The sequence below is a fragment of the Waltera sp. genome (assembly GCF_046969025.1).
Classification (GTDB): Bacteria; Bacillota; Clostridia; order Lachnospirales; family Lachnospiraceae; genus Acetatifactor; species Acetatifactor acetigignens.
Genome location: NZ_JBKVQF010000024.1, coordinates 1 through 53,631, shown reverse-complemented (window position 1 = coordinate 53,631; position 53,631 = coordinate 1). Strand labels below are relative to the sequence as shown.

The window sequence follows — 53,631 nt, the reverse complement described above, 5'->3', positions numbered from 1 at the left end:
CTGTGATTGCTGACCTGTTCCACCGCATGAAGTACATGGAACGCCGTGGAAGTGGCCTACGCAAAATCGTCAGTGAAACCGAAAAGCTACCTGGATATATAGCGGCATATAAGCCTGAATTTACCTCAACAGCAACAGATTTCAGAGTCATCTTGAAAAATGTAAACTACAACTTAGAGGGTGACGCCCACCAAGTTATCCACCAAGTTACCCACCAAGTTATTGAACTATCAACGGTGTCCAAACAGATTTTGGCTTTTTGCACAACACCAAAATCCAAGAAAGAGCTTGCAGTATTTTGCGGCTTCAAAGATTTAAGAAACTTCACTTTGAAGCATATCAATCCGCTTTTAGAATCCGGGCAATTAGAAATGACGATTCCCGATAAACCTAAAAGTCGCAATCAAAAATATATTACAGTTCGTTCCGAATAAACAGAGAAGCAGGGCATTGGGTCTCATCTCCCATTGTCCTGCTTCTTTTTCATTCCAAATTATATTCACATCATTTACCCATACACCCAATCCTGTATCGCAAATTTCAAACTCTGCACCTTTCCCAGCAGCCAGCGGCAGCCCCATCGGGCTAATCAAAAATGCCATAACCAGCAAAATCACACCTTTCTGCGGGGAATAGGTAATAATCACAGCCACACCAAGCAGAGCAATTACCGTGCTTAGTAGACCAATCACCAGACTGGATATGTAGATCAGCCCCGTGCAGAGCCAGACAAAAAGCGTCAACACCAAAACGACCGGTGCAGTTACGATCATCAGCAGACATTTCAAAATCTTCATTCCTGTTCCTCCTTCCAACGCTCCAGATGCCGTTTGCACAGGGCATCCGCTTCTCTCTCATCATCTTCCGTCACTTCCCGTTTTTCTTTGGTCAGTTCAATCTCCAGCACCTTTTCAAAGGTCAGCATCTGTTTTCACTCCTTTGCTACGCTTCTTATTCTACTCATATTATCCGGTACGGGCAGACAAAAGACAAGGATACAGACAAAAAGAAAAAGCGGAGGGAAGTGCGGCGAAGAAACGCCGTTCCTCCCTCCGCAAATGGAGTATCTATCCCTGTTATGAAAGTTTGGAGAGTTGGGTAAGGATTTCCTTCACACCCGCATTCGTATTCTCAAAAAGTCAAAGAAAATGGGAACGCCTATCAGCCAGCGGAAAAAACGATAAGAAAGAAAGCTGAATTCTTGACTGAATTACCTACTTTCTTGAAAAAGTTCTATACTATATTTGGTAGGATTGTTTTGCTCGATAAAAACATTCGCATATAAATCCTCCTTTCGGTGAAATGGTGTCAAAACATAGTAATTACTTACTGCTTTGTATTCCTTACCCTCGTAAATAAATCCACATACAATTCTGCAACAGATGTAATTTCCAACCCTAATCCATGATGCTGGAATTATATCCTTGATTTCAGAGTCTATACAAGTACCTGAATGCTTCAGGTTTTTCAATCTTTTCTTATCGTATGTCAGCTTACCCACTGAAATCAGAAACAACATTATCCACACAGAGGCATTGAGCAACATGACCTTCAATATAGTTGGATTAAAAAAATTCCCAATAAAACCAACAGCTAATTCAATCACTGCTACAAGCAATGTTACATTAGAACATGTAGAGAATAAGTATTTTATTGGTTTAAGATTGGCAATTTGCTTTTCTTTGTAAAGTTTGGAAATATTTTCTTCCGCCTTTCCTTTATATTCCTCTGCCGATATATGTTCCCCAGAAAAAAGCTCGTTCAAACTAATGCCCAAAGCATCACATAAAGGTTGTAAAAGCGACACATCGGGCATTCCTCTACCATTTTCCCATTTAGAAACCGCCTGATTGGTAATATCTAATAGTTCGGCAAGCTGTATTTGTGTTAGACTTTTTTCTTTTCTACACTGTGCAATAAATGCACCTATTTTTTTCTGATCCATAAAACAAATCTCCTTTATACTATATTTGACCTCAGTATATCAAATAGAGAATTTATTTGGAACATACTAATCGTTGAAGGGAATCTCAACGTTGAGTTGAATAGATATCAATTTGCGATAATCATTCTACCATACCGTTATAAATAAATCATCTCATGCAAAACGATTTCTTCTGCCCGATTGCGAATGTTATTGCAACGCTGCACCCATTCCATTTGACGGGTACACTTTAATTTCTCGGTTACGCCCTCGGCAATTTTCATCTGCTCCATGATGGTATCTAACCGTTGACTTTGAAACTATGCCAAACTGCCACAGCCAAAAAACGAGGGGAAGGAGGGCTCAAAAGCACCCCAAAAATCGGCTCTCGGTTAACCACTTTGGGAACCACTTCCCCCTCTTTTCGCCCTCTTTTTAGCCAGTTAACCACTTGCGGACCACTAAAAATTGGATGAAATCGGCTCTCGTTTTGCCAAATTTGGTCAAACCATATCAGCCCGTTTAGATATAGCAAAAGCCCGGAAAACCTTGATTTTCCGGGCTTTTTGAACCATTTTGATATAGTCTGAGCAGTCGATTATCTCTTGCTGAACTGAGGTGCGCGACGAGCTGCTTTGAGACCGTATTTCTTTCTTTCCTTCATACGAGGGTCTCTGGTAAGGAATCCAGCCTTCTTCAGAACGGGTCTGAAATCACCGTCTACCTGAAGCAGTGCTCTTGCAATACCGTGTCTGATCGCACCAGCCTGGCCGGTGTATCCGCCACCGCGAACGTTAACCAGAACGTCGAACTTCTCAGCAGTCTCAGTAGCTGCCAGAGGCTGACGAACGATAACCTTCAGAGTCTCCAGACCGAAGTACTCATCAATGCTTCTCTTATTGATTGTAATATTACCATTACCGGGTACTAAATATACTCTGGCGATGGATTTCTTTCTTCTACCGGTTCCGTAGTATCTTTCTGTTTTAGCCATGATTTATTTTCCTCCTCTCAGTCCTTTAGAATGTCAGTACTTCAGGCTTCTGAGCCTCATGCTTGTGCTCAGGTCCTGCATATACGTGAAGCTTGGTGAACATCTGTCTTCCTAAAGGTCCCTTGGGAAGCATGCCCTTAACTGCAAGTTCGATAACCTGCTCAGGCTTCTTTGCTAACTTTTCTCTCAGGGTAGCTTCTTTTAAGCCACCAACGTAATCGGAATGATGATAATATACCTTCTGATCCATCTTCTTACCGGTTACTTTGATCTTCTCAGCATTGATAACGATAACGTTGTCACCGCAGTCGATGTGAGGAGTGAAGATAGGCTTATTCTTGCCTCTCAGCACTTTAGCAACCTCAGATGCCAGACGGCCTAAGGTCATGTCAGTAGCGTCTACTACATACCATTTTCTATCGATTGTAGCTGGACTAGCCATAAATGTTTTCATTATGTTCCCTCCATATTACTTTCGCCGATTCGTGATCGACTTTTTCAGTGTTCTGGTCCGATGGTAATCTGCAGATGTCCGGCTACATTTTACTTCTTCCCAAAACGGTTGAATACTTTATTTCAATGCTTCGTCGGGGCTTTGACTCAGCATATTGAAACACTGTCACAGTCATATATTATATGATACGGTTTCGTTCGTGTCAATACATAAACTAAACTTTTTTTGCGTTCATCTTTTATCGCTCAGCCTCTCTTATGTTTATATCACGTATGGCGAAGCTATTTACAAGAATTCATATTTCAATAAAGTCAGTCCATGGGCCGGTGCCGTAGGCCCCGCTGTGCTGCGGTCTTTTGCCTCGAGGATCGTGAAAATATCCATGGGGTCCCGCTTGCCCTGTCCGATATCTAACAGGGTTCCGGCAATGATCCTCACCATATTATATAAGAAGCCATTACCACAGACACGGATCACCAAATCATGTTCTCCCTGCTCTTCCACTTCTACGGAATACAGGGTCCGCACAGTGGATTCCACCTGGGCTCCGGTCTGGCAGAAGCTTTTGAAATCATGTTCTCCTTCCAGGTAAGCCGCAGCTTCCTGCATCCGGTTCACATCCAGTTCATAATAAGTAAACAGCGAATACAAACGTTTCACTGGCATGGGGAACTGTGCCCGGTAGATCCGGTACTCATAAGTCTTGCGGCTGTCGCATTTCCGGGGATGCCAGTCATTTTCCACCTGTTCGGACTTCTGGATACGGATATCCTCGGGAAGTCTCTGGTTCAATGCGTAGGAGATTTTCTCCGCAGGCATCCGGCTGGTCGTGTCAAACACAGCGATATTCCCCAGTGCATGCACCCCGGAATCTGTCCGGCTGGCACCGATGACCTCAACAGGCTCTCGTAGCAGATCGGTCAGACACCGGTTCAATTCGCTTTCGATGGTGATCCCATTATTCTGGATCTGCCAGCCATGATAATTCGTTCCGTCATAAGCCACGGTCAGGCGGACACGCTTTTTTTCTTTTTCCGGCTGCTTTGACAGCTGTTCTATTATCATTTCCGATTCCACTGTATTTCACCCGCTTTCTCTCCTGCCACCTGTCTTAGGTTCCCCGGCATTCTTTTCTGTATTTGATGATATACGATCTGCAATGGGCATTAGTGTTTTGCAGTAAAAATTTACGGTAAAAACGGTAATCTTCCTACCACAATGCTGATCACCATATATGCGGCAATACAGCCGTAAGCAATGTAATCTCTCTTATGATAGATCAGCGGTTTCATCTTCGTCCTGCCCTCTCCGCCGCGATAGCATCTGGCCTCCATTGCCATGGCAAGGTCGTTGGCTCTGCGGAACGCGGAGATAAACAGCGGTACTAAAAGGGGCACCATGGCTTTGGCACGCTTGAAAATGTTGCCGCTCTCGAAATCCGCACCTCTGGCGATCTGTGCTTTCATGATCTTATCCGTTTCTTCTAATAATATAGGTATAAAACGAAGTGCAATGGACATCATCATGGCCACCTCATGTACGGGCACCTTGAATACTTTTAAGGGTCCCATCATTTTCTCCATACCATCCGTCAGGTTGTTCGGTGTGGTGGTCAGTGTCATCACGGAGGATCCGATAATCAGCAGTGTCAGCCGGACAGCCATGGAAATGGCCATTTTCAGTCCTTCCTGCGTAATGGTCAGCTTCCAGATCGTCACTAACGGTGTTCCCTGTGTCAGAAACAGATTGAATACCACTGTGATCATCATCAGCATGACGATAGTCTTCATTCCTTTTACCATGAACTTGAACGGTACCTTTGACAGCCGGATCACCATCCCCAAAAACAGGGCTGCGATCACATATCCCGCGTAATTTTTAAAAAAGAACAGTGATATGATAAACAGGAGGGTGCCTCCCAGCTTGACTCTGGGATCCATCCTGTGTATCACGGATTCTGTCTGATAATATTGTCCTAATGTAATATCTCTAAGCATATTGCTCCTCACCAGAGTTTCTGCCCGGCTCCTGTCGGGTCAGAACTCGTATCTTCTCTCTGCTCATGCTGCAATTTGAGCATTGCAGTTCAAATCATTACTTCTGATTGTTCTGTTTCCAGACTCTTGCAATTTCTTCCGCAGCCTCTTCGATCGTTGTGGCATCTACATCCACATCTGCGCCCCGTGCTTTCAGCTCATGCATGATGTAGGTGACCTGCGGTGCTGCCAGTCCTACTTCTTCCAATTCTTTGTAATGTCTGAACACTTCTCTCGGCGTATCGTCATACATGACACTGCCCTTGTTCATTACAATGATGCGGTCCACATATTCCGCCACATCTTCCATGCTGTGGGATACCAGCAGGATGGTAAGTCCGGTCTCTGTCTGCAGTTTTTTGATCTGCTGCAGGATCTCATCTCTTCCCTTGGGATCCAGTCCGGCTGTCGGCTCGTCCAGGATCAGTACCTCCGGCTTCATGGCCAGCACGCCGGCGATCGCCACACGACGCTTCTGTCCACCGGACAATTCAAAGGGGGACTGATAGAAAAGTTCATCCGGCAGTCCTACTTTTTTCAGAGCATCGTATGCACGAAGCTCCACTTCCTTTTTATCAAGTCCCAGATTCTTCGGTCCGAAACAGACATCGCTGAATACATCGATCTCAAACAGCTGATGCTCCGGATACTGGAACACCAGCCCTACTTTGCTGCGGAGCTTCTTCATATCATAATCTTTGTCGTAGATATCTTCTCCGTTAAAATAGATATGTCCGTCGGTAGCACGGATCAATCCGTTCATATGCTGCATCAGCGTGGACTTACCGGAACCGGTATGCCCGATAATACCGATGAACTGTCCATCCGGTATCTTCAGGCAGACATCGTTCAGGGCATGAACTGCCAGCGGTGTATCTGCACCGTATACATAATTCACATGATCTAATATGATAGACATTTTTTCGATCCTTTCCCGGGTACTTTCATTCGCTGCCAGCCCCGCCACTATTTCCTGTCGGTTTTTCCATAGCCCAGTGCACTGACCAGCTCTTCCCTTGTCAATATGCCATCCGGCAGCGGAATTCCGCGTTTCTGCAATTCATACGATAACAGCGTTACCTGCGGCACATCCAGCCGTAGCTTTTTCAGCTGCTCCACCTGTGAAAAGATTTCCCGGGGGGTACCCTGCATGGCAATTTTCCCCTCATCCATGACAAATACCTTGTCCGCATGAATGATTTCTTCCATATAATGGGTGATCAGGATCAGCGTGACGCCTTCCACCTGATTCAATCCGCGGACTGCACGGATGACTTCCTTACGTCCACTGGGATCCAGCATGGCAGTCGGTTCATCCAATACAATACATTTGGGATGCATGGCCAGTACTCCGGCAATAGACACTCTCTGCTTCTGACCACCGGACAGCTTATTCGGGGAATACTTTCGATATTCGTACATACCTACCGCTCGTAAGCTCTCTTCCACACGCTGCCAGATCTCCTCCGTGGGGATCCCCATGTTCTCCGGGCCAAATCCCACATCTTCTTCCACTACCTGTCCTATGATCTGGTTATCCGGATTCTGAAACACCATGCCGGCTGTCTGACGTACCTTCCAGATGTTGTCCTCATCCTTCGTGTCCATACCATCGACCCAAAGCGTTCCCTCTGTCGGATTTAAGATGGCGTTCATATGCTTTGCCAGAGTAGACTTGCCGGAACCGTTATGTCCGAGGATGGCTATGAACTGTCCCTGCTCTATATCAAGAGAAACATCATTCACCGCTCTTGTGATCCCTTCCACATTTCCCTCTTCATCCCGACGAATATATTCATATACTACATTATTTGCTTTAATGATCTCCATAAATAATCTCCATTCCATATTCGCTTAGTGCCGGAGAATCAGCTATCTTCTGCTTTTGCAAGATATCGTTCCTATTTTACTAGATTATGCACAGATTTACAACACTTAACAGGGAACTGACCCGACTTTTTCAAAATCTCTTGTACTGCCTTCCAAAAACCTTTATAGTTATGGTTGTATCTTTCTATTGCAGAACATTTCAGAAAATAAAACGAGGAGGCATTCTATGAATCCGATCGATCGCAATAAAATATGGAAAATGGTGGGTATCCTTGCGCTCATCACTGTCGTTGCCGGAGGACTGCTAAGAGTATCCCAGCACAGTTCCTACACTCTGGGGGATTATGCGACGGACAATCCTTCCCTGGCTTATCAGACATCAGAGCCATCACCTACCCCGGAACCTACACCGGCCGTCGACAATTCCAATGCAAATGCGACAGAAAACTTGCAGGAAGGATCTTCCATGGCAGAAACTACTGTTTTGACCGGATATTCCCTGAACGGAGAGCTATTGACCGACCAGCGGACCACGCTGTCCGACGGCTTCTATTATGAGCCGTTATCCGAGAAATTGCAGAGATATATAACAGGTGTTTCTTATCCTGCTACTGTGGATAACTCCGGAGAAGCCTCACAAGACCTGTTGAAATCTGTCGAAATCAGCTATGACGATCTGAGATATGTACATATCCGGCATTATAATTTTGAAGGAAATCCTGCAGAAGGGGAATTGATCTGTAACAAGGCGATCGCGCAGGACCTGACGGAGATCTTCTATGAGCTGTATTGTAATGAATACCAGCTGGAAAAGGTACTTTTGATCGATGAATATGATGGGGACGACCTCGCCTCCATGGAAGATAATAATACCTCCTGTTTCAATTATCGTCCGGTAGAAGGGACCTCATCCCTGTCCAAGCATGCATTAGGGCTGGCAATTGATATCAATCCCTTTTATAATCCTTATATTACTTACAATAAGGATGGCAGTGAAAGGGTATCTCCTGCAAACGCTTCCGCCTATGCAGACAGAACCGCTTCCTTCCCCTACAAAATTGACGAAAACGATCTGTGCTATCAGTTATTTAAAGAACATGGCTTCACCTGGGGAGGTCACTGGAACTCCTGCAAGGATTACCAACACTTCCAGAAGGTGGTGGAGTAATCCGCAAAGCAACGAGGGAATGCGGAGCATCCCCTCGTTGTACGGCTGTCGCCAAATAATTCTAAAAAAAGACAACCGCTAGTGAATGCAAGCATTCCCTCGCGGTTGTCTCTTTTTATCCTTACTTTGCTCGTAGCTTAAACAAGCTCCAGAACAACAGTCATAGCTGCGTCACCCTTACGCTGACCGATCTTAACGATTCTGGTGTAACCACCCTTACGGGTAGCATACTTGGGAGCATACTCATCGAAGAGCTTTGCAACCAGGTCAACTTCCTTGGTGTTCTTTTTCTTGCCTGCTGCATCAGCGGGAACCTCAACTACAGGGTTCAGAACCTTCAGCATCTGACGACGTGCATGAGATCTGGTAGGCAGATCCTTCTTGATCTCCTTCTCAACTTCGTCGTATACAGTAACGGTAACACCGTTCTCGATCTTAACCAGCTTGCCATCCTTATCGCGATGGGACTCAGCCAGGACCTTACCGGTCTCCTTGTCAACGATCTGCTTTACGCGCTTGCCGTCCTTGTCCTTGCGGGCAACCTTGGTGGTAACCTTAACAGTTTCGAAGTTATCCTTCTCTTTTACTGCCAGAGCGATCAGTCCATCAACGATCTTCTGTACTTCCTTAGCCTTAGCTTCGGTGGTAACGATCTTGCCGTTGTTGATCACTGCAGTTACCTGATTTCTTAATAATGCCTTTCTCTGTGCAGATGTTCTGCCGAGTTTTCTGTACTTTGCCATGATAATTTTCCTTTCTCCATTCATGGTACATCCGGCCATGCACTTTGGACTTACTTACCGAATGCGTTATTTTTTGCCATTTAGAGATAAACCGCATCCGAACACTTTGGGCTTACCGGATACGGAAATCTTACTTTTTATGTTCAGCTGAAATTAGTTCTCATCGCTGGGGTTCAGCTGTAATCCCAGCTCTTTCAGTTTAGCCAGAACTTCTTCCAAAGATTTACGTCCGAGGTTACGAACCTTCATCATATCTTCTGAAGTCTTATTGGTTAACTCTTCTACAGTATTGATACCTGCTCTCTTCAAGCAGTTGTAAGAACGAACGGAAAGCTCCAGCTCGTCAATACTCATCTCCAGAACCTTTTCCTTCTCGTCGTCTTCCTTCTCTACCATAACCTCAGCGGTCTTAGCATTTTCGGACAGGTCGATGAACAGGTTCAGATGCTCGCTGAGCACCTTAGCTGCCAGGCTGACTGCCTCATCGGGAGCCAGGGTTCCGTTGGTGTATACATCCAATGTAAGCTTGTCGAAATCAGTACTCTGACCTACACGGGTATTTTCTACCGTAACGTTAACTCTCTCTACAGGTGTATAGATAGAATCAATGGCAATTACGCCAATTGGTAAATCTTCGTGTTTGTTCTTGTCGGCACTTACGTAACCGCGGCCTCTTGTAATAGTTAACTCCATGTAAAGCTTGGTATCTTTACCGCTCAGAGTTGCGATTACAAGGTCGGGGTTCAGAATTTCAATATCCTGATCACACTGGATATCAGAAGCTCTTACAACACCTTCGCCTTCAAACTCGATATATGCAGTCTTAGCCTCATTGGTCTCGCTGTTGTTCTTGATCGCAAGGCTCTTGATGTTCATGATGATCTCAGATACATCTTCCTTTACGCCGGGAATAGAACTGAACTCATGAAGAACACCTTCAATTTTGATCTGGCTCACTGCAGCACCGGGCAGGGAAGACAGCATGATTCTTCTCAGGGAGTTACCCAGAGTAATACCATAGCCTCTTTCCAGGGGTTTTACTACGAATTTACCATACTTTTTGTCTTCTGAAATCTCGCTAACCTCAATATTAGGTCTTTCAAAATCAAACACTGCCAATACCCTCCTTTGCGAACTTTATATGTTGACATGTTCTTACGAACAATATCCCATGGAATAATATTCCACAGGAAATGTTCATTGGGGTTACATAAAACTTACTTGGAGTACAACTCGACGATAAGCATCTCGTCAACAGGAACATCGATCATCTCTCTGGTAGGCAGATTCTTGATGGTTCCCTTAAAGTTCTCAACATCAGCATCGATCCATTCGGGTACTAATCTTCCAGCAGTAACATCAAGGATATCCTTGTATCTCTGCATGGATTTAGCGCTCTCCTTGATCTCGATAACATCGCCAGCCTTGATCAGGTAAGAAGGAATGTTTACACACTTACCGTTTACAAGTACATGCTTGTGGTCAACGATCTGTCTTGCTTCTCTTCTGGTTCTTGCAAAGCCCATTCTGAACACTACGTTGTCCAGTCTGCTCTCTAACAGGGTCATCAGGTTCTCACCGGTCATGCCCTTCATTCTATCAGCCTTCTCATAGTAGTTACGGAAAGGCTTCTCCAGAACGCCATAGATGAACTTAGCCTTCTGCTTTTCTCTTAACTGAAGTCCGTACTCAGATACCTTTTTGCCTGCTCTTGCAGAGGTTCTGTTAGACTTCTTGTCATAGCCCAGGTAAGAAGGCTCAAGGCCAAGGGCTCTACATCTTTTCAGTACAGGTACGCGATTTACTGCCATTTTTTTATTTTCCCTTCTTTATACTTCGGAAGTGACTTCCGAGGGTTGTTTACAGTGCCGCATTGCGGCACTTTCATCCAACTTGTTCTAATGTTACTTCATTCACTGTTCCGTCTGATGACGGACTCTCACTAAACGCGACGACGCTTAGGAGGACGGCATCCATTGTGAGGTACAGGAGTTACATCACAAATGCTTAAGACATCCAGTCCACTTGCAGACAGAGCTCTGATTGCTGCTTCGCGTCCTGAACCAGGACCCTTTACAAATACGTCAACGGACTTTAATCCGTGAACAAGAGCAGCCTTTGTTGCTGTTTCAGCAGCCATCTGTGCAGCATATGGAGTAGATTTCTTTGAACCTCTAAAACCAAGACCACCGGCACTTGCCCAGCTAAGAGCATTACCTTCAGCATCAGTTAACGTTACGATTGTGTTGTTAAAAGAAGACTGAATATGTGCCTGTCCGCGTTCAACGTTTTTTCTTACACGCTTTTTTGTTACTTTCTTTGCAACTTTTTTAGCCATTTTAAACTAACCTACTTTCTCATTTCCTGGGGATGCTTACATTTGCTTCCCTCTCACAGTTACATTACGATCTTAATTACTTCTTCTTGTTTGCCACCGTGCGCTTAGGTCCCTTACGAGTTCTTGCGTTGGTCTTAGTCTTCTGACCACGAACAGGAAGTCCTTTACGATGACGAATACCACGATAGCAGCCGATTTCCTGAAGTCTCTTGATATTCAGAGCGATTTCTCTTCTCAGATCACCTTCTACCATAACGCCAAGCTTTTCGATAGCTTCACTGATCTTCTTTACCTCATCATCGGTAATATCTCTCACTCTGGTATCAGGATTTACACCTGCTTCTGCTAACAGCTTGTCAGCAGTAGGTCTGCCTATTCCATAGATATAGGTCAAACCGATCTCAATTCGTTTTTCTCTAGGTAAGTCTACACCTGCGATACGAGCCATTTACGTTTCCTCCATTTTCCTGCGTAATCTCTTACGCTTTGCGCAACATTTCTGCGCTCACAACTTTCGTTGTGTGTGCGTACGTTTTGGTCTGTTAATTGTACGCCCAATAGTTACTAATTGATTGGGGCTCTCACCCAATCGGACACGATCCGATCTTTCCATAACGAATATGTCTGCATCCGCAAAAAGAAATCTGTGATTTCTTTTTGGTGACGAAACTTAGATTTTCTTAATTTATGTCTTCTATAAATTTAGAAAATCTTTTCGTCATGGTATCAACAAGTAATCTCCCGTAAGCTCTATCCAAATCTATTATGAAAATTGATAATTTTGATAATGATCAATTCAGCCGCACATAATAACCGGACAAGAACTCACATACCTGATCAAATGACGATCAAGCGGTGATTATCCCTGTCTCTGTTTGTGCTTCGGATTCTCACAGATTACTCTGATGCGTCCTTTTCTCTTGATGATTTTGCACTTTTCGCAAATCGGTTTTACTGATGATCTAACTTTCATGTTAAACCCTCCTTTCAAAAAAGACCGTCTTACATTATAGCATGACGGTCTTTCCTTTGCAAGCGTATTATTGCGCTTTTTTTAATATTTTTTGACTTTTTTGTTGCTTTTTTGCCTGCTTTACATTCAAAACGATAAAAGTGATAGCCGCAGCCGCTGCAACACTTAAAATTCGGAAGGTAAATCTCGCATGCAATGCTGAATGATGTTGTACTGCAATGATCCAGACGAAGGGAATTGCAGCTGTGAGTACTACGGGAACCAGCTGTGCAAATATTTCCTTCCATTTGCCCGTGACGATTATCATCACAAGCATTCCTATCGCTATCGCTGCCAGCACTCCTGCAGCAATTCCAATATAGACCGGATATTCCTGAAGATTCAGTCCGATGACATAGAACCCCCCGTTCATCCGGGGTCTGCCGCCAATAGCTTCGGTACGGCCGATAATGGACCAGATAGCATCCTTGATCGTACCGGTATGTAATGTCAGATCTGCAATGACCCATTTTGCTGCCCACATTCCGGCATAACCGATTGCCCAGCTTACACTGAAGCCGGTCAGTCTTTTGATATTATTCCACAGGCGATCACTTTCTAATAAGAAGTAACAGCACAGAGGAATTCCCAAAGTAACGATGGGATACGTCAGAAAATCAAAATAAGACGTCAGAATTCCCACGATCAGGAAGAATTCCGGATATTGTCCTTTTTCGTGCAGTCTGTCATGATGTAACAGCATGTATTCCACCGCCAGAAGCGTCAAAATCCAGCACACTGACATGGTCAGTGATACAAGAACCAACACCGGCTTCATAAACAGGAAACTTCCCAGAGTCATGACTGCGACACCTGCATTTTGCTTTTGGATTGCCGTAACCAGCACCCAGATCATAAGCGCGATCTGCACCGCCAGCTCCAGCCATACCACGTGCTGCCAGGAAAATAACAGTAACAGCGGCTTTAAATATAAAAGATAGCCGTGCCAGTATCTCGCATAAATGTGGAGATACATGTTATTGACGTTCTCATGGGATTCGCAGAAGGATTTGAGAGAATCCTCCGGTGTCCATACATCCTCTTCCAGATCATAGTGGTACATCCACATAGCGTGTTCGTAGGCATTTTTGTCCGACAATCTCTCTATGGCATTCTGCACCATAATAGCATCGGTGTAGGTCTCTCTGTTTTTCCACAGGTACTGCGAAAATGCATCTTCCGGTATCTCGTCTCCGGTCTTCAGCATATCCCCGACACTTTTCTCCACATTCTTTCTCATAGGTCCTACCGGAAGCAAGAATACCAGTACTAACAGTATCGTTCCCACTACCGCACTGACCGCCAGAATGGCAGCAAAGTTACGTATTTTTTTAGCCATAGCTATTTTCTCTCCAGATGGTATTTACTTATCTCTCCAGATAATACGTCCCTTGCTCAGATCGTAGGGAGACAGTTCCAGTGTTACCTTATCTCCGGGAAGGATACGGATGAAGTTCTGACGAAGCTTACCACTGATGGTAGCCAGTACTCTGTGTCCGTTTTCCAGTTCTACACGGAACATGGTATTGGGAAGCTTCTCCACAACGGTTCCTTCGATTTCGATTACATCACTTTTAGACATAAATTTCCTCCATAGCTTTCTACTCTTTACTACTTTTACTGCTTTATATTACTTATTACGCAGATACGCTTCCAGGGTCTTACAGATTCGTCTGTTGATCTCGTCTTTCTCCCCCGGAAGGTTCTGTTGCATGCTTTGTATCAACGCATCCTCTGCCGAAGAATGTATGATCTGGATATGTTTTTTCTTTTTCTTCTTCGGATGTTCCACACCGCGCAGCCTTCCGTCGCACAGATAGACCCATTCTTCCTCTTCACCGACGATCATGTACAATCTGTCCTTATCGTGTCCGGCCTTTGAAGTTGCAAATTCTCCTAACATATCAAAATCTTACCTTTCTTCTCCGGGTCTGCCGTTACCCGCTCCTTAATACATGGTCAGGATCTCCGGCTCACCGTCTGTGATCAGGACCGTATTCTCATAATGTGCAGACAGGGATCCATCCTCGGTAACTACAGTCCAATCATCGTCCAGCCATGCCACATCCGGTCTTCCGATATTGATCATGGGCTCGATCGCCAGCGTCATACCGGCCTGAAGCTTCAGTCCACGTCTATGCTGTGCGAAGTTGGGGATCTGCGGATCCTCATGCAGGCTGGTGCCGATACCGTGACCTACCAGGTCTCTTACGATACCGTAGCCAAAAGGCTTGATATAGGCATCAATTGCATTGGAAATGTCATACAGGTGATTGCCTGCCTTCGCCATCTCAATGCCTGCGAAAAAGCTTCCCTTGGTTCTCTCCATCAGGAGTCTTGCCTCTTCACTGACCTGGCCTACCGGGAAAGTACGTGCCATGTCGGAATGGTATCCTTTATAAATCAGTCCTGCATCCAGACTTACAATATCACCTTCGTGAAGAATATGATCCTTGTGAGGTATACCATGTACGACTTCATCATTCACGGATACACAGATAGATGCCGGATATCCGTTGTAATTTAAGAAGTTGGGAATGCAGCCATGGGCACGGATCAGTTTCTCTCCCAGGTTATTGATATCCAGAGTGGATACCCCGGGGTGTACTGCCTTCTCCATCTCGCTGAATACATCCGCCAGAATCTTACAAGATTCTCTCATCAACTCAATTTCACGCTGTGATTTGATAGTTACTGCCATTTTATTCACCTTTCTGTTCCGGACCTTACTGCTGCTGATCAGTGATCCGGACTTTTCCTAGCCAAGAATTGCTACGATATCTGCGAATACTTCCTTCATATCCTTGGTGCCGTCTACGGTCTTTAATACATTTTTCTTGGTATAGAATTCGATCAGAGGCTGGGTCTGGTCATGATAAACTTTCAGACGGTTCAGTACGGTCTCAGGCTTATCATCGTCACGCAGTACCAGTTCCTGTCCGCACTTGTCACAGATGCCTTCCTTCTTGGGAGGAATATGCTCAATGTGATAGGTTGCGCCGCAGGACAGGCATGCACGTCTGCCAGACATTCTCTTCACGATATTCTCATCGGGAACATTTACATCGATTGCAAAATCAATGGCATCTCCCAGCTCAGTCAGTGCCTTGTCCAGTACTTCTGCCTGAGGAATGGTTCTGGGGAATCCATCCAGTACATAACCGTTCTTGCAATCATCCTGTGCTACTCTGTCTAAGAGGATCTTAACAGTCAGTTCATCGGGAACCAGCTGTCCCTGATCCATGTATTTCTTTGCTTCCATACCAAGTTCGGTTCCGTTCTTGATATTTGCACGGAAAATATCGCCTGTGGATACATGAGGGATTCCGTACTTTTCAGCGATCATCTTTGCCTGTGTACCTTTACCTGCGCCGGGTGCGCCTAACATGATAATCTTCATATCTGCTCCTATCTGCCTGCAGCTGCAGGCTCTGCTCTTCTATGGATAAGCTACAAATACAGCCCAACATTTATATTTTAACTTTTATGCGGCTTTTTTGCAATAGATTTTCCCATAATACAAAAATAACCGGATGATTACAAACCATCCGGTTACTGTTATGCTGCTAATCTTCCAGGAATCCCTTGTAGTTGCGAACGAGCATCTGAGATTCTACCTGCTTCATGGTCTCCAGTACTACGCTTACGATAATGATCAGGCTGGTACCGCCGAAGGATACACTTGCGCCGAACACACCGTTAAAGAAATACGGGATCACAGATACAATGATCAGGCCGATCGCACCGATGAATACGATATAATTCAGAATCTTGTTCAGATAATCACTGGTAGGCTTACCAGGTCTGATACCGGGAATGAAACCACCCTGCTTCTTCATGTTATCGGCAATCATCAAAGGATTAAATGTAATGGATGTATAGAAGTATGCAAAAAATACAATCAATACAATGTACAGCAAAAGTCCCAGGGAATAAATCGGCTGACTGGGTTTGCACCAGTAACCGGAATTCAGACCTTTCAGGATCTCTGCCCATACGCCGGTTCCGTTATATCCGATAAAGGAACAGATAATAATGGGGAACTGCATAATGGACTGTGCAAAAATGATGGGAATAACGCCGGAAGTATTTACTTTCAACGGAATATTGGAAGTCTGTCCGCCGACCATCTTTCTGCCCTGCATTTTCTTGGCATACTGTACCGGAATCTTGCGCACACCATCATTTAAGATGATAACCAGTACCACCATGGCAATAATAATTGCGAAGATGATAACTACTGCAAGGATTGCGGTTGCCGGAGCTTTTCCGAATACGAACTGCTCAAACAGGTTGCTCAGGTCTTGAGGCAGTCGGGAAATGATGTTGATCACCAGTACGATGGAAATACCATTTCCGATACCTTTTTCTGTGATTCGTTCACCCACCCACATCAGGAAAGCACTACCAGCGGTAAGTGCTGTGATCGTGGTAATTACATTCAGAGCGTTGAACTCGATCAAGTAGCCCTGTCTGCCAAAACCGATTGCCATTGCTGTGGACTGGATCAGTGCAAGCGCTACGGTAACGTATCTGGTGATGGCAACCATTTTTTTACGGCCGTCTTCACCGTCACGCTGCATTTCTTCCAGCTTTGGAATAGCAATTGTAAGCAGCTGCATGATAATGGAAGATGTAATATAAGGGTTGATGTTCAATGCCAGAATAGACATGTTCAGGAAAGAACCGCCCGTAATGGCATCAAAGAAACTGAACGCACCGCCTGTCTGCTGGGCAAACCATTGAGAAAAGAACTTCGTGTCCACCCCGGGTACGGGAAGCTGTGATCCGATACGGATCACAACTAACATTCCCAGTGTAAAAAGAATCTTCTGTCTGATTTCTTTGATTTTAAATGCGTTTTTCAGTGTTGTAAGCATTACATCACCTCAGCAGTTCCACCAAGAGCCTCGATCTTTTCTTTTGCGGATGCGCTGAAAGCATCTACCTTTACATCAAGCTTTTTGGTAAGTTCTCCGTTTCCAAGGATCTTAACTCCATCTCTGGGGTTCTTAATGATTCCTGCTTCAACCAATGCGTTTACATCAACGGTAGCACCGTTGTCAAAGCACTCCAGAGCACTTACATTGATAGCAACGATTTCCTTAGTGTTTCTGTTAGTGAAACCTCTCTTAGGAATACGTCTGTATAAAGGCATCTGACCACCTTCGAAACCAGGTCTGGGAGCTCCGGAACGAGCCTTCTGTCCCTTATGACCCTTACCTGCGGTCTTGCCATTTCCTGAACCGTGTCCACGGCCTCTTCTAAAATTATCACTGTGTTTGGAACCTTCTGCAGGTCTTAAATTGGATAATTCCATTCCTAACACCTCCTTATCTGATTATGCTTCTTCTACCTTGATCAAATGATTCACCTGGCGGATCTGTCCTCTTGTTGCATCATTATCAGGCAGTACTACGGACTTACCGATCTTACGCAGTCCCATAGACTCCACGATTGCTTTATTCTTCGGCACAGCGCCGATGGTGGACTTTACCAGAGTGATCTTTAACTTCTTGTCTGCCATACTCTACTCCTTTCTGTTGGCCCTGTCAACTTAACGGGAAGATCCGGCTTACGCCAGAACTTCCTCAACAGACTTTCCACGATTCTTTGCTACTTCTTCGGGAGCCTTGATCTGGCTTAAACCGGAGATGGTTGCAAGAACAACGTTCTGCTTATTGTTGGAGCCAAGAGACTTGGTACGGATATTCTTGATACCTGCAAGCTCACAAACGACACGAGCGGGACCACCAGCGATGATACCGGTACCTTCAGGAGCCTTCTTCAGTAAAACGTTAGCAGAACCATACTTACCGATGAAATCATGGGTGATGGAATTGTTCTCATCCAGATTGATCTCAACAATATGCTTTACAGCGTCTTCCTTACCCTTACGGATAGCTTCGGGAATTTCTACAGCCTTTCCCAGACCAGCGCCTACATGGCCGTTGCCGTCACCAACAACTACCAGCGCGGTGAATCTCATGTTACGACCACCCTTAACGGTCTTGGTTACACGCTTGATGGTAACAACTTTATCATTTAACTCTAACTGGCTTGCATCTATGATTGTGTGTTTCATGGTGTATTCCTCTTTCCTTTCCTAGAATTCCAGGCCAGCTTCTCTGGCTGCATCGGCTAAAGCTGCTACTTTACCCTGATAAATGAAACCGCCACGGTCGAAAACAACTTCTTTGATACCTTTTTCGATTGCTCTCTTTGCGATAACAGTTCCAAGATATGCTGCTGCATCAACGTTATTGGTCTTCTCCAGCTCTGCCTTGATCTCTTTCTCAAGAGTGGATGCAGATACTAAAGTGTTACCAACTGTATCGTCGATAATTTGAGCATACATATGATTATTGCTTCTGAACACTGCAAGACGAGGTCTTTCAGCAGTGCCGCTGAAGCGGTTACGAATTTTCATGTGCTTTTTTGCACGTACTAACTGTCTGGACTCTTTACTAACCATCTTCATACTCTCCTTATCTATTATTTCTTACCAGTCTTACCAACTTTACGTCTGATGGTCTCATCGGCATACTTGATACCCTTGCCCTTATAAGGCTCAGGTCTTCTCTTGTCGCGGATCTCAGCAGCGTACTGGCCAACTTTTTCTTTGTCGATACCCTTAACGATGATCACGTTCTGGCCTTCAACTACAGCTTCAATGCCTTCGGGATCGATCATCTCTACGGGATGAGAGTAACCAAGGTTCAGGGTCAGCTTCTTGCCGGACTTAGCAGCTCTGTAACCAACACCATTTACTTCCAGCTTCTTCTCGAAACCTTCGGTAACACCTACTACCATGTTGTGGATCAGAGTTCTTGTCAGGCCGTGAAGAGACTTCATCTTCTTCAGATCGTTGGGTCTGCTTACGAGAACTTCTGCACCTTCCACTTTAATTTCCATCTCAGAGGGTAATACTCTTACCAGAGTACCCTTGGGACCTTTCACAGTCACTTTGTTATTTTCTGCAACTTCTACAGTAACACCTGCAGGAATTGCGATTGGCATTCTACCTATTCTGGACATGCCCGTACCTCCTATAATTCTATAGAAAAACAATAGTTACACAGGAGAATTCCGCAAGGAATTCTCTTAGGGATGAAACTTAGATTTTATTAGTCAGCGTATTTTGCTGACTTAGAAAATCTTTTCATCCTTACCAAACGAATGCTAATACTTCGCCGCCAACCTGAAGCTCACGAGCCTTCTTGTCGGTGATAACACCCTGGTTGGTAGAGATAATAGCAATACCCAGACCGCCAAGAACCTTAGGCAGATCTTCCTTGCCAGCGTATACACGTAAGCCGGGCTTAGAGATTCTCTTGATGCCGGAGATGATCTTCTCGTTCTTGTCTGCGCCGTACTTCAGAGTGATGTGGATGGTCTTGAAACCACCGTCTTCAACGATGTCGTACTTTTTAATATATCCCTCGTCCAGCAGAATCTGTGCGATAGCCAGCTTCATCTTGGAAGAAGGTACGTCTACGGTGTCGTGTTTTGCAGTATTTGCATTACGGATTCTTGTAAGCATATCTGCGATAGGATCGCTCATTGTCATGATTTAGTTTCCTCCTTATTATTTGACTTGAATCATGCTAAGTACATACACTTTGTATATACCATCTATATTATAAGATTACTCTTATAAACTAATTTAAAACTTTTTGCTCCGGAGAATTCCATAAGGAATTTCTTTTCATCCCGGAGAATTTTCCCACCGGGAAAATTCTCTTAGGAGTGAAATATAGATTTTGTTAGCCAGCGTACTTTGCTGGCTTAGAAAATCTTTTCACTCTTACCAAGATGCCTTCTTAACTCCGGGGATCTCGCCCTTGTATGCCAGTTCACGGAAGCAAACACGGCAAATTCCGTATTTTCTCAGTACAGAGTGGGGACGACCACAAATCTTGCAGCGGGTATAAGCCTGAGTAGAGAACTTAGGTTTGCGCTGCTGTTTAATCTTCATTGATGTCTTTGCCATCAGAATTTACCTCCTTGATTACTTTGCGAAAGGCATGTTGAACAGTCTCAGCAGCTCACGTGCCTCTTCGTCGGTCTTAGCAGTTGTTACGAAAATGATATCCATACCTCTGGTCTTGTCAATCTTATCGTACTCGATCTCAGGGAAGATGAACTGCTCTTTGATACCGAGTGCATAGTTACCTCTGCCGTCGAATGCGTTAGGGTTAACGCCTCTGAAGTCACGGACACGAGGAAGAGCGAGGTTAACCAGACGATCCAGGAACTCATACATCTTCTCACCACGCAGAGTGGTCTTACATCCGATGGGCATGCCCTCACGGATCTTGAAGTTTGCTACGGAATTCTTAGCCTTGGTCAGAACTGCCTTCTGTCCGGTGATAGCTTCCATATCAGCAACTGCATTCTCAAGGATCTTAGCGTTTTCTTTTGCTTCACCAACACCCATGTTGATAACGATCTTGTCGAGCTTGGGAACTTCCATTACATTAGCGTAACCGAACTTCTTGGTCATAGCATCGACGATCTCATTGTTATATAAATCTTTCAGTCTGCTCACTTATATTTCCTCCTTCCTATTGATTAGTCAATCACTTCGCCTGTTGACTTTGCGAAACGTACTTTCTTGCCGTCTTCAACCTTGAAGCCAACTCTTGTGGTCTTGCCTTTTACAACAAGCATAACGTTTGAAATATCAATAGGAGCTTCTTTCTCAACAATACCGCCATTGGGGTTTGCCTGAGAAGGCTTTGCATGCTTTGTGATCTTGTTAACGCCCTCAACCAGGACTTTATGATTCTTTACGTCTACAGAGAGAACCTTGCCCTCTGTACCTAAGTCTTTACCAGCGATAACCTTAACGGTGTCGCCCTTCTTAATTTTCATTGTAGACATGTGGCAACCTCCTTATAATACTTCGGGAGCCAGGGAAACAATTTTCATGAACTGTTTCTCACGAAGCTCTCTTGCAACCGGCCCAAAGATACGGGTTCCTCTGGGAGTCTTGTCATCTTTGATGATAACTGCAGCGTTCTCATCAAACTTGATGTAAGAACCGTCTTTACGACGAGCGCCCTTTACGGAACGAACTACAACTGCCTTTACTACATCACCTTTTTTTACAACGCCACCTGGTGTTGCATCTTTAACGGAAGCAACAATCACGTCGCCGATCTGTGCATATCTTCTGGTAGAACCGCCCATAACACGAATGCAAAGTAACTCTTTTGCGCCGGTGTTATCAGCAACTTTCAGTCTACTTTCCTGCTGAACCATGTTATTCCTCCTTCACCGCTTCCGCGGTTTCTTACAAACTTAATATTCGCGTGCTAATTTATTTAGCTCTTTCTACGATCTCAACAAGTCTCCATCTCTTGTCCTTGGACAGGGGTCTTGTCTCCATAACTTTTACGATATCGCCAATGTTGCACTCGTTATTCTCGTCATGCGCCTTCAGCTTGTAGGTGTCCTTTACGATCTTTTTGTAAAGGGGATGCTTAACATGCTCTTCGATTGCAACTACAATAGTTTTATCCATCTTATTACTGATAACCTTACCAGTACGTGTTTTTCTCAAATTTCTTTCCACGGTTTGATCTCCTTTCTACGCACCCACGCGTTACGCTCTAGCCTTCTCGGTGATAACAGTCTGAATACGTGCAATGTTTCTTCTAACTTCTTTGATTCTTGCAGTATTATCTAACTGATTGGTTGCGTTCTGGAATCTCAAATTGAAAAGTTCTTTTTTAGCAGCTACCAGCTCCTGTGCCAGTTCTGCATCGGACTTTGTCTTCAATTCTTCTACAAATTTATTTGATTTCATTCTGTCACACCGCCTTCCACATCTGCCTTAGCAATGATCTTACACTTACAAGGGAGCTTGTGCATAGCAAGACGTAATGCTTCACGAGCGTCCTCTTCGGGAACACCAGCGATCTCGAACATTACACGTCCGGGCTTAACAACTGCTACCCAGCAATCTACAGCGCCTTTACCGGAACCCATACGAGTACCGAGAGGCTTTACAGTTACGGGCTTATCGGGGAAAATCTTAATCCATACTTTACCGGTACGCTTGGTATAACGGGTAAGCGCAATACGGGCTGCCTCAATCTGATTAGACTTGATCCAGCAGGGTTCTGTAGCAACCAGACCAAATTCGCCATATGCCAGGGTGTTACCTCTGGAAGCTTTTCCGGCCATGGATCCACGGAACTGTTTACGACGTTTTACTCTCTTCGGCATTAACATTATTTATCGCTCCCTTCCATCTGATTTCCTTTTGTAGGAAGTATCTCGCCTTTATAAATCCAAACTTTAACTCCAACTTTACCATAGGTGGTGTTTGCTTCAGCAAAACCATAATCGATATCTGCTCTCAGTGTCTGCAGAGGAATGGTTCCCTCGCTGTAGAACTCAGCACGAGCGATATCAGCACCGCCCAGACGACCAGAACAGCAGGTCTTGATACCCATAGCACCAGACTTCATGGTTCTGCCCATGCAGGACTTCATTGCACGTCTGAAGGATACACGGTTCTCCAGCTGCTGAGCGATGTTCTCAGCTACCAGCTGTGCATCTCTGTCAGGTCTCTTGATCTCTTTAATGTCAACCATAACCTTCTTATCGGTTAACTTGGCGAGCTCTTTCTTGGTTACTTCGATCTCAGCGCCGCCCTTACCGATTACAACACCGGGCTTAGCAGTATAGATGATAACCTTTACTCTGTCAGATGCTCTTTCGATCTCGATCTTGGAAACACCTGCACTGTATAATTTCTTTTTCAGGAACTTTCTGATGTTGTAGTCTTCTACCAGATAATCGGAAAACTCTGCATCAGCGTACCACTTGGAATCCCAATCTTTAATAACACCGACTCTCAGGCCGTGAGGATTAACTTTCTGTCCCATAAACTTTTAATAGCTCCTTTCCCTACTTCTTCTCATCAAGAACGATGGTAATGTGGCTCATTCTCTTTTCGATTCTATAAGCTCTGCCCTGTGCTCTGGGCTTTACTCTCTTCATGGTAGGTCCTTTGTTTGCAAAGCACTCTGCAACATAAAGGTTCTCGGTATTCATACCGTTATTGTTCTCAGCGTTAGCGATTGCTGACTCAAGCAGCTTCTTGATCAGGCTGGAAGCATATCTGGGATTGTACTCCAGAATACCAAGTGCAGTCTGTACATCTTTGCCTCTGATGGCATCTAATACGAAACAAGCCTTCTGAACAGATACTCTTGCGTAAGACAGCTTAGCTGAAGGTCTTGTATCTTTCTGAGCGTTTCTTTCTCTCTTAATTTGGGATCTATGTCCTTTAGCCATAGATTTGGTCCTCCTTTCAAACTGAAACCGCGCAACGCACCCGTGTGTTTCCTAAGTGCTGCGCACAAAAATATCCCGTCTTCTTTCCTCTTTCGAGGGAAGACCCTCGGGAGAGCGCATAGCTCTCCCAGCCATCTATAAAAGATAGCATATTTTTTGCTCCAGGTCAATAATAAAATTATCTAACCTTGGATTTCTTCTCGTCCTTGCCGTGGCCTCTGAAGGTTCTGGTTGCTACGAACTCACCGAGCTTGTGGCCAACCATATCCTCAGTAACGTATACGGGAACATGCTTTCTACCATCATGAACAGCAATCGTATGTCCTACGAAGGAAGGGAAAATTGTAGAACGACGGGACCAGGTCTTAATAACCTGCTTCTGTCCTGATGCATTTAAAGCGTCGACTTTCTTTAACAGGCTTGCGTCTGCGAAAGGTCCTTTTTTCAGTGATCTAGCCATGATCTTTCCTCCTTAACTATTTGATTGCTCTGCCGTCACGTCTTCTTACGATCAGCTTGTTGGAAGCCTTCTTAGATTTACGTGTCTTCAGACCAAGAGCAGGTTTACCCCAAGGTGTGCTGGGGCCGGGACGACCGATACCGGTCTTACCTTCACCACCACCATGAGGATGGTCGTTGGGGTTCATGACGGAACCACGTACGGTGGGACGGATGCCCATGTGACGCTTACGTCCGGCTTTACCGATCTTAACCAGGCTATGATCAACGTTACCTACAACACCAACAGTTGCACGGCAAACCAGGGGAACCATTCTCATCTCACCGGAGGGAAGACGAAGAGTAGCGTACTTACCTTCTTTTGCCATCAGCTGTGCGCTGTTACCAGCAGAACGAACCAGCTGGCCGCCCTTGCCGGGATATAACTCAATATTGTGTACCTGAGTACCTACAGGGATCTCGGACAGAGGTAAGCAGTTACCTACTCTGACCTCGGCCTCTGCACCGTTCATAACCTTCATTCCGTCGGTCAGACCTTCGGGAGCGAGGATATAGGACTTGGTACCATCTTCGTAGCAGATCAGCGCGATGTTTGCTGTTCTGTTAGGATCGTACTCGATACCGATTACGGTAGCAGGGATGCCATCCTTGTATCTCTTGAAATCAATGATTCTGTATTTTCTTCTGGAACCGCCGCCGCGATGTCTTACAGTGATCTTACCCTGATTATTACGGCCGGAGTTCTTCTTCAGGGAAACACACAGGCTCTTCTCGGGAGAGGTCTTGGTGATCTCAGAGAAGTCAGAACCAGTCATGTTTCTTCTGGAAGGTGTATAGGGGTTGTATGTCTTAATTCCCATTACTGTATCTCCTTTACGATGATTTTTTGCGCGAGCACTTTATGTGCCGCATACCTGAATCTCAGCAGTAGCTTCGATCTTACAGACCTGCGAAGATCTCGATTTCTTTGCTATCTGCGGTCAACTGAACAATAGCCTTCTTGGTCTTGGCAGTCTTACCGGTAACCATTCCACGTCTCTTGTTCTTGCCATCCATATTGATGGTGTTAACACTCTTAACCTTGGTACCTTCGAACATCTTCTCAACAGCCTCTTTGATCTGAGACTTGTTAGCTTCGGTGTGAACGAGGAAGGTGTACTTCTTCTCGCCCATGCCGGCCATGCTCTTCTCGGTAATAACGGGTTTGAGGATTACATCATAGTATTTAATATCAGCCATTATGCGTATACCTCCTCAATCTTTGCAACAGCATCCTTGGTCAGGACAACTGTCTTAGCCTTCATTACGTCGTAAACGTTGATGGTATTTACCAGGGTGGTATCTACATCAGCTACGTTTCTAGCGGACATAACTACGTTAGTATCGTTATCAGCGATCACTACCAGTCCCTTTTCTACCTTTAAGTTATTCATAACGTTGGCGAAGTTCTTGGTCTTGATCTCGTCGAATTTCAGCTCATCTACTACGATCAGGCTGCTTCCCTGAACCTTGCTGGTCAGTGCAGACTTCAGAGCTGCTCTCTTCTCTTTCTTGTTAAGCTTGAAAGAGTAATCTCTGGGAACGGGAGCGAATACTACGCCGCCGCCTGCCCACTGGGGAGATCTGGTTGAACCCTGTCTTGCATGACCGGTTCCCTTCTGTCTCCAGGGCTTTCTTCCGCCACCGGATACCTCAGAACGGGTCTTTGCTTTCTGAGTTCCCTGACGATTATTTGCAAGCTGCTGTACAACTGCCATGTGTACCAGGTGCTCGTTCACTTCAACACCAAACACTGCATCGTTTAATTCGATTGTACCAACTTCTTTGCCTTCCATATTGTAAACAGATACGTTTGCCATCTGATTGGTCCTCCTTTCGTCCTAAACTATGCCTCAACCTTAACGGTCTCTTTGATGGTTACTAAAGCTTTCTTAGGTCCGGGTACTGCACCCTTTACCAGAAGCAGATTCTTCTCAGCATCTACTCTTACGACCTCAAGATTCTGAACAGTTACCTTTACACAACCCATATGTCCAGGCATTCCCTTGCCCTTGAATACACGGCTAGGGGAGGAACATGCACCATTGGAACCCTGATGACGATGGAACTTGGAACCATGAGCCATAGGTCCTCTGTGCTGTCCAAATCTCTTGATTGCGCCCTGGAAGCCCTTACCTTTGGAGATTGCAGAAGCATCTACCTTATCACCTGCAGCGAAGATGTCAGCTTTGATCTCTGCACCAAGGGTGTACTCCTCAGCGTTCTCAACCTTGAACTCTCTTACATATCTCTTGGAGCTTACGCCAGCCTTCTTGAAGTGGCCCTGCTCTGCTTTGTTAACACCATGTCTGTGTACGATCTGCTTCTTGCCGCTGGCATCCTTGTTAACAACCTTATCCTTCTTGTCAACGAAGCCTACCTGTACAGCACTGTAGCCATCATTCTCCACGGTCTTTACCTGAGTAACCACGCAGGGACCAGCCTGAAGCACGGTTACGGGAACGAGCACGCCATCTTCATTGAAGATCTGAGTCATTCCAACTTTTGTTGTCAAAATTGCTTTCTTCATTTTTACCTCCTGTGTTCTACATAGCGGACCAAAGTGTTTCTTGCAAAACCCAAAGTGTTTCTGCGAAACACTTAGAAATACGCTTCGCGCATTTCCCTGGCGATTGTTCATCGCACTGTGTTCTTACGTCTAAGTAGAGGTTTTTGTTGTTTTGGCTTTACTTTGAAAAACTTACTTATTAGTTGTTCTTCATCGAGATGAAAAATTAGTTATTTTTCATCTTTATGTCGATGTAAACACCGGCAGGCATTTCCAGTCTCTGAAGAGCATCAACAGTCTTCTGAGTGGGAGCCATGATGTCGATCAGTCTCTTGTGAGTTCTCTGCTCGAACTGTTCTCTGGAGTCCTTGTACTTGTGTACTGCTCTCAGAATGGTAACAACTTCCTTCTTGGTAGGAAGAGGTACGGGACCACTCACCTGAGCTCCGGTCTTCTTAACAGTTTCGATGATTTTTTTGGCAGATGCATCAACAAGCTGATGTTCATAAGCTTTCAATGTAATTCTCATTACCTGATTTGCCATAAAAAAAGTCGCCTCCTTTTCGCACTTTTGTAAGTTAATACTTACTTTTTGTACGGACAAGCGGTGACTGTACACTTTCCCGTGTGTGTCTGCGACCTTTGTGCAACGCTTTCTTCTCTCCGGTCATAAACTTACACGTTGTTACTGCTCAAGGCAGATGTTAATTGGTACAGTGACTTGCCGTCAGTTTTCTAACTTGACATTCGCTCCACGGAAAACCCGATCTCCATTACTGGAAACCGGCAACCTCACGTTTCACAGCTATCATGCCACAGCAAGGATTAGTATACATTGAATTTACGGGCATTGCAAGACTTTTTTTAAAAAAATTGTATTTTTTTTTGATACAATTTCTTTTTGCTGTTTTGCACAGGTTCGCCACTGTATTTTTGTGAGTTTCTTCTTATATATAATATAGCCCAGTATAATATCGCCCAATATTTTTTATGGCAAATGAAACCGTTCCCCCTTGGATGCTCTCAGTTGCCGTCGGGCTTATCCTGGCAAAATCTCTTGCTGCGCCCCTCTGGTCCGAGATCCCCAGGGCTTATTTTGACAGAATCTCTTTCTGCGCCCCGCTGGTCCGAGATCCCCGGGGCTTATTTTGACAGAATCTCTTGCTGCGCCCCGCTGGTCCGAGATCCCCGGGGCTTATTCTGACAAAATCTCTTTCTAAGCCCCGCTAGTCCGAGATCCCCGGGGCTTATCCTGGCAAAATCTCTTTCTAAGCCCCGCTGGTCCGAGATCCCCGGGGCTTATCCTGGCAAAATCTCTTGCTGCGCCCCGCTGGTCCGATATCCCCGGGGCCTATTCTGACAAAATCTCTTTCTACGCCCCGATATCCCGGTATCGACGGGGCTTATTACGGCAAAATCCTTATCTACGCCCCGATATCCCGGTATCGACGGGGCTTATTACGGCAAAATTCCTTTCTGCGCCCCGATGTACAAAGGTGGAGGGTATAATCGACCTGATTTTGTCTCACATACCCGCTTTCGCAAGTTCTGCTGGGTACAGATAGCTTGTTTTTGCCTCCCATACCCTCGCCAACACAAATACATAAAAATACTGACAGGCAGATGTCTTCGCTGTCCATCAGTATTTTTGTCTGTCAATATTTATTTCATCAACGGTCTGTTACAGCCGGTTCGCTTTCACATCCTCGAACTCCTGCAGCATTTCCTCGGAAGGAGTCTTGGTAGTGAGGCTGACTGCGATGATAGCGATAAGTCCCAGCCCGAAGCCTACTACCAGGGAATACAATCCGGTAGCTTTGCCCAGAGTCTGTCCGCCCACGAGAGGGATGTAATCCCAGATGATAACGGCAAGTGCACCGGTGACAATTCCGGCTACCGCTCCTGGGAAGTTGGTTCTCTTCCAATATAAGGACATCACTACCAGCGGACCAAAGGCGGCACCTAAACCTGCCCACGCGTTGGATACCAGTCCCATGACGGTGTTGTTCGGATTCCATGCGATGATGTAAGCCAGCACAGCTACCACCAGTACAGTGACACGGCTGACATTCATGACCGTCTTGTCATCCGCATCCTTCTTGAGCAGTCCCTTGAAGATATCTTCCGCCACACTGGAGGCACTGACTAACAGCTGGGAATCCGCCGTGGACATGATCGCTGCCAGGATACCACAGAGGAACAATCCTGCAATGAACGGAGCCCGCATCTCCACGGTAAATACCTTCTTGATCATCTCAATAAATACCTTCTCATTATTGCCATTCACCAGCTCCGGCAGATAAGCTCTGCCCAGAATACCGATAAATACTGCAAATCCCAGGGATAATGCCACCCAGCTGATGGCTGTAGCCTTGGACTTGGTCATTTCCTTCTCATCCCGGACTGCCATAAATCTCACCAGGATGTGGGGCATTCCGAAATATCCCAGTCCCCAGCCGAGACCGGAGATCACGCTGATGATATTGTTGCTGCCGTCACCGTTCTTCATCAGGTTCAGGAAGTTGGCACTGTCAGCACCGCTGGCTTCCAGTCCTGCTGCCAGCGTGGTTCCATTGCCGGTCAGGAAATGATAGGCAAACAAAGGTACTGCCAGGATACCGACCAGCATCAGCATGCCCTGAATAAAGTCTGTCACACATACCGCGGTAAATCCGCCGAGGAAGGTATAGACCAAAACTACCAGCGCACCGATGGTCAGTGCCACATGATAGTCAATACCGAACACGGACTCAAACAGCTGACCTCCGGCAGAAAGTGCGGAAGCACAATATACCAGGAAAAATACTACAATAGTAATAGAAGAAACCGTCATCAATACTTTCTTATCATCATGGAAGCGGTTCTCAAAATAAGTCGGCAGCGTCACGGAATTATTAGCGCGGATCGTATATCTGCGCAGCTTCGTGGCAATGAACAGCCAGTTCAGCGTCGTGCCGATGAAAAGTCCGATGGCGATCCAGCCGTCACCTCCGACACCGGTTAAGTAAATAGCTCCCGGCAGCCCCATTAACAGCCATCCGCTCATATCCGATGCCTGCGCGGACAGCGCAGCGACGAAGCCGTTCAGCTTTCTGCCTCCCAAAAAGTAGTCTTCGGAATTGTTATTGCCCTTTGCATAAAACGCTCCGATAGCGATCATCATGAGTAAGTACAGCACGAATGCCACAATTACCCAGCCTAACGTATTTCCTGTCATAATAGCCTCCTCAAATTTTTCTTCTTGTACATTTTCTTAATTGTATACAGTGATACGATTTATTATATACAAGAAATGGCTTATCGTCAACAGATTAGTTTGCTATCGCTGTAATGTGCGAAAGTCTGATTTGAATGTTATTTTGTCATGTTGACAGGCTGAGAATAGTTTGCTATTCTCTATCTATAAGTAAATTTTCTATTTCAAATCTTATTTAATTTCAGTATTTTGGTGAATCACCATAGTTTTCATTATTAAAAATGAATGGCATTAAAATGTCTAAAATATGAAAGGGGAATTGATGAAAACATATATAGCATATTTTGATGAAACAGGGGATGACGGAGTAACAATAAATTCATCAGACCATTTTATTTTAACAAGTTTGTATATGCCTGCAGAGAGCTGGCAGCAAAATTTTGAAAAAATGCGTATTTTGAGAAGAGAATTAAAAGATAAATATGGCTTTCATGTATCAGAAGAGATGCATACAAAACATTTTTTGACGGATAAAAATCCATATCGTGAGTATCATTGGTCAAAAGAAACAAAACAAGATATAATAAAAGCATTTACGTTAACAATTGCAAAGATGGATTTAAAGATTGTAAATGTGATTATTGATAAGAAAAAATTTAAAGATAATAACTATCACGTTCTTGAAAATGCATTGAAATATAATATACAACGTATCGAGAATGACAGCGATGGGCAATGGAATTATTTAGTGATTACGGATGAGGGCAGAATAGCACCTATGAGAAAGACAGCCAGAGCTATACGTGCATTTAATCCGATCCAATCCAAATATTTGCCTGGGTTTGTCAATCATCCGATCAGCAATATGATCGAGGATATTATGGAAAAAAATTCATCAGAATCCTATTTTATTCAAATATGTGATTTCGTTTCATTTTTTGTACATTTATATTTCAAAATCGAAATTCGGAAAGAAGAGTTACCCAAACGAGTGGGAACTGTAATTGACAAACTCTTTGTAAAACGGGTTATGGTGACATTAAAGGAAGCGGAAAAATTAAATTTGAAAGCAAATGAGACAAATATGTATGGATTAGTAATATATCCAAAATAAAACACCACCTACATCGCATTCGCGAGTTCAGTGGTTCATTTATATTATAATAAAAGGTAAGTATAGTGTCAATAATAAATGAAAAATAAGATTGCAAGACAAAAAGCCTCGCTACAGGTATCATCTCTGTAGCGAGGCTTCTATATTATTTACGTTATTCTTAGTTCTTCTTTCTTCTCGCCAGCATTCCTGCGAGTCCGGTCAGGGATATCGCAAAGAGCATCAGCCAGATACCGTGAGGATCTCCGGTAGCCGGAACCTTGTCCAGTTCCTGGGCAGTAGCAGCAGCGGTGGGAGCTGCGGCAGCTGAGTTGTCCGTACTGTCATTATTATCGTTATTGCCGGTGTTATTGCTGCCGGTACTATTGCTGCCGGAGGTGTTCCTTGCTACCGTAAAGCCGGTGCCTGCGGCGCCGTCTGTCCATACGATCTCAAAGGTGTGACTGCCCTCGGACAGAGTCTTCAGGTAATCTGCATGTAATTCGATGATCGTGGAGCCCTCACTCACGGTATAGTTCTTGGAATCAATGATATTCCCATCTACCTTTACATTCTGGAACTTGGAATATTCACCGTTTCCTCTGATTCTGAGACTTTCTCCGTCCGTACTCTGGTTCCAGGAGCCGTTCGCGCCTTCAATGATCTGATACAGTACCGTCAATACTACGGTATCGGTAGTAGCAGAACCGGCTGCGTTACGGATGACGCATTGATACTTGAATCCATCGCAATCCTTGTCCGTTACTCCTGTGGTATAGGCCGCACCGGTGGCTCCGGTGATGTCCACAAATCCATTACCGTCATTTCTGTCGATCTTCCACTGATAGGTTACGTCCGTACCTGTTGCAGTTACTTCAAAGGTCGCTTTCTCTCCTACTGTCACAGATACACTCTTAGGCTGTGCACTGATAGCAGGAGCATCCACATGGTACAGTTCGATCTCACCGGTCAGGCTGTTGTAATTGGTATCCGCAGGGGTGAATCGCCACTTGTAGGTCGTGTTGACTTTCACCTCAGTGTCATCGGACAACACATTTCCGTCCGTACCCACCCACTCCAGGGTACCGTCTGCAGGATTCAGGGTACTGCCGTTTAACGTCAGTCCTGCATCCGCCAGGGTCTTGCCCCCCGTGGTGATCAGGGTGTATTTCGGTTCCCCGGCAGGAGCTGCCTTGGTGATCTGGATGTGCAGCGTAATGGTGAAGTCCTTATAGTTGCTGCAGCATGCTTTCAGTATGACAGTAATCTTGTCAGCTACCTGGCCATCGGAGACTGCATAGGTCAGTCCACCGTCTGCCGCAGACACATTCAGCTTGGTAAATTTGGCATTGGATCCGCTGCCGATGCTGGATCCACACTCATAATTCCATGTCTGTCCGGCAGGAAGCTCCGACCAGTCCGGTGTATAAGTATGATCAGTGCCGTCATTGAATGCCAGTGTCAGCTCCTCCGTAGCAAGATTCCTGCCGTCGCCCGGTGTGACTGTTATCTCAATTGCTGCACCGACCACCTTCTTGTAATTCGTATCATCCGGCGTGAAATAAGCGTCATACTTTACTGTGCCGGTCTTGTCGATCACCGTATCAGGTGCATTCCAGCTCCATGTACCGGGCATATTGCCAGCAGGATTGGGCAGTGCGATCTCGCTAAGCTTCTGGCCATATTTCGCCGTCAGACCCGAAGGCTTTGTATAGACCGGCGCAGCCTTCCATACTGTAAACGCCTTAGCCTCTGTGGTGTATGCCTTATAATTCCCAGTCTCACCGATCACTGCGTACATATAGTAGGTACCGGCCTTCAGCGTGGTGGAGGTGATGTCCTTCCATTCCGTACCGCTGCTGTTGATCCTGGTAGTGCTGTAGTAGTAGGTCACCACAGCGCTATTGTCGCCCTTTCGTTCTGTCAGCGCCGGCGTAGCCGGTGTCTCATTATAAGTGTAGTTATCCATGAGGACCGCACCGCTCTGTTCTGCCTTGTTGACCCTGACTGTCGTAGTACCGGTGGTCTCTGCATAGTTCTGTGTATCGGCCGGTGTGAATTTCCAGGTAGCCTGCTGATTACCCGCATTCAGAACAGCGTCCGGGTTGTTCCATGCGAATGTACCGTCAATCTCACTGCCTTCTGCCGTCATTGTGCTGGAAATAGTGATGTTGGACAGCTTTTCACCGTAGGTAATCTCGGAAGGAGTAAGCTTCAGTGTGCCTTCCAGCTGCGGAACGATCTTAGCTGTTGCTTTGATGTTGAACTTCAGGGTAATGTCCTCATAATTGTCTGAATGAACCGTCACCGTAATAGTTCCTATAGAACCTTCTGTATTGCCAGTCTGTGTGAATTGCAGTGCCAGCTTTCCATACTCAATACCTTTTCTGACTACTGCACTGCCCTGATAGCTGTAGTCTGTAATCGTCAGCTGCGGTTCATCATAAGTAAGCTTACCATATTCTTGGGGCAATACCAGTGACGGCAGAAGCTCTCGAAGCTTCACCGTGTAAATTGTGGTGCTGTTGTTGATAATGGTAAGATCCCTGACAGCAGGATCTGCTACGGCAGCCTTTACAATCTTGCAGCCGTTCTTCGTATACCCTGTGTCGCTGAGAGTGTAGTTCTTAACACTATCCTTAAGATTAACTGTGACAGTGACATCCTTATTATCACCGACAGCTGCATCCGCAAAGTTACCGGTTACCGTATAATCCCTGTCCTTGGTCAGGGACTCGCTGCTCACAAGACCATTGAATGTCACGCTTGTGACAGCCGCTTCCATTGTGCCATCATAGCTCTTCTCCGCAACCGTTACATCTGCGATCGTCAACTCCTTAGGGGAGATATTTGCCGTCACGCTGGCGGGCTGTGCAAGGGTGTAGTTGCCTGCCTTTGCACCGGTAAGAGCATAACCGGAGAAGTTCACCGTCTTGGCAGTGCCCGCATCTGCGTCTGCGAATGCTGCCTTAGCACTTGTGGTAACAACCGTCACATCATTCTCATCCCCGACTACAAGACCAGAGATAGCAGGCGTTCCGGTAATGGTAGCATTAACAGTGCCGTCGTAGACCTTGTTATCTGCTGAGATGTCTGTAATGGTGACGGGCTTCGGCCCAATGGTAAATGTCCACTGTTCAGAATGCATTGTCTGGTTACCATAACCGGTACCTGCTGCCACATCAATTCCCACCGTATAGGTACCTGCCTCTGTTACGCTGGTAACTGGTTTATCATCCTCATCTACGATAACTTTGCCATCTTCGCCCATATACTTCACCGTGATAGCGCCTGCGGCATTTACCTTGTCTGCAGCCAATGTCACCGTTGCCGTCTTTGGCTGACCATCATAGGTCAGATTACTCGGTGGAGTAAAGGTAAAGTCATTGAAAACCAGACTACCCGATTTGATGGTAAACTCCTTCTTGGCAGTTACGCCGTCCACGTTGACGTTGACATTGTAAGTGCCGACATTGACAGGTGTATTGATTTTATTGCCGGTGCTGTCCGTATAGAAGAATTCTCCCACACTTGGAGTATGCTTCCAATTACCAGCTATCGTACACCTTGCGGCATTGTAGGGTGCACCGCTATATTCCTGATTGGGCGCTTCCAGGGTCAGCGTGCCGTCTGCGACGGTACAGCCTGCAACGTCGCAATACTCTTCAAGGATATTTTCCGAGCCTGTTTTCACTCTCACTTTCCACTGGTGTTCGTGCAGGCCGAGGGTCGCAGTTTTGCCGTCCAACACAGTCACCTTGTAAAAACTGTTGTCTGCAGTGAAATTATCGTCGTTGATCCAGTTATCCGCCGCTGTAGCGATGGTCACAGGGGTGCTATCGTCAGGAACTGCTTCACTCGTCACACCAATGCTTGCGGAATCGTTCAGTGCACCACCAACGGTGATTTTCTTTCCGTTGGGCAGATAGACATTATTGCTCGCTATCCTGTCATCACTCACAACTTTATTGCCAGTGATCTGTGCAGCACTACTGACAGTGATGGTATCAGAATCCACATATACGCCACCACCTTCTTTAGCACTATTATTGGCAATCCGACCACCGGTCATGGTAAACCTACCTGTCTTATCAAGATACACACCGCCGCCCTTACCAGTAGTCGTATTGTTCACAATTTCACCGCCATGCATATAAAAATTGCCCCATACAATTACTCCAGTACTCAAATTAGTATTGAAAGAATTGCCTGTAATACTGCCCCCATAGAAATAAAAATTGCCGGATTGCAATACCCTAATATTTGTATTATTGGTAATCTGACCATAATGACTACCATCTTTACCCTTGCAGTCGGTCAACGTGAAAGTGTTGTTGACAGAAATTGACTTAAGGCTGCTTGCCGCCTTGATGCTGTTACCGTTCAGGCAGAGTACCACACCGTCCGCTGGATTCCAGTCATCATTCAGTGTAATATCGTTTTTCAGATAGTAGTACCCCGCACTCGTAATTTCATCGAGTTTGCTGACACCTATCCATGCCACATTTCCATGTCCAGCCTCGCTGCAGCCTTCCTTGCCGCAGATGCCATGCACATGTAATTCGCCGTTTGAAAAGTTGACAGCGTTGTCTAACGCATACTTCTTATAGCCGGTATCGCTGCTGAAAGCATTCAGGTCATCCGCGGTCAGTGTGTAATCATTGCTTGCACCCTTGGCGATGGTAACTTGCCCACCATCGGCGAGCTGCTGTCCCATGGTCACGCCAATCTCGGCGGAGCTGCTCAACCCGTTCGCACCGATGAGAATGGGCTTGCCGTTGGGCAAATAGACATTGTTAGAGCTTTTATCAATAGTCTTCGTGTTGTCGGTGATTTGCGCCGTACCGGACACAGTAAACTTACCGTAATAGCTCGCAGGCATATATACACCACCGCCTATACTGCTGGCTGTATTGTCAGTGATGCTTCCTCCGGACATGGTGAAGCCCGTATTTCGCCCTGCACGATACAAGCATACACCACCGCCGCCGCTACTGGCTGAGTTGCCGCTGATGTTGCCTCCGGATATGGTGAATTTTGTTGCCGTTTGGGTAGCAGCCTCATAGTATATACCACCACCGGATTTTGCCACGTTGCTGTCAATGCTGCCGCCGGATATGACGAAGCTGGTGCTATCTTTTGCATACACACCGCCACCTTGACCGCCGGGGGCGTTGTTCGTAGAGATACTGCCCTTATACATGTAAAAATTACCACCATCTACGTATACACCGGCACCACTACCTTTGGCAATCTGGTTTTTGGTAATTTCGCCGTTATACAGTATCAAGGTACCCAAGGACATTATACCTCGTCCTATATTATCCTGTGCATGGGTAATCTTGCCGACCACTTTCTGACAGTCGGTGATAATCAGCGTCGTTCTTTTCGCAACCTTAATGGCATCAACTTCTGCTGCACAGGTGATTGTTTTTCCATTTAAACAGAGTGCTACATCATTAGTGCAGATCCATGTATCATTCAATTTAACATTGTCTGTCAGATAATAATAGCCCCCACTCTTGATGTCAGTCAGATTGGAAACACCTATCCAGGTCTGATTCCCATGAGTCTTGCTGTCACCACAGGTTGCGCCACAAACGGGATGCCGATGCGGTACGGTCGCCGACAGTTTCACCTCACCGTTCACAAGAACCGGATAGAGATTCTCTTTATCACTGCTAATATGATCCACATATTCTTCGGTCAGGGAACCAACAGCCCCAGACTCCACAGCTGCCGCGGCAACCGTTACGAGGTTGCTCCCAGTGGGCGTATCCTGGGTGGATACGCCGATTTTGCCGGCGAATGTGGATAATTTACTAATCCGAATTGCATTGCCGGTAGCCAGATAGACATTGTTCTGAACATCTTGACACAAGTTGTCACAGACCCGAGGAGCACCGCCGGCAATTTTAAAAGTACTATTTTCTACATAGACGCCGCCACCATTCTCGGTTGCCGTGTTATTGCTAATCTGCGCATTGCCGCTCATGGTAACCTGACCGTTTTTACGTACATACACAGCACCTCCTTGGGTGGCTGTATTGCCGCTGATTTTCGCATTATCGGACATATATAAGCAGTTACCGACTTCTCCGTCGGCGCTGGCATATATATACACACCGCCACCTGATGCATGCGATTCGGCGAGAGCAATGTTGTCACTAATCCGTGCATTGCCGGACATGTTCATGACGCTTTTGTCCGACAACAGTACACCGCCACCACCAGCAGAGACCATGTTGTCGCTGATTACACCACCATGCATGTTAAATGTGCTACCGAGCGCAGCGACGCCACCACACCAACTTGCAGCATTGCCACTGATTGCACCGCCATACATATTAAATGTGCTATCATGCACATACACACCGGCGCCATAATAGCTGTGGGGCTGCTTATGACCACAAATAGTTCCACCGTACATGGTAAAAGTGGCGTTATTATCCACTTCCACACCTAAATCCGACGTTCCTGCGCTGTGAGTGATAACTCCACCGGTAACGGAGATGCAGTTCTCCGTATTTTCCTCGCACGGCACCCATCGAGTGAAATTATTTTCCACGCTTTCGCTGAAATAGTGCGTACTCGCACTACTATTGCAGTCACAGAGAGTAAATTGTCTATTCGCTCCCTTGATCTCAATGACACCAAAATCCCCGTTTGCCGCAATGCTGTGACCATTCAAACAGAGCACCACGTTATTTTTCGTTTCCCATGTCCCCGTTGTCTCGATATCCTGTGTCAGATAGTAATGTCCTTCCGTTGCAGCTTTCAGTTCTGTTTCGCTGCCTATGGGCTTCCACTCTGTCACAATGCTATGGCTATACTCATCTGTGCATGTCGCGCCGCAGATGGGATGGTCAGCATGCTGACCTTCCGCCACCGTCATCGGAACCGTCATCGGTGTATTCAACGCTTCAGAAATAGCATAAAGCCGTGTCATATCCAGCTCTTCACGCTGTTCCTCGGTCAGTTCCGCCATAGCCTCGTCGATAGCTTCCAGCTGCTCGCTGACTCTTTCTGCATTTTCTTCCGTCACTGTCTCCGGCAGGGCGTCGATGAGTGCCTGTACCTTCTGCACTGCTGCCTTCTTCTCATCGTCTGCCACGGTATCCTGCGTGCTGGCATCACTATCGCTGACACTTTTATCGGGGGCTTCGCCCGCAGTGGAATCTTCCGTGCCGGGAGTTTCCACAGTGGTGCTCTTATCGGACGAAGTCTCTGCCTCCGGTGCCGCCGCTGCTTCTGCTTCCTCCTGCTCTGCGGCAGGGTCAGCCTGCTCTGTCACAACATCAGCTTCCTGTACAGCCTCCTGTGCGAATGCTGTCATGGGCAGTGTTGAGAAGCAGAGAATAAGTGCCAGTAACATGCTCAATACTCGTTTTTTCATACCGTTTTACCTCTTTCCGTTAGGCATAGTGATACCCATTATCTTAAAGATAACGTACCACACCTTCTCTCAGTAAAACCGGTTTCTGCATGAATCGACCCAAAAATGACATGAATCGACCGTAGGGGAAATCTCTGCAAGTATTCCTTGAAAAAGTCTTTCCGGTATTATATTATGATGATGCCAGGGTCAAAAGGTCTAAGCCCACATGAGCTTGCTCATGGGTGGGTGAAAGACCTTAGGACCCGCCCCGATATGAGCATAAAAGTGGGATGATAATCCCACGATATGCGAATATTGGATTGGATTGTGAGAGTGCGTAGCACGAAGCAATCCGTAGGCATCAAAGTCGGAGGCTTTTGACCCCGATATCTTACTATGTCCTATAAAAATCAGTTACAAAGTATATACACAGAAAGGTTTCTATATGTGGATTGCAGATAATTGGAAAGATTACGAAGTGCTGGATACTTCCAGCGGAGAAAAGTTAGAGCGTTGGGGAGATTATATTCTCGTCCGTCCGGACCCTCAGGTCATCTGGAAAACGCCCCACGACCATAAGGCTTGGAAACAAAAAAACGGTCATTACCACAGAAGTGCCAAGGGCGGCGGCGAATGGGAATTTTTCAGCCTGCCGGATGAATGGGCGATTCATTACACCCTGCCTTTCCAGAAGGCAGTAACGGATTCCGACCCGCTGACCTTCCATCTGAAGCCTTTCAGTTTCAAGCACACCGGTCTGTTCCCGGAGCAGGCTGTGAACTGGGACTGGTTCTCCGGACTGATCCATAACGCCAACCGTCCTGTGAAAGTGCTGAACCTCTTCGCTTACACCGGTGGTGCCACCGTATCCGCTGCGGCTGCGGGAGCTGCCGTGACCCATGTGGATGCTTCCAAGGGTATGGTCGGCTGGGCGAAAGAAAACGCCGCTGCATCCGGACTTGCCGATGCTCCCATCCGCTGGCTGGTGGATGACTGCATGAAATTCGTAGAACGTGAGATCCGCCGCGGCAACAAATACGACGGCATCATCATGGATCCCCCTTCCTACGGCAGGGGTCCCAAGGGCGAGATCTGGAAAATAGAAGATAATATCTGGGATTTCGTAGGACTGACCGCACAGCTTTTATCCGATGATGCACTGTTCTTCCTGATCAATTCCTACACTACAGGATTGCAGCCCGCCGTGCTATCCTATATGATGAATTCCACCCTGACGAAAAAGTTCGGCGGTCATGTGGAAGCCGAAGAAATCGGCCTCCCCGTAACCGAGAGCGGTCTGGTACTGCCCTGCGGTGCTTCCGGACGCTGGCAGCGGAAGTGATCACAACACGAATTTTCTTAACACCGGGATCTTGCGCAGCACCCACGCAGTAGCCGTTGCCAGTGCCAACACTACCAGGCAGAATGCAGCCAGCAGCAAAATCAATACCGCTTGTCCCGCGGCTACAGACTGCACACCGCATTGTTCCAACACCGTAAAGGGTGTGATCTTCACGAATTTATACAACAGGTTCACATACACCGGATGTACCAGGTATACGGCGAAGCTCAAAGCTCCCGCCTCCTGCCAGGGGATCCGGTGTATTCTGTCCTTCTCCCGGGCAGCAGGAGCCGCGCCATCCCGTCCCCCATTCCATCCTGCAGCGAACAGAAGCACTGCAAGCAGTACTGTAAACGGATAATTGTATGCCATCTGAATGGAGAATCCCGCAAGTGTTCTGCTCAGGATCATTCCCAGAGCCAGAACCGCTACTGCAGCTGTCAGCCATACGTTCCTTCCCTTGTCCACACATACTTCTCTCACTGCGAAGAGATATCCACACAGATAATAGAGGAAATACACACCGCCATCCGGCAATACCGGGATACTGTTGACATCCAGTACCTTATTCAGAAACGGTGCCACACTGCTTCCTAAGAAGATCACTGCCATCACTGTCCCAACACCCCACACCGGCAGCACCCGCAGCACTTTTTTCAGAAGCGGTGTGATCAGATACAAAAACAATATCAGATACAGATACCACATATGGGACCAGGTATGTCCCGTCAGAGTCATCTTCAGTGCCTCCGGGATCATCATGACCCGGAAGGACCGCTCCGCCACTACCAGCTCAGAAGCTGCATACGGAACACCGAATAGGAGGATCGCCAGTGCAATCCTCCTGCAATATTTTTTAATCATGACCGGATAAGTCAATGTACGTTCCGGATTCAGGAACAAATATCCCGAGATCAATAAAAATATAGGAACACACCAGGTCACCAGATCCATAACTGACAGCAATAATGACCGGTATTCCGGCACTATCGACGCATCTGTCACATCTGTCGCACCTGTCAGTACATGCATCAGCACCACTGCACAGGTTGCCAGTACCCGGAGCACGTCCAGGAACTGCTTCCTGGGTCCGGATAAGCCGTTTGTCATGTCTCTCCCATCTCCTCCATCAGGCGCATGCCTGCAGTATCTGTCACAGGAAGGGAGAATACTATGCTTTGTGCTTTACTCTCCAGTCCTGCTTTTTCCATTATAGCACGCATGATGGAATTTTTCTGCTCACTTTTTACCACAATGAACAACATTTCTTTTTCCGGCACCAGTGTCACGCCCAGAAACTGCTGTGCATTCTCTGTTCCGGTGCCCTTGGCATGGATGACTGTGCCGCCTGCCGCATGTACTTCTCTCGCTGCATCCATGACCAGTTCCGTATATCCATGATTGGCTATCACTACCAGAAGCTCATTCTTCGTCTCTTTCAATGTGGACTCCTCTCCTTTTACGAACTCCTGCCCACAGGTCAGGTAATTCAATGCTTTCTTGCCGCCGACGCTGCTCACCGGAATGATAAAGGCAATTCCCATTCCCGGGAGATCGATCTGCATATTTTTCCGTAAGTCTGCCTTGATCCGTTGCCAGGAAGCATCCGTAACGATGTGAAACAATATGCTCTTCTCCATGCCGTCCAGTCCGAAATAATCCAGGATCTCATTGGCCGCAGTTCCCATACCAACTGTGATGCTGCCCACCTGTGCGCCGTTTTCCTTATAACATTCCACGAATTTTCTCGTCAGCTGACGATTGGTGATGGTGACCATCATATATAATTCACTCATGGGCACACCTCCTACAGTTCAATGATGGCATTCTCATCCAAAGCACCAAATGCATCCGCCGCACCGGCAAATACGCCTGCACCGCTCTTCTGCTGCTTTAACTGATATACCATTCCCAATATCTGGATCGTGATCAGCGGTGTCATGGCTACCATTGCTACCACACCGAAAGCATCTGCGACTAAATTGCCGCCCACCGCCACACAGGCGCCCTGCGCTAACGGCAGTAAAAAGGTAGCTGTCATGGGACCGCTCGCCACACCGCCGGAGTCGAAGGCGATCGCTGTGAATATCTTCGGTACAAAAAAGGATAGTCCGATCGCCACACCGTAGCCCGGGATCAAAAACCATAGAATCGGGATTCCCGTCAGCACCCGGATCATCGCCAGTGCTACGGATAAGGAGACACCCACGGACAGGCTCACGCCCATGGAACGGGCCGAAATAGCGCCGTCCGTCAGCTCCTCTACCTGATGGTTCAGCACATAGACCGCCGGTTCCGCTTTGACAATAAAATATCCGATCAGCGCCCCCACCGGCACCAATACCCACCGGTAGGATCTGGCTGCCATGACCTGACCGAGGTAATTACCGGCTGGCATAAAGCCCACATTTGCGCCGGTCAGAAACAATACCAGACCGATATAAGTATACACCAGCCCGATCAGGATCTTCGCCAGTGTCTTCCCCGACAGCCGCAGGGCAAATATCTGGAACAGACCGAAAAACAATACAATGGGAAGTAATGCGAGTGCGATTTCTTTCATATAATCCGGCAGCCCATGGGCAAAAAGCTGCGCCAGTTCCACGGAATCAGAGATCTCCGGGATCGCCACCGGCTGGTAATCCGCATTGGTCGGCTTATAGATCAGCCCCAGCACCATGACCGCCAGGATCGGGCCGATGGAGCACAGTGCTACCAGACCGAAGCTGTCGTCTGCCGCATGATGGTCATTACGGATGGACGCAATACCGACACCAAGTGCCATGATAAAAGGAACGGTCATGGGTCCCGTGGTCACACCTCCGGAATCAAACGCCACTGCCCGAAAGTTCTCCGGTACGAGAAATGCAAGAACAAACACTGCTATGTAGAAAAAAGTTAACAACGGCGGCAGTGCCACACCGATCAGCATACGCAGAAGGGCAATGACCAGGAAGATTCCCACGCCCACTGCCACTGCCAGGATCAGCGTCATGTTCGGCACCGAAGGCACCTGTGTCGCCAGCACCTGCAAGTCAGGCTCGGAAATGGTGATCACCACTCCCAACAGAAAAGATAACACTACGATCAGCAGAATATTTTTACTCTGGGTCATTCTGGCACCCACTTTTTCTCCCATGGGGGTCATGGACATCTCCGCACCCAGGGTGAAAAACATCATACCGGCCATGACCATCACCGCCCCCACCAGAAAGCACAGCAGGATACTGGAGGTAATGGGGGCTATGGTAAAGCTTAATACGATCACGATCCCTACTACCGGCAGGACCGCCTTCAAGGATTCTGCAAATTTTTGCCGGATCTTTGGATTCAATAACTTCAATATTGGTCTTTCCTTTCTTTAGGTTTTCTTTATCTTAACATGAAGCAAAGACCCGATCCTACCGTTTTTCGTGAATTTATAAAATTTTCACGGGTTCTTAACGCAATCTTTATGCAGACAGCTCCCGGTCCTGCCCAGACTGCTTTTTCACAAATTTATAGGCCCAGACATCCACCACGATCACAAACAGGAAAAAGAAAACGAAGATCCAGTCCGCATCCAGAGACAATGCGGAATCATAGATACCGTGTTCGATCATCGGCATGAACACGCTGAGCTTCAGGTAGCGTTTCCTGCGTTTTTTATCGCCTGCAAGTTCTGCCTCCTTCGCCACACCGAAGAAATATCCCATGATCACGCCATCGATGGCATGGGAAGGCACGGACAACAGGGCTCTGGTCACTGCCGTCCCAAAGTCACCGCCCAGACAATACAGAACATTTTCAATGGCTGCAAATCCCAATGCCGAAGTCACGCAGTACACGATGGCATCGAATTTATAATTGAATGCCGGATGCTTCCATGCCGCCCATTTGGCCGCTTTCATCTTGCAAAGTTCCTCGATCAGTGCCACCCCGATAAAATTATCCAGGATCACGTAGCACAGCGTATCTGCATCCATAAATACCAGAAATACTTCATCCAGAATGATTTCCAGTATCATGGCGGGGATCACAGACAATACACCGAACAGGAATATTTTCCACAATAATCCCCTCGGCTCCTTCTCCACCTTATCCTGTCTATAAATCCATACCACCAGTGCGATGGCCGGCAGTAATGCCAATCCTATCAGAAACATAACCTACTCCTCTCCTGTCCACATAGACGGTCCGCCCTTTCAGGACCGCCGCCATACTACATTTTAATCTAATGTTTTTCCTGATGTCAACCTAACGAAAGTATATGTTTCTATTTTTGTGTCTTGGCTTTTCCGGAGGATACTTGCCTGCCTTTTGCCTCCGCTTTAGGGGAAAATATATCGGTTTTCATATATCCTTAACTACTTCTTTACACCTTGCATTGCAAAGTAATGGTACTATAGTTATAATATATTTACAAAACAACTAACAATATTTCATGGAGGATCACACCGTGTTCCGATCATTTTCCGATAAAAAATCACCGCGGAAAAGCTTCCGCTTAAAACCACCCTTTACCAGACATGCCATCAGTATCCTGATCTGTGCCGCCTGCATGCTGTGCGCCACACTTGCCTCTTTTTTATATCAGCATATTGTCCCGGACAACCATGCCAATGTAGCACTGTTCTACATTCTGGCACTGGTGATCATCGCCAGATGGACGGTGGGCTACGGCTACGGCATTGCCTGCACCCTTTTTTCCGTAATAGCGATCAATTATCTGTTCACCTATCCATATTATAAGCTTAATTTCACACTGACCGGCTACCCTATCACCTTCCTGCTGATGAGTGGGATCACTCTGATCCTGTGTACCATGACCTCTCATATGACCATCCAGTCCGAGATGATCGCAGAGCGGGAAAAGCGGCTGGCAGAAGCCGAAATGGAAAAGATGCGTGCGAATCTTCTGCGCGCCATCTCCCACGATCTGCGCACGCCGCTCACCGGCATCATCGGCAACAGCTCCCTGTTTCTGGAAAGTCAGAACGATCTAAGCTCCACCGAACAGCGTACGATCATGACCAATATCTACGAGGATTCCAACTGGCTGTTGAATATGGTGGAAAATCTGCTGTCCGTCACCCGTATCCAGGGAGACAGCTTAAGCATCAATACCACAGAGGAGCCGGTGGAGGAAGTGGTGGGAGAAGCTTTGGAGAAGCTGAAAAAACGCTATCCCGATGCCGCCATCCGGGTCAGGATCCCCGAGGAATTTCTGATGATACCCATGGATGCGGTGCTGATCGAGCAGGTCACCATCAATCTGCTGGAAAATGCCATCGTTCATTCCGGAAGTATCCTGCCCATTGATTTCATCGTGGAGGATCATCCGGAGCATGTCTCTTTTATTGTGAGAGACTACGGAAAAGGACTGTCGGAAGAAAAATTACAGAATCTGTTCGAGACGGGTACCTACAACAATTCCCGGAGCTCGGATTCCCGCAAAGGCATGGGTATCGGTCTGTCCATCTGCAAGACCATCATCACCGCCCATCACGGAACGCTGAGTGGCAGGAATCATGCGGATGGCGCGGAATTCTGTTTCACACTTCCCAAGGCGGAAGCTCTCGCTTCGGAAAAATAAGTGTACTCTCAGCCACATACGATAGAACTGTTGAAAATACCGGAAAGGATATGGATCTCAGATATGAATAAGATCAAAGTTCTCTTAATCGAAGACGATAGAAGTATCAGTAATTTCATCACCGCTACCATGGACCGGGAAGGCTACAAGATCATGCATGCCTTAAACGGCAGAGAGGGACTTAGTCTCAGCACTTCTTTCTGCCCCAACGTGATCCTGCTAGACTTAGGGCTGCCGGACATGGACGGATTGGATGTGTTGCAAAAGCTGCGCTCCTGGAGCGATGTTCCCGTGATCATCATATCTGCCCGCACCAAGGAGCAGGAAAAGGTCTCCGCTCTGGATCTGGGTGCGGACGATTATATCACAAAACCCTTCGGCACCGGCGAGCTCATGGCAAGGATCCGCACTTCTCTGCGGCACAGCCACGCCCAGGCTCCCGGCCATGTGTATAAGGCACTGGATCTGGAGATTGATTTCGAAAAACGACTGATCCGCCTGCGGGGCGAAGAGATACATCTGACCCAGATCGAATACCAGCTGCTTACACTTTTAGCGGAAAATTCCGGCAGAGTCCTGACCTACAGCTATATCATGAATGCCATCTGGGGTCCCTATATGGACAATAATAATCAGATCCTCCGTGTCAACATGGCGAACATCCGCAGAAAGCTGGAACAGAATCCCGCGCAGCCCCAGTATGTCTTCACTGAGATTGGTGTGGGCTATCGGATGCGTGAGAACGAGAACGGTGGGACTGTATAAACATAAATACAATTCCCGACACTGCCTCCAGCAATATGAGTACCGTCCCTCTGTCCAGTGCCTTCCAGACGCTGTCCAGGGTATCCATCCGGCCCAGAATGTCTATGTAAAAGAAATCCAGATAGATGACCGCCGGTGAGATCACACATCCCGGATGCAGTACCGTCCGCTCCATGAGCAGACGGTACATTTCCACTGCCAGAAATATTACATTCAGGGCATAGCCCGCACAAAGCTGATTGTTCAAAAACGGTCCCAGGGAGCTGAGTTCCATACCAAGGGGAACACTTCCTGCCCGGACCATTCCGAAGCTTAAATACATGATTCCAACACTCCACAATAGCATCGCAAGGGATGCTATTCCAAGTCCTCTGCTTAATTGACTGGAGGGAATCATTTTCACATCCTCTTCCTTTCCGAAATACCGGTATACAAGCCCCAGCATCGTCAGCGTCCCCGCCATGGAGATCCCGGCCACCTGGCAGGCAATATCTCTTCCCCCAAACAACCCTCTTCCGGAAAATAAACAGATCCCGATGACACAGTTATAGATCAAAAGCCCCAGCACGATCAGATACAGGATCCTCTTTTCACGTTTCCGCTGCTCCTGGAGCTTTGCCAGTCTCACGACTTCCGTCACAGCCTCCTCCCGGTCTCCCGCCCGCTCTCCGGTCACGATGTCCTGAATCGGCAGTTCCAACAGATGGGACAGGGACTCTAATACGCCGATATCCGGAAAACTTTCTCCATTCTCCCACCGGGATACCGCTTTGTTGGTCACCCCTAACATCCTTCCCAGTTCACTCTGGGTATAATTTTTGCGCTGTCTGGCTTCCCGGATCAGATTGCCCGTTTTCTTTTTATCCATACTAATCCCTATACCTTTCTGTACTCTGCAAACTCTCAGGTGCTTTAGCACCTTTGCTTTAGCATCTTTGCTTTAGCACCGTATGCCGGCCTATCTGTACCCTTATGGTAACAATCCTTTGGAAAATGCGCAATCCATTGTAACGAGACTGCCTGTTTTCTGTGATTTTTGCGCAAAAAATTCCCCTCGGCGAGGGGGGAGTGTACCGAGGGGGATAGAGAGAAAAGTATTTTTGAAAGAGGCGGGTTCCTTTTTCAGTTATTATAATAGCGTAATTTATTTATATTTACTGCTGTTTTTATTGCTTGTTTGTGTTGAAAATACTGTTTTTTTGTGGTATTCTGACTGTATCAATGAAAGTAGATTTAAAAAGCGAAGGAGCAGCTATGGATATCACAACCAAAAAAGGCCGACGCGGCAGAAAGGATATTGACCGTATCATCGTGGAAAAAGGCCGCAGAGGCGATTTTTCTCCGCTGCAGCCCGATCATTATCACAGCTTTTATGAAATATTCTATCTCTGGTCCGGCAGCTGCCGTTTCCTGTTAAAAGATACTGTCTATCAGATGGAAGCCGGAGATCTGGTCTTCATTGCCCCGGGGGAACTGCATCACTCTCTGTATTCTGCCGGAGAGGTCTGCGAGATCGTAATGATCTATTTCAAAGAAGAATATCTGCATTTATCGGACCGGTCTGCCGACAGCCTCACTTCCATATCCGGGCAGGGGCTACAGCTGCATTCTTTCATGGGCAGCGTTCCTACGGTATACCAGGAATATCTGCACTCTCTGCTGACCCGTATGCTCACCGAGAATTCCCGCTTCGACCAATACTCCGAACATTTTGAGCGTTGCTATCTGGAAGAGCTTCTGCTCCTGCTGATGCGGCATTCCGTCATGAATGAGAAGGAGCCGGATCTACTGAACTCCCGGGATGCGGACATCCTGCTTGCCACAAAATACATTTATAATAATTTCCGCAAGCCACTGACACTGGAAGATGTCTCCTACGTGGCTTCCTTAAGCCCCACCTATTTCAGCAAGAAATTCAAACTGATCACCGGCATGGGGTTCAAGGAATATTTAAATTACGTACGGCTCAAGCACGCCCAGACGGCGCTTCTTACCACCAACAGCTCCATCACGGATATTGCTCTGGAATACGGCTTCAACGACAGCAATTATTTTAAGGACCTGTTCAAAAAAGTATACGGAAAATCTCCTCGGGAATATCGGAAAAATCCGGATTGACATCGGGTTTCTTATCGGCAGTCTCCTCTAAGTCTTCCTCTTCGAAATGTTCTTCCGTCTGTTTTTCGATTTTCTCTTCCAGTGCCTCCCGGATTGCATCCTGTACGCTGTCGAACTTCTCCAGAAAACTGTCCCATTCTTTGATGCTGAATTCCTGATTGCCGATCATGAATTTCGTCTCTGTATCGCCGTTCTGAAGCTTGTCGTAGATCTCCTGCATTTTCTCGCAGATCTGCTCCATGAGACTCAGATCCTCTTTTTCCGGTTCTCCGGCGGTTCCGGCCGGGTCCGTTTCCGCTGCTTTGTCCGCATCGGGCGTCTCCGAAGTTTCCTCGTTGCTGTCTACATTGTCACCGTTCTCCATATCATCCAGTTCTTTCTCCATCTCCCGTATCTTCTTATCCTGTGCCAGTGCACGCAGGATCCGGTTCACATCCTCCGGACTGAACATACCGATGGCCTTGGACAGGGCATCGATGTTATTCCGGTTAACCAGCAGGCTTCCACCGCCGGACAGCGGAATGTTGATACAATCTTTCTCATTAGAGGTATCTCCCAGCGTCAGACGGTTATGATCATAATCGCAGACGAAGACCACCCCATTATATTCAATAACACCGTCCTCCGCCATTTCCCCATAGGGCACTTTGTCTTTGCCTTCGATACGACGGTTCAACCGTACACCACGTGTCACCGGAGCCAGCACTTTGTCATTTTCCTCCGCAGATTCCTCCAGACTCTCTGCAAAACGAGATGCCACATCTGACGCGCTCTGCAAAGTTCCTTCGCTTACCCTCTTCTGGATCTCATACATCAGTGTCCTTCCGTAACCGATTCCCGTAATTGCCATATTTATCTCCCTCTCCGCAGCGATCACTGCCATAAAAAAAGATGGTTGCCTTCTCTTGAAGCAGCCATCCGTAGCTTTTGTCCATCCATGGTATCTGTATTTTCCTATATGAATAGTATCGACACCGCCCGGTAAAAACTTTATAGCATGATTCTCTTGTTTTTTGTACCTTAGCGCTTTATAATAGCAGTAGCAATACCTAAAGTCAGCTTTAGATAGTTTTATACAAGGAAAGGGATTATATATGTACAGCATCGGACAGGTTTCCGCAATGACGAATTTACCGATTTCTACGTTGAGATATTATGATAAAGAGGGCTTCTTCCCGAATCTGGAGAAGCAGTCAGGAATCCGGCGGTTCAGCCAGGCCGAACTGGATGCCATCCGCATGATTGAATGTCTGAAGCGTTCCGGCCTGGAGATCAAGGACATCCGGCAGTTTTTCGAATGGGTAGAGGAAGGTCCTTCCACTTACCCCAACCGTAAGGCAATGTTCGAAGCCAGAAAAAAAGCTGTGGAAGAAGAAATGAAGCAGTTGGAAAAAACTCTGGATATGCTGAAATTCAAATGCTGGTATTACGAAAAGGCCATGGAGGACGGCAACGAAGACGAAATTCACGCCATGCTTCCGCATAAACTTCCCGCTGATATTCAGGCTCTGTATGATAACAGCCACGACCGGAACAACGCCTGAAACGAAGTCTTCTGCATAAATTTTCCCTCGGAAATGTATTTTCATATCGCGTAAAATATGGTACTATATTATCGGTTAGTGTATGCTAACCTTGCGTTTTCTACATAACACACACTGAATGACCATTCGGAGGGAGAATATTATGAGGGTAACAGATTTAGATGCACAGATACCTGATCAGATCGGTCATGCCTTTGGCTATTATGATTATGGAGAGGAAATCGGCATGGATTCCTTTTTCCGCAGTAAAGATGCGGTGGCAGACTATATCGCCGGATATGTGCGGATGGCATTTGCTGGCGGTATGCTTTATGGCATCCGTGAGCCTGGTAGGGGCTATATCGCCTATAAGCTGCCGGGACAGAAGCTGGGCTTTGGAGCGAGCATGGAACTTGTAAAGGCTCTTTTCCATTCTATGAGCCTGAAGGAGATCTTCCGTATGGGAGTTGCTATCTCGAAGGGCGGAACCTCTTTGGAGGATCGGATGAAAAAAGCGAAAAAGCCCTGCATCTTCGTCGGCATGGTCTGTGTACCGGAAGAATTTCAGGGGCAGGGCTATATGAGGAGCGTGATGGAACTTGCCTATGCAGAAGGTAACCGTCTGAAGGTTCCGGTGATTCTGGAGACAGATGCAAAGTCAAAATGCGATAAATACATACACCTCGGGATGCATCTTGAAGGCATCAGGGATTTAGGAAACTACGGAAAATTATACGATTTGATCAAATATCCCGATTAAAATGGATTAAAATCCCATCTTTGACACTTTATAGAGCAAAAAACAGCCATAACCCCAGTATTTATCAGGGGTATGGCTGTTTCCTTTTTCGCATCGATATTGTACTATTTTTGAAATTGTGTTATTTTTTCTGCATTGTTTCTTTGATAAGTGCCCGTATATCTGCCTTTGATATAAATTCATAATCCGTTCTGAATCCAAAAGCACTGTGCAATGCATCGGTCAGTTTTGTACGTTTGTAGGAGGGAATGCAGCCACTGTCTTTGGAAAGCAGGATCATATTCATGTCCCGAAGGGTTTTTAAGTTTTCGCTGCAGGCGAATTCTTCCCCCAGTTTCTTCTCCAACAGCCGGTATACCAGAAGGCGGATATAAGATGTTTCTGCAAATGTTGTCCAAACGTAGTTCGGTGCAGAGCTGTTGCAGGAACAGATAGCCCACATTAAAAAGGCGCTCTTCGTCTAAAGGAATACATGCGAGAGGTGAAAAAGAGACGGTAACTTTTTCCTTTTGGGCCCAGTCCATCATTTCCGCTTCGTTCCCGGAAAACTGAGTCAGAAGATCATTGTACTGCCCAGCTTTTTATAGATGCGGGAAGAAGTTTTACCGTTTTCCCTGCGGTAGGACTGGGTGATATAAACATCTTTGTTGTCTTTGCTGCCAGTAATATTGATATACATTAAGAAGTCCTCCAATTAAATCAATTACAATACAGTTAGTACAAAAAAACACATATAAATTCATAAAATTTGACAAAAAATAAGCCAGGAATGTCTTAAATAAAGGATTTATTTTCCGTATCGTTATTTCCGGTTTCTCTGGCGTTCTTTTTGTCTGTCCGGGCGTTTTTGGTGTCCTGTTATACCTGCTGGGCTTTCGCGATTTGACGCTCCAATCAATGGATGGTATAGTAGTGCTGTACGATCGCGTGTTGTTGGAGATTCCGCTGTGTACATTGGAAAACTGGTAGTCTGGAGTTAGGATGCCACCGGTGTATGCCGAGAAGCTGGTGGTTAAGAAATTGGTTTCTGTAAAGAGGGAAAGAGGTTAAAGGATGCAAAAAAGTGTGATCTATTTTAAACGTACTTTACCGGAAAAGGTGATACAGTTATTAGTGTCCATTTCAAATGATGCTTTTAACAATCGTGAGGGGAAGATTGTAGGTAATAGAGAATCCACATATTGTTTATCTTACGGTGGCGATGAAAGTATGTATGGCTGTCTGCAATTAGGGATGCTGGAGTTGGAGGACAACAAAGATTTTTTAAGGTTTGTATGTGATTGGAAGTGGATTGATGAAGAATATCCGGAGGAGAATTACAGTGTATGGAGAATAATGGAAAAATCCCTAAAAGAATAGAACCGGATAGATGTCGTAAACAGTTGACTTTTAATATACCAACAGAATTGAGTTTTTGTAGGTCTGGAGCAGAAGGAGTGATATTTTATTTTTATTGATGAAAATTATGTGATTAACAGGGAAGAATTGCCTAAAGTCCTTCAAAGGGATATTGAAGAACTGGAGAGCTATTATCATAGTGGAGATTTTGTAGGATATGATTGCTGTCTGGAAACACTGGAAGCGACTGTGAAGCAGTGTTGTATACATGGCAGCATCAGTGGAAAGCAGTTAGACACTATTTTCAGGAGGTATGGATTAAGGTGATAGAAATGATAAATTTTAAGATTGTCCTATAAATGATCGTGTATATGGTGGAGCTGCTGGAAGAAAATTAGGTGTTGTTTACGAAGGACAGAATTATATTTTGAATTTCCCGGTAATTTGAAGGATAAGCAACTTAAAAATATAAAAATGAGTTACAGTAATGCTCCTGTTTCTGAGTATATAGGATCTCATGTATATGAATTGATAGGAATGCCTGTTCATGAAACAAAACTTGGAGTGTATAAAAACAGAGTAGTGGTAGGATGTAAGGATTTTTTATCAGAAGGAGAAAACCTAATAGAATTATTAGTGATGTACGGAAAAAGTTTTATACATCAATGATAAGTATGAGGTATGAAAAAGTTCTTTTGCCAACGTTTCAGGAATTAGTAAATATGCGGAGCAGAGGAATAGAAACGATGTCACTTTAACTCACCCAAAACCCATGTTTTCTCCAAGCTTTTTTTCATATAATTAAGATATGGAGTGATATCACCGGTATTGTCATAATGATCTAAGGATTTATAATACTGGTCTTTTGTTTCTGAGTATACTACTAAAGGTGGATAGTTATTGATCATCAAATAATAGTTCATAAGGGTTCTCCCTACTCTTCCATTTCCATCGGCAAATGCATGAATATTTTCAAATTTACAATGAATATATGCGGCTGTTTTTAAAATGTTATCACCCTTGTCAGGGATATTTAAAATTTCGTCACATAATTCCGCTATTTCAGCCGGAACTTCTTCTGGTAGCGCACCCTGATTTGATTTGCCAATTACATAATCATGTATTTTATAATGTCCAGGACGTTCACCTTTTTGCCAACGGTGTTCGTCATAGACCCCTTGCATAAGTTGATAATGAATTTTTTTTATAAGATCAGAGGTAATGGGGTCTTTATTTATAATTTTAGGTACAAGAAAATTATAACATTTTTTTTGATTTTCAATTTCAAAGATGGTTTGAGTATCACCACAAAAATTGATTACCTTTCCATTTTCAAAAACTTCTCTTGTAGCATGATATGTTATCTGTGGATTTTCTATTGTTCCAGAGTTATAAGCAAAAGTGATACGAAAATTGCTGAGCTGTTGATCTAATTTTTCGATGCTATCTATTTTCTTCTCCTTCCACTTGCTTATGATGTCTGTATAGTTCACAAAAATACTCCTTTCATTATTTTGTTAAATTGTAAAGTGACATCATGTCACCTCCATAGAATCATGGTGGGATATTCTACCTGATGTTATACTTAATTTCAGTATGTGTCAACTCAAAACAACAGATAATTCCGTAAATCGAGTAGGAGGAATTTCTCCTAAATGAGAAATTCCGACCTCTCACACCACCGTGCGTCAGACTGTCTAACGATTCGAAAATCCAGTCTGATG

The 53,631-nt window shown here is 46.0% G+C and carries 62 protein-coding genes and 2 pseudogenes; 10 read left to right on the top strand and 54 right to left on the bottom strand.

Features of this window, described 5'->3' with window-relative positions:
• A partial coding sequence (locus tag ACLTOH_RS12630; RefSeq protein WP_412224205.1) for a Fic family protein occupies positions 1–434 on the top strand: 434 nt, incomplete at its 5' end.
• A 74-nt stretch (positions 435–508) separates the two neighbouring features.
• Here the strand turns inward: ACLTOH_RS12630 and ACLTOH_RS12625 are convergent.
• From ACLTOH_RS12625 to ACLTOH_RS12580, 10 genes and pseudogenes are all read right to left on the bottom strand, one after another.
• Positions 509–797, bottom strand: a pseudogene (locus ACLTOH_RS12625) (CD1845 family protein).
• Positions 794–925, bottom strand: coding sequence for a hypothetical protein (locus ACLTOH_RS12620; RefSeq protein WP_412224206.1), 132 nt, complete (start codon positions 923–925; stop codon positions 794–796). Before ACLTOH_RS12620 ends, ACLTOH_RS12625 begins: the two are co-directional and overlap by 4 nt.
• A 285-nt stretch (positions 926–1,210) precedes the next feature.
• Positions 1,211–1,945, bottom strand: a complete 735-nt coding sequence (locus ACLTOH_RS12615) for a helix-turn-helix domain-containing protein (RefSeq protein WP_118537774.1) — start codon at positions 1,943–1,945, stop codon at positions 1,211–1,213.
• A gap of 137 nt (positions 1,946–2,082) precedes the next feature.
• Positions 2,083–2,235 (bottom strand): annotated as a pseudogene (locus ACLTOH_RS12610) (TnpV protein); the annotation flags it as partial.
• A gap of 287 nt (positions 2,236–2,522) precedes the next feature.
• Positions 2,523–2,918, bottom strand: coding sequence for a 30S ribosomal protein S9 (rpsI, locus tag ACLTOH_RS12605; RefSeq protein ID WP_176863027.1), 396 nt, complete (start codon positions 2,916–2,918; stop codon positions 2,523–2,525).
• Between the two features lie 25 nt (positions 2,919–2,943).
• Positions 2,944–3,372 (bottom strand): 50S ribosomal protein L13, encoded by a 429-nt coding sequence (gene rplM / locus ACLTOH_RS12600; RefSeq protein WP_117465480.1) that lies wholly within the window; start codon positions 3,370–3,372, stop codon positions 2,944–2,946.
• Between the two features lie 285 nt (positions 3,373–3,657).
• Positions 3,658–4,437, bottom strand: coding sequence for a tRNA pseudouridine(38-40) synthase TruA (gene truA, locus ACLTOH_RS12595; RefSeq protein ID WP_412224204.1), 780 nt, complete (start codon positions 4,435–4,437; stop codon positions 3,658–3,660).
• Between the two features lie 122 nt (positions 4,438–4,559).
• The gene (locus tag ACLTOH_RS12590; protein ID WP_412224203.1) at positions 4,560–5,369 is read right to left on the bottom strand and encodes an energy-coupling factor transporter transmembrane component T family protein; all 810 of its coding nucleotides are present in this window, start codon (positions 5,367–5,369) and stop codon (positions 4,560–4,562) included.
• Positions 5,370–5,466: 97 nt separating this feature from the next.
• On the bottom strand, positions 5,467–6,327 hold the full coding sequence (locus tag ACLTOH_RS12585; protein ID WP_412224202.1) for an energy-coupling factor transporter ATPase: 861 nt from the start codon (positions 6,325–6,327) through the stop codon (positions 5,467–5,469).
• Positions 6,328–6,374: 47 nt separating this feature from the next.
• On the bottom strand, positions 6,375–7,238 hold the full coding sequence (locus tag ACLTOH_RS12580; protein ID WP_227061375.1) for an energy-coupling factor transporter ATPase: 864 nt from the start codon (positions 7,236–7,238) through the stop codon (positions 6,375–6,377).
• 226 nt (positions 7,239–7,464) lie between these two features.
• Here ACLTOH_RS12580 and ACLTOH_RS12575 point away from each other — a divergent pair, with 226 nt between their 5' ends.
• Complete coding sequence (locus ACLTOH_RS12575) at positions 7,465–8,406, top strand: M15 family metallopeptidase (protein WP_337763706.1); 942 nt, start codon at positions 7,465–7,467, stop codon at positions 8,404–8,406.
• A 137-nt stretch (positions 8,407–8,543) separates the two neighbouring features.
• On the opposite strand, the gene ACLTOH_RS12570 is transcribed toward ACLTOH_RS12575, so the two are convergent.
• The 34 genes from ACLTOH_RS12570 to putP all read right to left on the bottom strand — a co-directional run bounded on the left by ACLTOH_RS12570 (position 8,544) and on the right by putP (position 30,036).
• A complete protein-coding gene (locus tag ACLTOH_RS12570; RefSeq protein WP_022154286.1) occupies positions 8,544–9,149 on the bottom strand; it encodes a bL17 family ribosomal protein in 606 nt (201 codons plus the stop codon).
• Positions 9,150–9,302: 153 nt separating this feature from the next.
• Positions 9,303–10,262 carry a DNA-directed RNA polymerase subunit alpha gene (locus ACLTOH_RS12565; protein WP_022154287.1) on the bottom strand — a complete coding sequence of 320 codons (960 nt, stop codon included), beginning with the start codon at positions 10,260–10,262 and terminating at the stop codon, positions 9,303–9,305.
• Positions 10,263–10,366: 104 nt separating this feature from the next.
• Complete coding sequence (gene rpsD, locus ACLTOH_RS12560) at positions 10,367–10,960, bottom strand: 30S ribosomal protein S4 (protein WP_022154288.1); 594 nt, start codon at positions 10,958–10,960, stop codon at positions 10,367–10,369.
• 131 nt (positions 10,961–11,091) lie between these two features.
• Positions 11,092–11,487 (bottom strand): 30S ribosomal protein S11, encoded by a 396-nt coding sequence (gene rpsK, locus ACLTOH_RS12555; RefSeq protein WP_022154289.1) that lies wholly within the window; start codon positions 11,485–11,487, stop codon positions 11,092–11,094.
• A gap of 76 nt (positions 11,488–11,563) precedes the next feature.
• Complete coding sequence (gene rpsM, locus ACLTOH_RS12550) at positions 11,564–11,935, bottom strand: 30S ribosomal protein S13 (protein ID WP_022154290.1); 372 nt, start codon at positions 11,933–11,935, stop codon at positions 11,564–11,566.
• Positions 11,936–12,346: 411 nt separating this feature from the next.
• Complete coding sequence (rpmJ, locus tag ACLTOH_RS12545; RefSeq protein ID WP_031271335.1) at positions 12,347–12,460, bottom strand: 50S ribosomal protein L36; 114 nt, start codon at positions 12,458–12,460, stop codon at positions 12,347–12,349.
• Between the two features lie 67 nt (positions 12,461–12,527).
• The gene (locus ACLTOH_RS12540) at positions 12,528–13,838 is read right to left on the bottom strand and encodes a hypothetical protein (RefSeq protein WP_412224201.1); all 1,311 of its coding nucleotides are present in this window, start codon (positions 13,836–13,838) and stop codon (positions 12,528–12,530) included.
• A 24-nt stretch (positions 13,839–13,862) separates the two neighbouring features.
• Positions 13,863–14,081: a translation initiation factor IF-1 gene (infA, locus tag ACLTOH_RS12535; RefSeq protein ID WP_022154292.1), complete on the bottom strand. Its 219-nt coding sequence runs from the start codon at positions 14,079–14,081 to the stop codon at positions 13,863–13,865.
• Between the two features lie 48 nt (positions 14,082–14,129).
• Positions 14,130–14,402, bottom strand: a complete 273-nt coding sequence (locus ACLTOH_RS12530) for a hypothetical protein (RefSeq protein ID WP_412195830.1) — start codon at positions 14,400–14,402, stop codon at positions 14,130–14,132.
• A 45-nt stretch (positions 14,403–14,447) separates the two neighbouring features.
• Entirely contained in the window at positions 14,448–15,200 is a 753-nt protein-coding gene (map, locus tag ACLTOH_RS12525) for a type I methionyl aminopeptidase (RefSeq protein ID WP_412195829.1), read from the bottom strand.
• Positions 15,201–15,257: 57 nt separating this feature from the next.
• Positions 15,258–15,899, bottom strand: a complete 642-nt coding sequence (locus tag ACLTOH_RS12520; RefSeq protein ID WP_022312016.1) for an adenylate kinase — start codon at positions 15,897–15,899, stop codon at positions 15,258–15,260.
• A gap of 166 nt (positions 15,900–16,065) precedes the next feature.
• On the bottom strand, positions 16,066–17,379 hold the full coding sequence (gene secY / locus ACLTOH_RS12515; RefSeq protein WP_117465475.1) for a preprotein translocase subunit SecY: 1,314 nt from the start codon (positions 17,377–17,379) through the stop codon (positions 16,066–16,068).
• Positions 17,379–17,819 (bottom strand): 50S ribosomal protein L15, encoded by a 441-nt coding sequence (gene rplO, locus ACLTOH_RS12510; protein WP_022154298.1) that lies wholly within the window; start codon positions 17,817–17,819, stop codon positions 17,379–17,381. The genes secY and rplO overlap by 1 nt, the downstream gene beginning before the upstream one ends.
• Positions 17,820–17,840: 21 nt before the next feature.
• Positions 17,841–18,026, bottom strand: a complete 186-nt coding sequence (gene rpmD / locus ACLTOH_RS12505; protein WP_022154299.1) for a 50S ribosomal protein L30 — start codon at positions 18,024–18,026, stop codon at positions 17,841–17,843.
• 48 nt (positions 18,027–18,074) lie between these two features.
• Positions 18,075–18,584 (bottom strand): 30S ribosomal protein S5, encoded by a 510-nt coding sequence (gene rpsE / locus ACLTOH_RS12500; protein WP_117465474.1) that lies wholly within the window; start codon positions 18,582–18,584, stop codon positions 18,075–18,077.
• A gap of 21 nt (positions 18,585–18,605) precedes the next feature.
• Positions 18,606–18,974 carry a 50S ribosomal protein L18 gene (gene rplR / locus ACLTOH_RS12495; RefSeq protein WP_022154301.1) on the bottom strand — a complete coding sequence of 123 codons (369 nt, stop codon included), beginning with the start codon at positions 18,972–18,974 and terminating at the stop codon, positions 18,606–18,608.
• Positions 18,975–18,994: 20 nt separating this feature from the next.
• Positions 18,995–19,537, bottom strand: a complete 543-nt coding sequence (rplF, locus tag ACLTOH_RS12490; protein WP_118503467.1) for a 50S ribosomal protein L6 — start codon at positions 19,535–19,537, stop codon at positions 18,995–18,997.
• A gap of 130 nt (positions 19,538–19,667) precedes the next feature.
• The gene (gene rpsH, locus ACLTOH_RS12485) at positions 19,668–20,069 is read right to left on the bottom strand and encodes a 30S ribosomal protein S8 (RefSeq protein ID WP_022154303.1); all 402 of its coding nucleotides are present in this window, start codon (positions 20,067–20,069) and stop codon (positions 19,668–19,670) included.
• 237 nt (positions 20,070–20,306) lie between these two features.
• Positions 20,307–20,492 (bottom strand): type Z 30S ribosomal protein S14, encoded by a 186-nt coding sequence (locus ACLTOH_RS12480; RefSeq protein ID WP_022154304.1) that lies wholly within the window; start codon positions 20,490–20,492, stop codon positions 20,307–20,309.
• Between the two features lie 18 nt (positions 20,493–20,510).
• Entirely contained in the window at positions 20,511–21,050 is a 540-nt protein-coding gene (gene rplE / locus ACLTOH_RS12475) for a 50S ribosomal protein L5 (protein ID WP_022313402.1), read from the bottom strand.
• 23 nt (positions 21,051–21,073) lie between these two features.
• A complete protein-coding gene (gene rplX / locus ACLTOH_RS12470; RefSeq protein WP_022154306.1) occupies positions 21,074–21,385 on the bottom strand; it encodes a 50S ribosomal protein L24 in 312 nt (103 codons plus the stop codon).
• Between the two features lie 12 nt (positions 21,386–21,397).
• Positions 21,398–21,766, bottom strand: a complete 369-nt coding sequence (gene rplN, locus ACLTOH_RS12465; RefSeq protein WP_022154307.1) for a 50S ribosomal protein L14 — start codon at positions 21,764–21,766, stop codon at positions 21,398–21,400.
• Positions 21,767–21,824: 58 nt separating this feature from the next.
• Positions 21,825–22,079: a 30S ribosomal protein S17 gene (gene rpsQ / locus ACLTOH_RS12460; RefSeq protein WP_022313401.1), complete on the bottom strand. Its 255-nt coding sequence runs from the start codon at positions 22,077–22,079 to the stop codon at positions 21,825–21,827.
• 30 nt (positions 22,080–22,109) lie between these two features.
• A complete protein-coding gene (gene rpmC, locus ACLTOH_RS12455) occupies positions 22,110–22,313 on the bottom strand; it encodes a 50S ribosomal protein L29 (protein ID WP_022154309.1) in 204 nt (67 codons plus the stop codon).
• The gene (gene rplP, locus ACLTOH_RS12450; RefSeq protein WP_022154310.1) at positions 22,310–22,741 is read right to left on the bottom strand and encodes a 50S ribosomal protein L16; all 432 of its coding nucleotides are present in this window, start codon (positions 22,739–22,741) and stop codon (positions 22,310–22,312) included. Before rplP ends, rpmC begins: the two co-directional genes overlap by 4 nt.
• Positions 22,741–23,400 carry a 30S ribosomal protein S3 gene (gene rpsC, locus ACLTOH_RS12445; protein WP_118537781.1) on the bottom strand — a complete coding sequence of 220 codons (660 nt, stop codon included), beginning with the start codon at positions 23,398–23,400 and terminating at the stop codon, positions 22,741–22,743. The genes rplP and rpsC overlap by 1 nt, the downstream gene beginning before the upstream one ends.
• 22 nt (positions 23,401–23,422) lie before the next feature.
• On the bottom strand, positions 23,423–23,812 hold the full coding sequence (rplV, locus tag ACLTOH_RS12440; protein WP_117465472.1) for a 50S ribosomal protein L22: 390 nt from the start codon (positions 23,810–23,812) through the stop codon (positions 23,423–23,425).
• Positions 23,813–23,990: 178 nt separating this feature from the next.
• The gene (rpsS, locus tag ACLTOH_RS12435; protein ID WP_117465471.1) at positions 23,991–24,272 is read right to left on the bottom strand and encodes a 30S ribosomal protein S19; all 282 of its coding nucleotides are present in this window, start codon (positions 24,270–24,272) and stop codon (positions 23,991–23,993) included.
• A gap of 16 nt (positions 24,273–24,288) precedes the next feature.
• Positions 24,289–25,131 carry a 50S ribosomal protein L2 gene (gene rplB, locus ACLTOH_RS12430; RefSeq protein WP_178047554.1) on the bottom strand — a complete coding sequence of 281 codons (843 nt, stop codon included), beginning with the start codon at positions 25,129–25,131 and terminating at the stop codon, positions 24,289–24,291.
• A gap of 79 nt (positions 25,132–25,210) precedes the next feature.
• Positions 25,211–25,510, bottom strand: a complete 300-nt coding sequence (gene rplW, locus ACLTOH_RS12425; RefSeq protein ID WP_022154315.1) for a 50S ribosomal protein L23 — start codon at positions 25,508–25,510, stop codon at positions 25,211–25,213.
• On the bottom strand, positions 25,510–26,130 hold the full coding sequence (rplD, locus tag ACLTOH_RS12420; protein ID WP_176863046.1) for a 50S ribosomal protein L4: 621 nt from the start codon (positions 26,128–26,130) through the stop codon (positions 25,510–25,512). The genes rplW and rplD overlap by 1 nt, the downstream gene beginning before the upstream one ends.
• A gap of 26 nt (positions 26,131–26,156) precedes the next feature.
• Positions 26,157–26,840: a 50S ribosomal protein L3 gene (gene rplC, locus ACLTOH_RS12415; RefSeq protein ID WP_412224199.1), complete on the bottom strand. Its 684-nt coding sequence runs from the start codon at positions 26,838–26,840 to the stop codon at positions 26,157–26,159.
• A gap of 205 nt (positions 26,841–27,045) precedes the next feature.
• The gene (gene rpsJ / locus ACLTOH_RS12410; RefSeq protein ID WP_117465468.1) at positions 27,046–27,363 is read right to left on the bottom strand and encodes a 30S ribosomal protein S10; all 318 of its coding nucleotides are present in this window, start codon (positions 27,361–27,363) and stop codon (positions 27,046–27,048) included.
• Positions 27,364–28,500: 1,137 nt separating this feature from the next.
• Positions 28,501–30,036: a sodium/proline symporter PutP gene (gene putP, locus ACLTOH_RS12405; RefSeq protein ID WP_412224198.1), complete on the bottom strand. Its 1,536-nt coding sequence runs from the start codon at positions 30,034–30,036 to the stop codon at positions 28,501–28,503.
• A 301-nt stretch (positions 30,037–30,337) separates the two neighbouring features.
• Between putP and ACLTOH_RS12400 the strand changes: the two genes are divergently transcribed.
• A complete protein-coding gene (locus tag ACLTOH_RS12400) occupies positions 30,338–31,129 on the top strand; it encodes a DUF3800 domain-containing protein (protein ID WP_172594787.1) in 792 nt (263 codons plus the stop codon).
• A 160-nt stretch (positions 31,130–31,289) separates the two neighbouring features.
• Here ACLTOH_RS12400 and ACLTOH_RS12395 read toward each other — a convergent pair whose 3' ends face one another.
• Positions 31,290–38,504 (bottom strand): YDG domain-containing protein, encoded by a 7,215-nt coding sequence (locus tag ACLTOH_RS12395; protein WP_412224197.1) that lies wholly within the window; start codon positions 38,502–38,504, stop codon positions 31,290–31,292.
• 427 nt (positions 38,505–38,931) lie between these two features.
• On the opposite strand from ACLTOH_RS12395, the gene ACLTOH_RS12390 reads away from it, so the two are divergent.
• Positions 38,932–39,828 carry a class I SAM-dependent methyltransferase gene (locus tag ACLTOH_RS12390; protein ID WP_412222293.1) on the top strand — a complete coding sequence of 299 codons (897 nt, stop codon included), beginning with the start codon at positions 38,932–38,934 and terminating at the stop codon, positions 39,826–39,828.
• Here ACLTOH_RS12390 and ACLTOH_RS12385 read toward each other — a convergent pair whose 3' ends face one another.
• The 4 genes from ACLTOH_RS12385 to ACLTOH_RS12370 form a co-directional block, all read right to left on the bottom strand.
• Complete coding sequence (locus ACLTOH_RS12385) at positions 39,829–40,938, bottom strand: acyltransferase (protein WP_412224196.1); 1,110 nt, start codon at positions 40,936–40,938, stop codon at positions 39,829–39,831.
• Positions 40,935–41,624, bottom strand: a complete 690-nt coding sequence (locus tag ACLTOH_RS12380; RefSeq protein ID WP_412224195.1) for a P-II family nitrogen regulator — start codon at positions 41,622–41,624, stop codon at positions 40,935–40,937. The genes ACLTOH_RS12385 and ACLTOH_RS12380 overlap by 4 nt, the downstream gene beginning before the upstream one ends.
• An 11-nt stretch (positions 41,625–41,635) precedes the next feature.
• Positions 41,636–43,171, bottom strand: a complete 1,536-nt coding sequence (locus tag ACLTOH_RS12375) for a DUF1538 domain-containing protein (protein ID WP_118503449.1) — start codon at positions 43,169–43,171, stop codon at positions 41,636–41,638.
• Between the two features lie 109 nt (positions 43,172–43,280).
• The gene (locus ACLTOH_RS12370; RefSeq protein WP_412224194.1) at positions 43,281–43,973 is read right to left on the bottom strand and encodes a PrsW family glutamic-type intramembrane protease; all 693 of its coding nucleotides are present in this window, start codon (positions 43,971–43,973) and stop codon (positions 43,281–43,283) included.
• Positions 43,974–44,266: 293 nt separating this feature from the next.
• On the opposite strand from ACLTOH_RS12370, the gene ACLTOH_RS12365 reads away from it, so the two are divergent.
• Both ACLTOH_RS12365 and ACLTOH_RS12360 read left to right on the top strand, forming a co-directional pair.
• Positions 44,267–45,403, top strand: coding sequence for a DUF4118 domain-containing protein (locus ACLTOH_RS12365; protein ID WP_243026363.1), 1,137 nt, complete (start codon positions 44,267–44,269; stop codon positions 45,401–45,403).
• Between the two features lie 63 nt (positions 45,404–45,466).
• On the top strand, positions 45,467–46,168 hold the full coding sequence (locus ACLTOH_RS12360; protein WP_118537790.1) for a response regulator: 702 nt from the start codon (positions 45,467–45,469) through the stop codon (positions 46,166–46,168).
• Here the strand turns inward: ACLTOH_RS12360 and ACLTOH_RS12355 are convergent.
• Complete coding sequence (locus ACLTOH_RS12355; protein ID WP_412224193.1) at positions 46,110–47,036, bottom strand: helix-turn-helix transcriptional regulator; 927 nt, start codon at positions 47,034–47,036, stop codon at positions 46,110–46,112. The two genes, ACLTOH_RS12360 and ACLTOH_RS12355, sit on opposite strands and share 59 nt — an antisense overlap.
• 386 nt (positions 47,037–47,422) lie before the next feature.
• Here ACLTOH_RS12355 and ACLTOH_RS12350 point away from each other — a divergent pair, with 386 nt between their 5' ends.
• Positions 47,423–48,286, top strand: coding sequence for an AraC family transcriptional regulator (locus tag ACLTOH_RS12350; RefSeq protein ID WP_172594788.1), 864 nt, complete (start codon positions 47,423–47,425; stop codon positions 48,284–48,286).
• On the opposite strand, the gene ACLTOH_RS12345 is transcribed toward ACLTOH_RS12350, so the two are convergent.
• Positions 48,234–49,136 carry a hypothetical protein gene (locus ACLTOH_RS12345; protein WP_412224191.1) on the bottom strand — a complete coding sequence of 301 codons (903 nt, stop codon included), beginning with the start codon at positions 49,134–49,136 and terminating at the stop codon, positions 48,234–48,236. The genes ACLTOH_RS12350 and ACLTOH_RS12345 overlap by 53 nt on opposite strands.
• Before the next feature lie 244 nt (positions 49,137–49,380).
• Between ACLTOH_RS12345 and ACLTOH_RS12340 the strand changes: the two genes are divergently transcribed.
• Both ACLTOH_RS12340 and ACLTOH_RS12335 read left to right on the top strand, forming a co-directional pair.
• Positions 49,381–49,830, top strand: a complete 450-nt coding sequence (locus tag ACLTOH_RS12340; RefSeq protein WP_412224190.1) for a MerR family transcriptional regulator — start codon at positions 49,381–49,383, stop codon at positions 49,828–49,830.
• Positions 49,831–49,972: 142 nt separating this feature from the next.
• The gene (locus ACLTOH_RS12335) at positions 49,973–50,569 is read left to right on the top strand and encodes an N-acetyltransferase (RefSeq protein WP_118547621.1); all 597 of its coding nucleotides are present in this window, start codon (positions 49,973–49,975) and stop codon (positions 50,567–50,569) included.
• Between the two features lie 121 nt (positions 50,570–50,690).
• Here the strand turns inward: ACLTOH_RS12335 and ACLTOH_RS12330 are convergent, their stop codons facing one another.
• A complete protein-coding gene (locus ACLTOH_RS12330) occupies positions 50,691–51,011 on the bottom strand; it encodes a hypothetical protein (protein ID WP_412195792.1) in 321 nt (106 codons plus the stop codon).
• Between the two features lie 111 nt (positions 51,012–51,122).
• Complete coding sequence (locus tag ACLTOH_RS12325; protein ID WP_255713142.1) at positions 51,123–51,248, bottom strand: hypothetical protein; 126 nt, start codon at positions 51,246–51,248, stop codon at positions 51,123–51,125.
• Between the two features lie 374 nt (positions 51,249–51,622).
• Between ACLTOH_RS12325 and ACLTOH_RS12320 the strand changes: the two genes are divergently transcribed.
• The gene (locus ACLTOH_RS12320; RefSeq protein ID WP_118547620.1) at positions 51,623–51,928 is read left to right on the top strand and encodes a hypothetical protein; all 306 of its coding nucleotides are present in this window, start codon (positions 51,623–51,625) and stop codon (positions 51,926–51,928) included.
• 728 nt (positions 51,929–52,656) lie between these two features.
• On the opposite strand, the gene ACLTOH_RS12315 is transcribed toward ACLTOH_RS12320, so the two are convergent.
• Complete coding sequence (locus ACLTOH_RS12315; protein ID WP_118503433.1) at positions 52,657–53,400, bottom strand: Fic family protein; 744 nt, start codon at positions 53,398–53,400, stop codon at positions 52,657–52,659.
• Between the last annotated feature and the right edge of the window lie 231 nt (positions 53,401–53,631).

What these genes read in the sequence shown, in the direction of transcription:
- ACLTOH_RS12620 (WP_412224206.1), bottom strand. Translation starts at nt 925, where the DNA reads ATGCTGACCTTTGAAAAGGTGCTGGAGATTGAACTGACCAAAGAAAAA.
- ACLTOH_RS12615 (WP_118537774.1), bottom strand. Translation starts at nt 1,945, where the DNA reads ATGGATCAGAAAAAAATAGGTGCATTTATTGCACAGTGTAGAAAAGAA.
- rpsI (WP_176863027.1), bottom strand. Translation starts at nt 2,918, where the DNA reads ATGGCTAAAACAGAAAGATACTACGGAACCGGTAGAAGAAAGAAATCC.
- rplM (WP_117465480.1), bottom strand. Translation starts at nt 3,372, where the DNA reads ATGAAAACATTTATGGCTAGTCCAGCTACAATCGATAGAAAATGGTAT.
- truA (WP_412224204.1), bottom strand. Translation starts at nt 4,437, where the DNA reads ATGATAATAGAACAGCTGTCAAAGCAGCCGGAAAAAGAAAAAAAGCGT.
- ACLTOH_RS12590 (WP_412224203.1), bottom strand. Translation starts at nt 5,369, where the DNA reads ATGCTTAGAGATATTACATTAGGACAATATTATCAGACAGAATCCGTG.
- ACLTOH_RS12585 (WP_412224202.1), bottom strand. Translation starts at nt 6,327, where the DNA reads ATGTCTATCATATTAGATCATGTGAATTATGTATACGGTGCAGATACA.
- ACLTOH_RS12580 (WP_227061375.1), bottom strand. Translation starts at nt 7,238, where the DNA reads ATGGAGATCATTAAAGCAAATAATGTAGTATATGAATATATTCGTCGG.
- ACLTOH_RS12575 (WP_337763706.1), top strand. Translation starts at nt 7,465, where the DNA reads ATGAATCCGATCGATCGCAATAAAATATGGAAAATGGTGGGTATCCTT.
- ACLTOH_RS12570 (WP_022154286.1), bottom strand. Translation starts at nt 9,149, where the DNA reads ATGGCAAAGTACAGAAAACTCGGCAGAACATCTGCACAGAGAAAGGCA.
- rpsD (WP_022154288.1), bottom strand. Translation starts at nt 10,960, where the DNA reads ATGGCAGTAAATCGCGTACCTGTACTGAAAAGATGTAGAGCCCTTGGC.
- rpsK (WP_022154289.1), bottom strand. Translation starts at nt 11,487, where the DNA reads ATGGCTAAAAAAGTTGCAAAGAAAGTAACAAAAAAGCGTGTAAGAAAA.
- rpsM (WP_022154290.1), bottom strand. Translation starts at nt 11,935, where the DNA reads ATGGCTCGTATCGCAGGTGTAGACTTACCTAGAGAAAAACGAATTGAG.
- rpmJ (WP_031271335.1), bottom strand. Translation starts at nt 12,460, where the DNA reads ATGAAAGTTAGATCATCAGTAAAACCGATTTGCGAAAAGTGCAAAATC.
- ACLTOH_RS12540 (WP_412224201.1), bottom strand. Translation starts at nt 13,838, where the DNA reads ATGGCTAAAAAAATACGTAACTTTGCTGCCATTCTGGCGGTCAGTGCG.
- infA (WP_022154292.1), bottom strand. Translation starts at nt 14,081, where the DNA reads ATGTCTAAAAGTGATGTAATCGAAATCGAAGGAACCGTTGTGGAGAAG.
- ACLTOH_RS12530 (WP_412195830.1), bottom strand. Translation starts at nt 14,402, where the DNA reads ATGTTAGGAGAATTTGCAACTTCAAAGGCCGGACACGATAAGGACAGA.
- map (WP_412195829.1), bottom strand. Translation starts at nt 15,200, where the DNA reads ATGGCAGTAACTATCAAATCACAGCGTGAAATTGAGTTGATGAGAGAA.
- ACLTOH_RS12520 (WP_022312016.1), bottom strand. Translation starts at nt 15,899, where the DNA reads ATGAAGATTATCATGTTAGGCGCACCCGGCGCAGGTAAAGGTACACAG.
- secY (WP_117465475.1), bottom strand. Translation starts at nt 17,379, where the DNA reads ATGCTTACAACACTGAAAAACGCATTTAAAATCAAAGAAATCAGACAG.
- rplO (WP_022154298.1), bottom strand. Translation starts at nt 17,819, where the DNA reads ATGGAATTATCCAATTTAAGACCTGCAGAAGGTTCCAAACACAGTGAT.
- rpmD (WP_022154299.1), bottom strand. Translation starts at nt 18,026, where the DNA reads ATGGCAGACAAGAAGTTAAAGATCACTCTGGTAAAGTCCACCATCGGC.
- rpsE (WP_117465474.1), bottom strand. Translation starts at nt 18,584, where the DNA reads ATGAAACACACAATCATAGATGCAAGCCAGTTAGAGTTAAATGATAAA.
- rplR (WP_022154301.1), bottom strand. Translation starts at nt 18,974, where the DNA reads ATGGTTAGTAAAGAGTCCAGACAGTTAGTACGTGCAAAAAAGCACATG.
- rplF (WP_118503467.1), bottom strand. Translation starts at nt 19,537, where the DNA reads ATGTCCAGAATAGGTAGAATGCCAATCGCAATTCCTGCAGGTGTTACT.
- rpsH (WP_022154303.1), bottom strand. Translation starts at nt 20,069, where the DNA reads ATGACAATGAGCGATCCTATCGCAGATATGCTTACAAGAATCCGTAAT.
- ACLTOH_RS12480 (WP_022154304.1), bottom strand. Translation starts at nt 20,492, where the DNA reads ATGGCAAAGACATCAATGAAGATTAAACAGCAGCGCAAACCTAAGTTC.
- rplX (WP_022154306.1), bottom strand. Translation starts at nt 21,385, where the DNA reads ATGTCTACAATGAAAATTAAGAAGGGCGACACCGTTAAGGTTATCGCT.
- rplN (WP_022154307.1), bottom strand. Translation starts at nt 21,766, where the DNA reads ATGGTTCAGCAGGAAAGTAGACTGAAAGTTGCTGATAACACCGGCGCA.
- rpmC (WP_022154309.1), bottom strand. Translation starts at nt 22,313, where the DNA reads ATGAAATCAAATAAATTTGTAGAAGAATTGAAGACAAAGTCCGATGCA.
- rplP (WP_022154310.1), bottom strand. Translation starts at nt 22,741, where the DNA reads ATGTTAATGCCGAAGAGAGTAAAACGTCGTAAACAGTTCCGTGGATCC.
- rpsC (WP_118537781.1), bottom strand. Translation starts at nt 23,400, where the DNA reads ATGGGACAGAAAGTTAATCCTCACGGCCTGAGAGTCGGTGTTATTAAA.
- rplV (WP_117465472.1), bottom strand. Translation starts at nt 23,812, where the DNA reads ATGGCTAAAGGACATAGATCCCAAATTAAGAGAGAAAGAAACGCTCAG.
- rpsS (WP_117465471.1), bottom strand. Translation starts at nt 24,272, where the DNA reads ATGGCTAGATCACTGAAAAAAGGACCTTTCGCAGACGCAAGCCTGTTA.
- rplB (WP_178047554.1), bottom strand. Translation starts at nt 25,131, where the DNA reads ATGGGAATTAAGACATACAACCCCTATACACCTTCCAGAAGAAACATG.
- rplW (WP_022154315.1), bottom strand. Translation starts at nt 25,510, where the DNA reads ATGGCTGATATTAAATACTATGATGTAATCCTCAAACCCGTTATTACC.
- rplD (WP_176863046.1), bottom strand. Translation starts at nt 26,130, where the DNA reads ATGGCAAACGTATCTGTTTACAATATGGAAGGCAAAGAAGTTGGTACA.
- rplC (WP_412224199.1), bottom strand. Translation starts at nt 26,840, where the DNA reads ATGAAGAAAGCAATTTTGACAACAAAAGTTGGAATGACTCAGATCTTC.
- rpsJ (WP_117465468.1), bottom strand. Translation starts at nt 27,363, where the DNA reads ATGGCAAATCAGGTAATGAGAATTACATTGAAAGCTTATGAACATCAG.
- putP (WP_412224198.1), bottom strand. Translation starts at nt 30,036, where the DNA reads ATGACAGGAAATACGTTAGGCTGGGTAATTGTGGCATTCGTGCTGTAC.
- ACLTOH_RS12400 (WP_172594787.1), top strand. Translation starts at nt 30,338, where the DNA reads ATGAAAACATATATAGCATATTTTGATGAAACAGGGGATGACGGAGTA.
- ACLTOH_RS12395 (WP_412224197.1), bottom strand. Translation starts at nt 38,504, where the DNA reads ATGAAAAAACGAGTATTGAGCATGTTACTGGCACTTATTCTCTGCTTC.
- ACLTOH_RS12390 (WP_412222293.1), top strand. Translation starts at nt 38,932, where the DNA reads ATGTGGATTGCAGATAATTGGAAAGATTACGAAGTGCTGGATACTTCC.
- ACLTOH_RS12385 (WP_412224196.1), bottom strand. Translation starts at nt 40,938, where the DNA reads ATGACAAACGGCTTATCCGGACCCAGGAAGCAGTTCCTGGACGTGCTC.
- ACLTOH_RS12380 (WP_412224195.1), bottom strand. Translation starts at nt 41,624, where the DNA reads ATGAGTGAATTATATATGATGGTCACCATCACCAATCGTCAGCTGACG.
- ACLTOH_RS12370 (WP_412224194.1), bottom strand. Translation starts at nt 43,973, where the DNA reads ATGTTTCTGATAGGATTGGCATTACTGCCGGCCATCGCACTGGTGGTA.
- ACLTOH_RS12360 (WP_118537790.1), top strand. Translation starts at nt 45,467, where the DNA reads ATGAATAAGATCAAAGTTCTCTTAATCGAAGACGATAGAAGTATCAGT.
- ACLTOH_RS12355 (WP_412224193.1), bottom strand. Translation starts at nt 47,036, where the DNA reads ATGGATAAAAAGAAAACGGGCAATCTGATCCGGGAAGCCAGACAGCGC.
- ACLTOH_RS12350 (WP_172594788.1), top strand. Translation starts at nt 47,423, where the DNA reads ATGGATATCACAACCAAAAAAGGCCGACGCGGCAGAAAGGATATTGAC.
- ACLTOH_RS12345 (WP_412224191.1), bottom strand. Translation starts at nt 49,136, where the DNA reads ATGGCAATTACGGGAATCGGTTACGGAAGGACACTGATGTATGAGATC.
- ACLTOH_RS12340 (WP_412224190.1), top strand. Translation starts at nt 49,381, where the DNA reads ATGTACAGCATCGGACAGGTTTCCGCAATGACGAATTTACCGATTTCT.
- ACLTOH_RS12335 (WP_118547621.1), top strand. Translation starts at nt 49,973, where the DNA reads ATGAGGGTAACAGATTTAGATGCACAGATACCTGATCAGATCGGTCAT.
- ACLTOH_RS12330 (WP_412195792.1), bottom strand. Translation starts at nt 51,011, where the DNA reads ATGTGGGCTATCTGTTCCTGCAACAGCTCTGCACCGAACTACGTTTGG.
- ACLTOH_RS12325 (WP_255713142.1), bottom strand. Translation starts at nt 51,248, where the DNA reads ATGTATATCAATATTACTGGCAGCAAAGACAACAAAGATGTTTATATC.
- ACLTOH_RS12320 (WP_118547620.1), top strand. Translation starts at nt 51,623, where the DNA reads ATGCAAAAAAGTGTGATCTATTTTAAACGTACTTTACCGGAAAAGGTG.